This is a genomic window from Glutamicibacter sp. St.4D3, from assembly GCF_059728615.1.
Genome location: NZ_AP039380.1, coordinates 1429623 through 1487293 on the forward strand (window position 1 = coordinate 1429623; position 57671 = coordinate 1487293).

Sequence of the window (57671 nt, forward strand, 5' to 3'; positions counted from 1 at the left end):
GGGCTGCTGATCAATTGGTCATGAACTCCCAGGTCCACGGGTCTCGTCTCGAACTCGGTGCCCTGGGCGATGCGGCGGACCAGTATGCCCAGCTTCGGGCCCAAGGGATCGTCGCCTTCGGTGACCAGTTGCTCGGCGGCTTCCAGCGCCGTCAGGAACCCGATCGCTGACGGAGCGTCCTGCAGTGCGGTGAAGAAGCGCCGTCGATCGGCGCTATGCGCGATATCAATCCAGCCCCGTACCGGGTCGGCGAACTGGGCATCCAACGGGGAATTTGCCCAGCCGCCAGACTTGGCCGCCAACAGCCCCAAGACCACCGAGGGTTCGGTAATCGTTTCCGGATGCTGCCCGAAAACTCTGGGGGAAGGAGGGGCTCATAACCACGTGCTCGTCCAGCACCTCAATGGCTTTATGCCGCAGCCCGACCGCCAGACGCTGGGAAGCAAAGCGCGCACCGACGGCATGTGTATTCTGCGCGACCTACAGGAGGCAGTACCTGCTGGCCTTGCGGGTCTTGTGCATCACCGGGTAGAACCTGACCCCGTGCAGGTTCAGCAGCGCGGCTTGGTCTTCGGTAAATAGCTTCCGGCTGGGGACCTTCTTATTCCATTGCTCCTTGGCCGCGAAGCGGGCGCTGCGTTGCATCAGCAACTCATTGGTCTGGCCCATGGACGCAACCTGGGGCACGGGGATCATGATGTTGCGGCGCAGGAATTCCACGGCGGTTTTCCACATTGCCGTTCTCGTTGCCCGATTCCGGGTTGTAGGACCTGGCCTCGAACCAATAGTGGTTCTTGAATGCCGCGAAGAGCTGGGTTTGGATGATTTTTATGCGGGTCCGCTGGCCCACGTCGGTGACGTTGTCAGAGATCATCAGCTTCGCTGCCCTACGTGCTCGAAAATGGTTCGCAGCCCGTGACAAACGCATTCAGCAGTTGTGGCGAACTTCTTGTCACTGTCGGCGAGAACGCAGAACTTATCAAGTGCAAAGTAGCATTCGCAGCAATGTGTGGTGTCTGCCTGATACGAGGCCACATCTGGCAAAACGAATCGCCATCGGTTCAATCGCGGTGGCACTCGGCAGGAAAACTGTGCCCTGCACCAGATCATGCTTGTACGCACTGCCACTGACCCACGAACAAAGGACTACGTCGCCAGAACGACTGCCCGGGTATAACTAGAAAGAGGTCGTGAGGTGTCTCAAACGCTACCCCGTCAACGAAATCTTCGTGCACATCATCCGGCGAGTAGAAGTACCTGGCGTTGAAGATCTGCGACCGTTGCGTCAAGCACTGCAGCTGACCCGCGAATCGTTAGTATTGCTACAGGTCAGTTTACGGTTTGAGCTCATCTTTTGGCTTATCCATCGGGCAAAATAACAGACGACACACAACTGCCTAGAAGCCGGAGGGGCAATTTCCGAGCTGATCGTCCAATGCAGCGTGTCTCCAAATGCGGGTCTGCCCGTCATCAGCAACTACAATTGACTCTTGTGAAAGCTATGTCTGAAAACACCGTCGATGGGGTCATGGATCCAACACACTCGAATATCGATGCGTCGGTCACGCCAATAATATCAATCGTATCGGCCGTGTATAACGTAGAGGACTATCTGCAGGACTTCCTTGATTCGTTAGATCGTCAGAGCAATAGAAACAGCTTTGAAGTGATCCTTGTGCTCGACGGCTCGCTGGATTCCTCCGAAGACATGATTCGACAGTGGAGTTCGAATACTCGGGTTAAGCATACGGTGATCAAAAAAGCGAATGGCGGACAGGCCTCCGCTCGAAACGTTGGTATTAAGCGGGCTGCGGGAGAGTGGGTAACTTTTTGCGATCCTGACGATTACTTAGCCGATGACTACATACAACAACTCCTGACTTTCATGGGCGAGGACTCCAGCGGGAACGTCGTTATGTACGTGACTCAAGTTGTGACGTTTGACGAAAAAACGGGACAGATATCGACTTCGCATCCCCTGAATAGGAGGTTTCGAGACGGTAACCGCTTCGTCAACTTGGATCGATCTCCTGATTTCTTTCACATGAGCGGTGCAACAGCTGTGGTGAGAACTCACGAGCTAAGAAAACTTGATCATTCCTTTAATGAACGCCTCACCTTCAGCTTTGAGGATGCGCATTTTGTGTCAGCGTACCTATTGCAACAACCAACACCGGTCATCGGCGTGGTGGCATCGTCATCCTATTACTATCGTCGTCGTGCAGCTGGAAATTCGTCAGTCCAAACATCGGCGCTTCGCCCGGAAAAGTATGGAGCAGTACTTGAATACGGTCATCTAGATCTTCTGGAACTAGCCAAAAAAAGGCAAGGCTCGGTGCCAATGTGGCTACAGATGCTTATTATCTACGATCTGTTATGGTATTTTCGGGGTGATCGGAAAGTAGCAGCTCCCTCGAAACGCCTATCACCAGAAGTGCTCACCAGATTCCACGAGCTGGTCGGTAAGATTTTACAAGACATCCCGGAGCACTCAATTCATCAGTTTGAGGTCATGCCTACCGACTTCGATCTTAAAGATGCGCTTATATTAGGCTACAAGAACGCTAGTTATCGTCCACGAGTTGTTCAAGTCGAAAGAATCGATGTTGAGCAGAAGATGACACTACTGCATTATGTGTATTCCGGTGAGCTCCCGGAAGAGACTATCAGGTTTAAGGGTCAGCATATCGTTCCGAAACACGCCAAAACGCGACCCATGGTATTTCTCGGGAAGACACTTTTCTCCCATAGATACTTGTGGATTCCCGCAACGGGAACCTTCAGCGTCTCCATTGACGGAGAGATAAGAGAACTAGCACTCGGAATGAGAAAGCGTCCGCACTATGCACTTCGACCCTTTGTCGTAAGTAAGGCATTGGCGGGTATGGATGTCACTCGCAGCGTAGGGGCACAACAGGCAGCACGAGATTTATTGCCGATGCATGTACGTGTGACACGGAGAGCGCTTGGTGCTTATAGGAAGTATGAGCAGAAAACAGCAGCCAAGTTGAAGTTCAATAGAGACAAAAATCAGCGTCTGCTAAAAAGGGCTGACAAAAAGGAAGTCCGCCATAAATACAGCAATGCCTGGATTTTGATGGATCGGATCTATCGGGCGAACGACAATGCAGAACATCTTTATCGGTATCTGAAGCTCAACCGACCGAAAGTCAATGCTTGGTTTGTTTTAGAGAAATCGTCACCAGACTGGGAACGCCTCGCGGATGAGGGATTCCGCCTTTTGGAACATGGCTCAGACGAACACAAATTAGCTCTCATGAATGCTCAGGTTTACGCTTCGTCGCATTTGGACAAGTTTGTAACGGATCCACTCGAAGGCGCTCTTAAGAAGAGAGCAACTTGGAAGTTTGTTTTCCTTCAACACGGGGTCACGGACCACGACCTGTCTTTTTGGTTTAATACGAAGCAAATCGATCTTCTTATAACGAGTACTCATGATGAATACAAATCGATCATTGGGAACGATACATCGTACCGCTTCACCACCAAAGAAGTGAAGCTGACGGGCTTTCCACGACACGACGCGTTAGGGGAAAAGCCAGAGACAGCTCGTGCGCGTTGGATCCTTGTCTCGCCAACATGGCGACAGTCTCTGGTTGGGCCGCCTGACATTCAGGGACGACGAACAAAAATTGAAGGATTCAGGACTTCAGAATACGCTCTTTCATGGGGAAACTTCTTGAAGGATCCTCGTCTCGTTTCCTTTGCTAGCGAGAATAACTTGCAGATCGGTCTTCTCCCGCACCCCGCCTTGGTTGATTATGTTCCGGACATGGAACTCGGCGAGAATGTTCATGTTCTTGACTGGGACGAAAAACCGTTCGCTGAATTCGTTCACGAAAGTGCTGTACTCGTGACGGACTATTCTTCGACTGCTTTCGAGGCCGCTTATTGTGGAATACCGGTTGTGTACTTTCAGTTCGATCAAGAAGACATTAAACTCGGAGCTCACACCTACGATGGCGGATACTATGACTTCGAGCAGGATGGGTTCGGACCAGTTACAGTAGAACCTGCTGAAGCGGTTAGTGAAACTATATCCTCAGTGAAAGGGCTTGCTCACGCCCGATACAAAATGCGCGTCGAACAGACCTTTGGCTTTTTGGATTCGAAGAACAGCGAAAGAGTCTACCAGGAAATAAAGAAGCTATTCCGTCCGGCTAAGTACAAGGAAGTAATAGACCGAGCTGAGAGTGAAAGTAATTAGATGAACGAGAAATTCATTCGCGCGAGTTTTGTCTAGGTGGTTAGCGATTTTCGTTGTAAGACGATTTCGTTAATCCTCTTCAATGTTGTCCTGAGGAATCTCCTTCTCGTGAGAAATATTGAGTACCGTAGTCCTGATGGAGGTTAGAATGAACTCTGATATTAAGAGTCGACTCGCCCAAACGTCTAAAAGTTTCATGAAGCATGTCCTTCCCATGCCGCTATATAGAAGAGTGCGAGAGAAGGGATTACAGCTTTATTACTACGCCGATCGTGTGGGTGGACGGATACGGTTGATTCTGGCTCAGGACAGTAAAATAAAATACCGCTGTCTAACTAAACGGTGGAAAGGTATTGATTGGCACGTAGCCACACCCTTGCTTCCCCGTGAGATGGGTCGGCAGAACTTTAAGCTAGTAACCGAGGCATTGAGCCGGGCTGGCATCGATTGGTTGTACCTTTCTCAGGACAATCACCAAGCCGTAACTGTTGCTGTGGATATCGCCAATCGGAAAGCCGTGTACGACGCTTTAGTTCAACTTAACGAGGGCGTTCCCCTGTACGTTCGAGGATGGAAGTCGAAGAAAGTCCTTCCTTATTATGCTTTGACGTCCGATAAGTCTTTGATGGATGATCGGGTGATCGCGGTATATATGCCAAAGCTGTTCGATGGATCCTCGTTGGCATACGGCGCCGAGAGAGGTTGCCAAATCGAATTCTGGGAGTTCGGACAGGGTGAGGAAGGGAATGAAGTTATTGCTCCTCGCGAGAACCGCGCTGCGCTTCGGATGTCCGCCGCGGACGCAGAGCCTGTGAGCGTCGAAAGTGATCTTGGTACCATGTCCACTCCGACGGTACTGACTAGGACAATGGTTGATGACATTACATTTCCTATTGATGCCGTCTATACTTGGGTCGATGGGGATGATCCTGCCTGGCTGGAGTCGAAGTTTAGACGCCAAGCGCAGGTTATGGGGCGCGAGTATCACGAGGAAGCCACGCATGCCGCTAGATTCCGTTCACGAGACGAGTTAAAGTATTCACTACGTTCGCTCGAAATGTTCGCCCCTTGGTTCCGCCGAATTTTCATCGTGACGGCTGGTCAGGTACCGAACTGGTTGGATACAAGCAATCAGCGGATTCAGGTAATCGACCACCGAGATATTTATCCAGAGGGGGATTACCTACCGACTTTCAACAGTAATTCCATCATTTCTCGACTGCATCACATTCCGGAATTAGGCGAACATTATGTATATATCAACGACGATGTGTTCTTCGGTCGAGATTTAGGCCCGGATCGGTTCTTTACAGCAAGCGGACTTGCTAAGGTATCACCTTCTAACAACCGTCGACCGTTTGGAGAGGCTTCCTCCTCAGACGAACCCCATTTCAACCTCACTCGTAATATTCGCCGACTTCTAGAACAAGAATTTGGAGTAACAGTTTCACGAGCGATCAAGCACACTCCACATCCGCAGTTAAAATCCGCTCACTTTGAACTCGAATCTCGGTTCAAAAAAGAATACGAGCAGACGTGGGCAAGTCCATTTCGTGACCATCGTGATATTGTTGCAGATCAATTACATCATTACTACGCCCAGATAATCGGGAAAGCGGTTCCTACAAGACTGCGTTACCACTACATAAACATTCTGGATGATTCGTACCTGATGGTTATGCAGAATACTTTGAGGCTGCGAGATAGAGATACTTTCTGTATCAATGATGCTCCTGTGGTGGGTGCTCAGCCAATTGAGGATGAATACGTTACGCATTTTTTGGAATCCTATTTTCCGGTTAAGTCTAGCTTTGAAAAATAACGTACGGTAAACGACAGTTTATCGGGTCTTTGCCTTAGGCACTACATACGAGGAAAATCGAGTGCGAAACTTACTGAAAATGCTGAAAAATCGCGTAGCTTCGAATAAAATTGGGCTTGTCGAAGAATTTAATACTGACGTTATTTCTGGAAGTATTTACAAAACCGATTTTGATAAGGCTAAAGCGGGGGTTGACTTATTTATTAATGAAACTTTTGTGCTAAAAGCCCCGCTCCAACCTGCACGTCAGAATAGGTTGAGCTTCGAGATCGGTATGTATGACGTCTGGAGGTTTGCGCAACGCAGTGATCGAGTGTCCGTTAAGTTTGCTGGGCAGGCGCTGCCGATGCCTAACGGTGCGTTTTTCATGCATCCGAATCAGGATGGTAAGGAGAATCTCGAGAAATTACGCCAACGATTCGCCTCCGGTCAATCATTTGATGCGCGGGGGCGAATAGCCAAAGTTGGCAAAGACCTTGATTATACGTGGCAGGAGGGTGTAATGTCCCTCTATCAAGACGTGGATCGAGTAATCTACCAAGTCACTGGCTCGCGGTCCTTTATCTACAGTGGTACGCTGTTGGGCTACGTGCGCGATAGAGGCTTCATTCCTCACGATAAAGATATGGATTGCGCCTATCTGAGTAGGAAAACTACGACTGAGCAGGTTGCCGAGGAATTCGCTGCGATCGGGGAGAGGTTGATCGCGGCTGGCTATTCCGTGACCCCTAAGGCGTCATGTATTTCGGTGAGACGTGCTACGGGATCAAAGATTATGGTTGATGTTGCTCATCTTTTCGTAAAAGACGACGGGATGGTCGGCTTTCCATTTGGTCGTGTAGGGACGGCCGCCGTTGCCCCATCAGTATTTGAACCTGTAATGTCAGGGTATTTAGCAGGGTATCAAGTGGGACTCCCCGCACGACCGCAGGATGTGGTAGGGCATGTGTACGGTGAGGAGTGGAAAATTCCCGATCCCGACTTCAAATGGCGCGACCGTCGGCGTAGCCGGGATGCCCAGCCGCTACTGACTTACACTCAGCGTACTCGGCTTGCGATGGACGATTTCTACTCGCGCCCGGAAGTTACTGAGCCCTCCAACTTTGCCCGGTGGCTTGTGGAGGCGCGTATACTTCCCGCGCTAGCCGTTGCCTACGATCTTGGGTGTGGCAATGGCAGAGATCTAACCGTACTTTCGGAAGTTGCGTCAACGGTATGTGGCATCGAGCGCAGTAGCTACGCTTTCGAAGCTGCTGTCAAGGAGGTAGCCGGCAATTCGCGAGTAGATGTAGTTCAAGCAGACCTATTGGAGGAAGGATCCATTGCTCGTATCACCGATCACAAGGTGCGAACGGGCCCCCGGTTGTTCTACCAGCGCTTTCTGCTTAATGGGTTGACTCACGACCAACAGCGGACATTGCTATCGGCGATGTCGTTTGCGATGGCCCCGGGCGACATAGCGGCGTTCGAGCATCGCACTACGTTAGACGAGCCATTGAGAAAAGCGCGCTTCCGCTCATATCGTCGGTTTGTCGACACTTTGCAACTTCGCCGAGAGCTTACCGACCTCGGTTTCGAGATCATGGTGTGCGATGAAGGCACAGGCTATGCGCCGTTCGAGCGTGAGGACCCGTATGTTGTGAGACTAGTCGCAAAACGCCTCTGACTCGCGGAAGTTGATAAATGCGCGTTTGGAGCACGTGGGCATCGTGGGCTAAAATGAAACGTCGGTATATGTTCAATAGGAGTTATCATCAGCGAAAAGCGTTCTGATCGGTCGCCACACGGTGAGCCTGATCGCAGCTCGCCTCTGGTTATTTCAACCAAGGAGCTTGGACGGGCGTCCGGAGCAATGACAACGATCGTTGAGCAAGTACCCGCGCCCGCTGAAGTGGGCGTAGCACTTATTGGTGTTCGTGAAGGATCCGAGGTTTCCTTGGACCTGCGGCTCGAATCCGTACATGAGGGTGTTCTGGTTTCTGGTGTAGCTACCGTGGAAATCGCCGGTGAATGCGGCCGGTGCCTGACGCCCATCGAGTATGATTATGATGCTGATATTCAGGAGCTCTTCTACTACGAAGAGAATGCCGAAATCGAGCAAGACGAGGAAGTTGACCAGTACTGGGTTGTCGATGGTCTCATCGACCTTGACCCGGTACTGCGGAACGCAGTGGTGACCGCCCTGCCGTTCCAGCCGGTATGTCGGGAAGATTGTTTAGGGCTTTGCAGCGAATGTGGCAAGAACCTTAACGAGGATCCTGAGCATCACCATGAGGTCCTTGATCCTCGTTGGGCAGCGCTTGCGCAGCTGGCCGACATAGTCGCAGAAGATGCGACACAAAGTAAAACGTCAGACGAGAGAGAAGAGAAGTAGTCGTGGCTGTTCCAAAGCGGAAGATGTCCCGTGCGAATACTCGTGCCCGCCGTTCTCAGTGGAAGGCTACCGCACCGAACCTGGTGAAGACCGTTGAAAACGGTCGTGTCACCTACAGCCTGCCGCACCAGGCCAAGGTCGTCACCGACTCGGCCGGTACCGAGCTGTTCCTTGAGTACAAGGGTCGCAAGGTCGCAGACGTCTAAATATGTCTTCTGAAGAAGAACTTCTGAAGCGTCTCGGGGTCACTATTGACCCCGAGACGCTTCGTCTTGCTTTAACCCATCGTTCCTACGCCTATGAAAACGGCGGGATCCCCACCAATGAGCGTCTAGAGTTCTTGGGCGACTCCATCCTGGGCTTCAGCATCGCCGAGTATCTCTACGATGAGCTGCCTCACCTGCCGGAAGGGGACCTCGCGAAGCGCCGCGCGGCTGTCGTCAGCACTCGCGCGTTGGCTACGGTTGGCCGGCAACTCGCGCTGGGCCAGCACATCTACCTGGGTCGTGGTGAGAAGCAGTCCAACGGGGCAAACAAGTCCTCGATTTTGGCCGATACCATGGAAGCCATTTTCGGCGCCGTGTACCTCAACCATGGGATGGATATTGCCAAGGAGCTCATCCTGCGTTTGGTGACGCCGATGCTTGAGGATGGTGAACTGCTCGGAGCTGCCACTGACTGGAAGACGGTCATCCAGGAAGAAGCAGCTGGCGGCAAACTCGGGGACGTGCTCTATGAAGTCACGGGAACCGGACCGGACCACGCCCGCAGCTACACCGCCACTTTGTGGATTGGGGAGCGCGAGCTGGGCCAGGGGCAGGGGCCTTCCAAGAAGGAAGCGGAACAGGAAGCCGCCCGGGCTAGTTGGAAGCTAATGCATCCCAATCAGACCTTGCCGCAGCTCTAAGGATCGCCACTTCGCTATGCCTGAACAACCGGAAGTCGAAGTAGTTCGCCGCGGAGTTGAAACCTGGGTCCGCGGTCGCAATTTCGAGAGGGTGGAAGTCCTAGATCCACGCTCCGTGCGACGGCACCTGGACGGTGCCGAAGACTTCGTAGCAAGTCTTCAGGGATGTCGTGTTGATGCAGTAGTTCGACGGGGCAAGTTCCTCTGGATGAACCTGACTGGGCTGGCGACGCCTGTTGCGCTCGTGGCGCATCTGGGAATGAGCGGACAGCTGCTGATAGAGGAACCTGAAGCGCCGGATGAAAAACATTTGAAGGTGCGTCTATCGCTGAGTTCCCGCGGCGAAGAACCAGGGGAGTTGCGCTTCATTGACCAGCGGGTCTTTGGCGGTATGTTCCTCTCGCCTCTTGTCAGCACTTCCGATGGGGGAGTTGGCGGACAGGGGAGCGACCTCGAACTCATCCCGGCAGCGGCCTCTCATATTGCCCGAGACGTACTGGATCCGTTCCGGACCACCGAGTCCCTTTACGCTGCCCTGCGCCGGCGGACCACTCAGGTTAAGCGAGCCATCCTCGACCAAACAGTGATCGCGGGTGTGGGGAACATCTATGCGGATGAGGCACTTTGGCAAGCTGGTTTCTCAGGACTCCGAAATACCGCGACGATTCGGCGGGCAGAAGTTGAGCGGTTGGATGCCGCCCTGCGGGACGTAATGCTTCGCGCACTGGACGCCGGGGGCACGAGCTTCGATTCGCTGTACGTCAATGTGAATGGAGCCAGCGGATACTTTGACCGCTCGCTCAACGCCTACGGCCGCGAGGGCAGAGAATGTGCTCGCTGTGCGAGCAATGACCGTACTTCATTGATTCGTCGCGACGCCTTTATGGGGCGTTCCTCATTCACCTGCCCTGTCTGCCAACCCCGCCCCCGCCGTCGTTAGACATCCTGCCGATTCAGCGCGAGAACTCCTGCAATACTCCGTTGTTGTAATCGCTCCACCGCTCGGCAGCCCAGGGGCCGAAAACCTTATCAGTCAGCGTGACACAGGCCAGCCGGTGTTCAGGGTCAACCCAGAGAAAAGTTCCGGATTGGCCGAAGTGGCCGAAGGTCGTCGCCGGATGATCCTTGCCCGTCCAATGCGGATTCTTGGTTCCGCGGATCTCAAAGCCAAGTCCCCAGTCATTGGGTTCTTGGCGTCCATAGCCGGGCAAGATGCCAATCCTGTCCGGGAAATGAACCGAGGTGGCGTTCTTCAACGTTTCTGATGCCAGCAGGGTGGGGGTGAGCAATTCCGCCGCGAATCGGGACAGATCTGCTGCGGTAGAGATCCCATCCTTGGCGCTGCTGCCATCCAACGTGGTGTCGTTCATCCCCAATGGGATGAACAGCGCTTCTGAAATGTATTCCGTAAAGGCGATGCCGCTGGAACGCTGCAGGTGCTCAGCCAGTACCTCGAACCCGGTATTCGAGTAGCCACGGCGGCTGCCCGGCTTGAAGCGGATGGTTTCACTGTCGAAGTCATAGCCGGACGTGTGGGCCAGCAGGTGATGCACCGTGGAGCCTTCGGGGCCCGCAGGGTCGTCCAGACTGATGGCTTCTTCTTCCAGGGCAAGCAGGAAGGCATAGGCGCTCAGCAGCTTGGTCACCGAGGCCAGCGGGTACTTGCGGTTTAGGTCACCGACAGAATCAAGCATCTGTCCGGAACCATCGATCACGGCGCTGACCGCGTTGTCGGCCGGCCATTGCTCAATCTGCGAAAGAACACTCACTTGGATTCCAATCTCTTCGCTTACTTTCATGCAGTCCTACGCGCCGCTTCCCCCGGTTGTGGGGTGGGCTTCGATAGAATTGCCTCACCAAGCCTCTCGTGGTTCTTGACGAGCCAGCACCAGCCTATAACCCCAACACAGAACTCAGGAATCCTCCACCGTGCATCTAAAGACACTTACCGTACGCGGGTTCAAGTCTTTTGCCTCGGCGACGACCTTTGAGTTTGAACCGGGTGTCACTGCGGTGGTTGGCCCCAATGGATCCGGCAAGTCCAACGTGGTGGACGCGCTAGCGTGGGTGATGGGGGAACAGGGAGCCAAAACCCTGCGTGGTGGCAAGATGGAGGATGTCATTTTTGCCGGCACCTCCGGACGTCCACCGTTGGGTCGTGCCCACGTTTCCCTGACCATAGACAACACCGATGGCCAGTTGCCCATCGACTATGCCGAAGTCACGATCTCACGCACGTTGTTCCGGTCCGGCGGTTCAGAATACGCGATCAATGGAAACTCCTGCCGCCTATTGGATATTCAGGAACTCTTGTCCGATTCCGGGCTCGGTCGCGAAATGCATGTCATTGTCGGTCAGGGGCAGCTCGACAGAATCCTGCACGCCACTGCCGAAGACCGGCGCGGTTTCATTGAAGAGGCCGCCGGCGTGCTCAAGCACCGTCGGCGTAAGGAAAAGACCTTGCGCAAACTTCAGGCCATGCAGGGAAACCTGGACCGCCTAGAAGACTTAGGTGCTGAAGTACGCCGACAATTGGCGCCGTTGGGACGCCAGGCGAAAATTGCACGTCGTGCCCAAAGCGTTCAACTGGAGGTGCGCGATGCTAAGGCACGCCTGCTTGCTGATGACCTGGTGACGCTAAACAACAAGTTGGCCCAAGACATCAGCGACGAAGCTAAAATCCAGGCTGCGCAGCGGGAGACCAGTTCCCAGTTGGAGCACGCACGCCAGTATGTGGGGAATCTCGAGGCGAAGCTATCGCAGGCGACCCCGCGTCTTGCCAGAATCCAGGAAACCTGGGTTAGCCTCACAACCCTGCAGGAGCGCTATCGCTCCATGGCCGCGTTAGCGCGAGAACGCTCCTCACTGCTGGCATCAAACCCAACGCACTTCGACAGCAACCGGGACCCCGACCGTTTGGACGCCCAGGCCGAGCGGCTGGGTGAAGAACTAGCCGAACTGGAAGAAGCAGTTGAGGACCGTCATGAGATCCTCGCTGAAGCCGTCGAAGCAAAGGAAACCGCCGAAGAAGCCGCACGCGCTGAACAACAGCGAATGGCCTCCCTGCTGCGCGCCGCGGCCGATCGCCGCGAAGGCATGGCACGTTTAGCTTCCCAGGTAGCCTCCGCACGAAGCCGGGTGGATGTCACCAGTGCAGAAATCGTCCGGCTCAAGGACAGTGATCAGTCGTTTGACGCAAACCTTGCCGCCGAACGCCAATCTTTTGAATCCTTGTCCCAGGAACTCTTGGAACGGCAGGAGGCCGAAGAGGAACTGAACAGTGCGTATGAGGACGCCGCAGGGGAGTTCCATGCCCTACAGCATGCGCAACGCGTGGCCTCGGAGCGGGAGCGTGAACTATCCGTGCGGGTTTCCGGGCTCACCTCGCGCCTCGAAGCGCTGAAGCTGAACGCCCAGGACGATTCATCCGCAGAACTCCTCGAAGCACACGGCGAGCTCTTGCTGGGACGGCTAGGGGAACTGATCTCCACGGCCGGTGGCTATGAAAAGGCCATCTCAGCCATCCTTCGGGATAGCTCCGAAGCACTCGTTGCCTCTGACGTCACCGGTGCCTTGGACTTGATCGAAGAACTCACCGATCAACAAGAGGCCAACGTCTCGTTGATCCATGTATCGGCAAACCGTGCATCAGTAGTGCCCCGCGTCGACGGGCTCATCACTGCCCGCGAGGTCGTGACCAGCCGTCCGGAAATCGCCTCGCTACTGGACCGGCTGCTCGCCAACCACTACATTGTCGAGGACTTGAACATCGCCCGCGAAATGGCCCTCCAATATGCGGATGCCTGCTTCACCACCTTTGACGGAATCAACGTATCCGCGGCACGTAGCTCCGTGGGCAACAGCGCAGGCGCTTCCCTAATTGCCCAGCAGGCATTGATCGAATCCACCCAAACAGAACTGAGACAAACAAGTTCAGAACTGCAGCGTCTGGAACGTGAACTCGCCGAGCGGGAACCGGCCCTTCACGCCTCTGAAAGCGCCCACGATGACGCGCTCGCTGCCCTGCGGGATTCCGACGCGGGCATTACCGAGCTCACCAGTTATCTGGCCGAGTTGGGGGAGAAGCTGCGCAATGCCGAGGCACAGCGTCAGACCCTACGCGCAAGAATTGTCGCGGTGGAGGAAAAGCTGAGCATCGAGCAGGAATCGCTCGAAGAGATCACCGAGCGCATGGAGATGGCGTCCGAAGATCACGAAGACGAATCCGTTGATGATGCGTCGCGGGCTGCCATGGCGGATGCGGCCGCTGCCGCACGTCAACAGGAACTGGAAGCGCGCCTGGCACTGCGCAGCAGTGAAGAGCGCGTCACGGCCCTGCGCTCCCGCATCGAAGGACTCAAACGCACGGCAGCAGCCGAACGGACCCATCGCGAAGTAGCTGCACGGCGGGCCGAAGAGCGCCGTATCCAGGCAACGAACGCCGCCCAGGTGGAAGCCGCAGCGACTCGGATCCTGCAGTTCATTGATGTCTCTGTCCAGATGGCCGACAGTGAGCGCAGTGAGCTGCAGGAACACAAGAACGAGATCGAGGAGCTGCTCATCAGCCAGCGTGCTGAGGTTGAGAAACTTTCAGCGGAATTAACGCGCCTATCGGATGCCGCGCACCGTGATGAAATGGCGCGCGCCGAACTGCGGATGCGCATTGAGAACGTTGAAAACCGCGCGCTAGAGGAACTGGGGTATACCCCGGAATACTTGATCGAGAACTACGGTCCTGATCAGCTGATTCCCGAAGCGTTTGATCCGGAGGATAAATGGGCCGAACTGCGTCAGAGTGTTGACGAGGACGGCAATCCTGTGGGAACCAAACCCTTTGACCGCGTGGAGCAGGAAAAGCGGCTGAAGAAGGCCGAACGCGATCTGGGCGCACTGGGCAAGGTCAACCCCCTGGCCCTGGAGGAGTTCGCTGCCTTGGAGGAGCGACACAAGTTCCTCTCCGGGCAACTTGAGGACTTGAAGAAATCCCGAGCAGACCTAGAACAAATCATTCAAGACGTTGACGATCATGTTGAACGAGTGTTCACCGAGGCCTATAACGACACTGCAACCCAATTCAAGAGAATTTTTGACCGACTGTTCCCGGGCGGCGAGGGGCAGCTTGTCCTGACCGACCCCGACAATATGCTAACTACTGGTATTGAAGTCGAAGCCCGCCCTGCTGGCAAGAAAATCAAGCGTCTCTCACTCCTCTCCGGTGGAGAACGCTCCCTCACCGCCGTGGCGTTGCTGGTCGCCATCTTCAAGGCCCGGCCGTCGCCGTTCTATGTAATGGACGAAGTTGAAGCAGCACTGGATGACGTCAACCTGGGACGGTTAATCACCATCTTCGAAGAGCTGCGCGAATCCTCGCAGCTCATCGTGATCACCCACCAGAAGAAGACCATGGAAGTGGCGGACGCACTCTATGGCGTGACTATGCGTGGAGACGGCGTCACCACGGTGATTAGTCAGAAGATGGATCACCAACGTATCTAGTGTTCGTGCTCTTCATTCCCGGACGGCTGCCGCACGGCGGGGACGCTAGCCGGAGTGAACAACCACGCCACGACACCCACTAGGCATACGGCGCCTGAAGCGCTCAGCGCCACCTGGTAGTTAATGTGATCTGCCATAAGCCCGGCGATAAGCGGTCCGATGATCGCACCCAAGTCGGTGGCCATTTGGAATCCTGCCAATGCCTTGCCACCGTTACGCCCAGCCCCAATGACATCCGCTACGGCTGCCTGCTGGGCTGGACCCAGGATGCCGCCACCGAAGCCGGCGAGGATGGAAAAGATGATGAAGGCCGGCAGGGAAGTGAAGTAGCCCATTAGGACGATGGAGGAGAGCAGAATGGCCATGCCAAGAAGGACCGGCTTCTTACGTCCAATCGCGTCGGTCAGTTTTCCGGAGAACGTCAGGGCGACGCCATTGCCCACGGCGAAAATAGCCAGGGAAATACCTGCCACGCGTTGGCCGGTTCCCTCACCGAAGACCGCCAGGGCAAAGAGGGGGATCATTGAGGTACGGATGCCGAAGGCCAGCCAACCGTAGCTGAAACCGGAGGCCATTGCCGCGCGGAAGGTGGGGGAGCGCAGTGCTTCACGGGTGGTCAGCACCGGTACGGGCGCGCTCGGCTCGGCCACTTCGCTGTCTTCAAGTTTTTCCTGTACCGGTTTGCGTGCCAGGGCAAAGTACACCACGGCTGCGGCGATCAACAGGGCCACGCCATAGATGAGGAAGGGCAGGCGCATTCCAAAGGGGGCCAGCAGGCTGCCGAAGACCGGTCCCATGACATTGCCCAGCAGGAACGCGCCGGCGTACATCCCTGAAATCCGGCCGCGTGATCCATCTGGCGCCAAACGGGCGATGAGCGCCATGGCCGAGATCGTGAACATGGTGGAACCAAAACCTCCAAGCCCACGGGCAACCAATAGCTGTGTGTAGTCCTGGACCGCGGCACAGAGCAAGGTGGACACGGCAACCAGCGACACTCCGGTCACATAGATTTTCGGTTCGCCCAGCTTGGCGGTCAGCACTCCGGCCACGGGCGCGAAAATCAGCCGCGCAAACGCAAAGATGCTGACAATGATGCTGGCGGCGGCTGCACCTACATCAAAGCTCACCGCGTACTGCGGAAGGATGGGGGCAATCAAGCCGAAACCGAGGGCAATGATGAACGCGGCAATCAGTAGAATGGTGATCTCGCGGGGAACCCGCAGGCGTTCGGTGCGTGGAGCAATCTTGGGCATATGTGCTTTGCCCGCTGAATCCGTACCGGGCAGCGCGGGCTAACCAGCTTCCTTGTCAGGGGAGTGTTAACGGATTGAACTGCCAGCCAACATCATAGTCTGTGAGATGATTCTAAACGTGACTGATCAGCTTTTGACCATAATCATCGTGATCGCAGTCATAGCGATCGTCGGCATTGGAACCATCGCGTTGGTTTCCAAGGGCCGCAAACCCAAGACCCCCTACACCAGCGAACGCGACGCTAATGATCCGCCGGCCGGTACCGGAACCCTCACCGAGGAACGCCCGGACACCGACACGCTGGCCCCCGAGGCTCCAGGTGCTGGCGCAACAGCACCGACGGTTGAAGAAGAGCCGGCGCTCCAGCTGGAGGTTCCGGCCCCGGTGCAGGGCCGTCTGGCCCGTCTGCGTGCCCGACTGACAAAGTCGAACAACGTTTTCTCCAAGGGTCTATTGGCCCTGCTCAGCCAGGACAACATCGATGATGACGTCTGGGACGAGATCGAAGAAAACCTGCTCATGGCAGACCTGGGGACCGAACCGACCCTCGAACTCGTTGACGCATTGCGTGAGCGGGTCAAGATCGAGGGCAGCAAGGACCCGGCTCGCGTCAAGGCAATGTTGCGCGAGGAACTGCTGAAGCTGGTGGATCCCACCATGGACCGCAACTACCTTCCGGAGCCGCACCCGGACCGCCCGAGCATCCTGATGGTGGTCGGTGTCAACGGCGTTGGCAAGACGACCACCATCGGAAAGATGGCCCGTGTGCTGGTCGCCGAGGACAAGGACGTACTGCTGGGAGCGGCAGATACCTTCCGCGCCGCAGCTGCAGAGCAGCTGGCGACCTGGGGTGACCGGGTTGGCGTTCCCACCGTCCGCTCCGAAATCGACGGAGCGGACCCGGCCTCGGTGGCGTACGAAGCCGTTGCCGCAGGCATCGACCAGCAGGTAGACATCGTCATGATCGACACCGCAGGACGACTGCAGAACAAGGTCGGCCTGATGGACGAACTGGGCAAGATCAAACGCGTGGTGGAAAAGAAGGCTACCGTTGATGAAGTCCTGCTCGTGCTGGACGCCACCACCGGCCAGAACGGACTGTCACAGGCCAAGGTGTTCTCGGAGGTAGTGAATGTCTCCGGCATCGTGTTGACCAAGCTGGACGGTACCGCCAAGGGTGGCATCGTCGTGGCCATCCAGCGGCAGTTGGGAGTACCGGTCAAGTTGGTGGGGCTCGGCGAAGGGCCGGATGACCTTGCCCCGTTTGATCCCGAAGAGTTCGTGGACGCACTGCTCGAGGGCTAACTACAACAGGCTCAACGCTTGAAAGGCCTGCCTAGGCAAAGGCAGGCCTTTCAGTGGGCTACCCACTGAGGAACAGTAGGGGAGGCCAGCCACCACCGCAGCTACGGATGTGGTTGTTAATCCCCGTTCCTGTTCAGTGATCTAAAATTAGTTTGAGCAATAAGTTGACCAAGGGAAGTAGGACTGGTAGATGGCCGATGCGTCTAGGAGCGGGTTTCGTAAAGACATTCAGGGCTTACGAGCCATCGCTGTAGGGGCGGTAGTTCTTTACCATATGTGGCCGCATCGAATGTCAGGTGGTTTCATTGGAGTTGATGTTTTCTTCGTTATCTCTGGGTATCTAATTACCTCCCATCTCGTACGGCGCCCTCCAAGAAACGGTAAAGAAGTTAAGGAATTCTGGCTCCGTCGTGTAAAACGTCTAATTCCTGCGTCATTTACGGTGCTCTTCATTAGTTTACTGGGAATTCTAACTCTCGCTCCCGTGACGGTTTGGAAGGACTGGCTATTCCAACTCTTGGCTGCCACCTTCTACGTTGAGAACTGGAAGCTTGCTGCTAGTTCCACTGATTATCTCGCGGAAGACAACGCGGCTAGCGCGATACAGCATTTCTGGTCACTGTCAGTTGAAGAGCAGTTCTATTTCTTTTGGCCAGTATTTATCGGTGTGTTAGTTGCCGTTGCGTTAGCGAACGGTTTGAAGCCAAAACTTTGCGTCGGCATGGGGATCGGGGGAGTGTTACTCTTCTCTCTCGCATACTCCATATTTCTTACCGCTACAGAACCCGGAGCTGCCTACTTTTCAACTTTCACGCGTGCGTGGGAGTTCTCTCTTGGTGCACTCATTGCGTTATTGCCGAGTTCACGTAACACTTCCATGGGGACAAGATGGGTGAGCACGCTCGCCTGGATCGGCGTAGCGGCGATTCTATCGTCGGCTTTGTTTTACGACGGTTCTTTGCCTTTTCCAAGCGCAACAGCTTTACTTCCCGTTGTGGGTACCGCCCTTGTCATTTGGGCGGCTAGCCCGGGTATTCCATGGCAACGGCAGTCATTAACTGACTTAAAAGAAGAAAAGGTGACCTGAACTGGAAAAATAGGAGTTGTTGAAGCTCTAAATCATCAGATCAAAGGATCACCTTTTCTTTAATGGTCTTGGCAGGTCTGGTTACCCGCTGGCAAGATCGATGCCAACCTGACACAGCGTGACTCACACCTTTTCTGGCCAGAGGTTTACCCTCTGTGCCATGTCACTGATTTGTCCGCTGCGATGGGCTGGCATTGGTCTGGCCCCTTGCCATGGCTTGATAAAAGGCTGGCCGCTTCTTCACAAGAGGCGTGCCTCATTAAAGAACTGCCTGACAGGACTCCATTCCAGACAGATGCCACAACAACGGCCATCAACTGGAATAGAGGTCCACCATCATGACCAACGTGGCAGAGAAATACGACTACGTCATCGGAGTCGACACCCACGCCCGCACCCACACCTACGCGATCATTAACACCAGAACTGGCGCCCGTACTGGCTGCGAAGCATTCCCGGTATCTGGGCCCGGCATGGGCCGAGCCATCGCCTGGATCCGACGTAACACCACCAACGAGATCATTGCTGCGGTGGAAGGCACCAAATCTTACGGAGCGTCAATCTGCCGCAAATTTACGGAAGCCGGCATCACCGTCACTGAGGTAAAACCACCACGCAAACAAGCTCGCGCAGGCATCGGCAAGACGGACGAAATCGATGCAACCGCCGCAGCGATGAGCGTCCTCGGCACTGAAGTTGAATTGTTGTTACAGCCGCGCACCGACGGAATTCGGACAGCAATGAATCTCCTGTTGACCTGCCGTAGGCGGATCGAACAGCAATGCACAGCTAACCGCAACGCACTGAATGCTTTGGTTCGTCAAACCGATCTTGGCTTAGACGCACGTCGGGCTTTAACCGACCAACAAATTACGGAAATCAGTGCCTGGCGAAGTCGTCGCAACGATGGAATTGAGCAATGTATTGCCCGGCAGGAAGCCTCAGAATTAGCCAACGACATCCTCAGCGCGTCGGCACGGCTGAAAAGCAATAAGGCCCAGTTGGCTGAGCTCAGCGAACAGATTGCTCCTGGATTCCAGGACCAGCCGGGTCTTGGGCCTGTAACCACGGGAATCATTCTGGCGTCCTACTCGCATCATGGCCGGTTCCGTTCAGAAGCCGCGTTTGCGTCACTGGCAGGCGCGGCTCCTCTGCAGGCCTCGTCGGGCAACGTGACAAGGCATCGGCTAAATCGACACGGCGACCGGCAACTTAACATGGCCTTAGACGTAGTGATCAAGAACCGAATGATCCACGATCAAACGACCAAGGAGTATGCCGAACGGCGAACAGCTGAGGGGTTGAGCTATCGGGAGATCAAACGTGTTCTGAAACGGTATCTCGCACGCAGTATTTTCCGGCAGCTAGAGAAGATTTTTACCTTGACATGAGACATAAAAGGATCAGTGAACCATTCTACCCACGTTTTCCCTGCCCTCCCGACCCAACGCACCAGCCAAGCCCTCGTCTCCCATGCTGGGTTGTCGGTGCTCACCAGCTTCCTGAACGCCCTGGACTTCCGCCAGCTTTGCGAAGACCGGTTCAGCCAGTTCGTGCCAGCCACCGCAACACACCGGCCAGGAAAGATCCTCGGAACATTGGCCTTGTCGTTGGCCGCCGGTGGCGAGCAGGCCGCTGATATCGACCAGCTACGTGTCGCTCCAGGGCTCTTCGGCCCGATAGCGTCCGATGCCACAGTCAGCAGGTTCATGGGCCGCATCAAGGACCAGCCAGAAGCTTTCGAGTATGGCTTCGCCACCATGACCCGCAGCCTGCGCTCCAAAGCTTGGGCTGCAGCCGGGTCACGGAATCCTGCCCGGCTGGCCACGTCAGCCAACCCGCTGATCATCGACATCGATGCCTCGCTAGTACACGTGCACTCCGACAAAGAGAACAGTGCCGGCACGTATAAAGGCGGGTACGGATTCTCACCCATGATCGCCATGGCCGACTACGGCAAGACCAATGGAACCGGCGAAGTGTTGGCCGTTCAGTTGCGTCCGGGAAACCGGGGCGCAAATTCCGCGAAATCCCATATTGAAGTCCTCAACCAGGCGTTGGCGCAGCTGCCTGATGATTTCTATGACGAGCACGGAAACCTGCATGGAGAGAAGATTCTGGTCCGCACCGATAGTGCCGGCTCGTCCCGTGAGTTCTTGCACCACCTGCAGTCGCTGGGGATTCAGTTCTCCACTTCGTATTCGTTGCCGGTGCTCAAGGAGCGGTTCATCCGGTGGATCGATGAGAAGAAGTACTGGGAACCGGCCCTGACCGCTGGCGGGGAGCAGCGTGATGATGCGTGGGTGATCGACGCGAGCAAGGTGATCGAGCTGAATGACTACTCACCAGGAACAAGGATTTATTTGCGGGCTGAGCCGTTGCATCCCGGGGCGAAAGCGACTTTGTTCGATACGGACGGGAACCGGGTGACCGCGTTCTTGACCAATAGCCCGCGGTTCAACGTGGCGTTCCTCGATGCCCGGCACCGGGCGCGTGGCCGGTGCGAGAACAGGATCAAAACGCTGAAGAGCACGGGGTTGGGCAAACTGCCTTATTGGTCTTTTACCGCGAACCAGGCATGGGCTGATCTGGCAATGTTCGCAGTGAATCTGGTGTCCTGGCTGCAGCTGGCGGTGTTGCCTGGTGGCCATGAGGCAGGCTGCTGGGATTTGAAGCGGTGGCGGTACCGGCTGTTTTCAATGGCCGGCAAAATTGTCTCTGGCGGCCGGCAACGCCGGCTGCTGATCCCCAAAAATGCGCCGGAAGCTCAGCTGCTATTCCAGCTTCAGCAGAATATTAGGTTGCTGTTCCAGCGGTGGCGGCACGGCGAGCTCGCTGCCTGAACTGGCGGTTGTCCTGTTATTTCTTTGGTTTCGAAAGGTCATTTCAGTCCAGGTTGGTGGAGCCTGGCACCCAGCGCTGGTGGTTCAGGCGCTCTTGGTCGTGCGCGCAACCGGAAACGGCCACCGGGAATCACTCGGTAATGGATTTCGGTGGCCGTGTAAGGCGTGATGAAACATCTGGGCTAGTGAAGACCGTCATTCCCCGTATCGACTGCTATCTTGTAAGCCTGCACAATTTGTAGGTGATCATTCCTACTCTTTGTACTTGTGGCATTGGCCATTGATAGTATTAGTTCCCTACGCGGTGGGTCGGTCTCTGTACTGGCCGGATAAACTGTTGCTCTTATTTGCCGCCATAGTGCTATCGATACTCACCAAAAAATGGATTGAGGATGGATTCCGCGAAGTACTGAATAAATCCAGGTTTCTTACTGCAGGACGTTTTTTGTTGGTAAGCAGCCTTAGCCTGGGGTTGTTGAGTAGCGCTGGAACTTATGTAGTTAACCAATTTGAAGAGGTGCAGGCTCGGGAGATTTCAACCCGTGCCAACACAACGAAAGCTGAATTAGGATACGAATGCTTCGGAGCTCCTTCGCTGGACCATAACTGCCCGCCACCTGATGGAAGCATTGATTTGGTTCCCTCGCCTGTAGCGGTTAAGGCGGACAAATCAGATGCCTATCCTGACGACTGCTGGGCGAACGACTACGACAACTTTCAGCGACGACCAGTTTGCAAGTACGGGAATGGTGAGCGACAAGTTGCTTTGGTTGGTAATTCTCATGCTGGCCAATGGTTGCCAGCTCTTCAGGACTTTGCTGAAAAGCATGATTGGACCATTACAACCTATTTGGCCTCGCGTTGCGCTCCGATGAAAGACCCTCAAAAGTTTGAAAGTGAATCAAAGAGTGTCGGTTGTGCTGACTGGGGTCAGTGGGTCCAAGATCAAACGGTTGACAAGAAATTTGACTTAGTTGTCGCTTCCAGTCGCCAGTCGATGCCAATGGCTGGTTACTCTTATGCCGAGTCAAAAGACCCTGCTCATGATAGCTATCGATCGTACCTGCAGGTTTGGGTCGATAGCCAAATTCCTGTTGTTGTTATCCGTGATACCCCTTTCCCCGGAGCTACCATTGAAAATATTCCCGACTGCATCGCAGCGAATAGCCGTGATTTAAGCAGGTGTTCCGGAAACGAGCATGCGTGGCAATCGATGGATGAACAATTTACTGCTGCACAAAGTTTTTCGCGTAAAAAAGTCGGAACCATCAATATGAACGATTACCTTTGTCGAGATGCTGATTGTCCTGCGGTTATCGGACAGGTTATTACCTATTTTGATTCTTCACATATATCTGCAACCTACGCCGAATCTCTTGCACCGATGCTTTCAGAAAGGTTGCTAGGCGTGATGAGTCGTTTCGAGTAGATGCACTCCTCAGGATTGCCATTCAGAACGGTCTGTCGATTTACCTGGTTCGTCGGCGGGTATGCCGATCCATACCGTTTAGGATTACAGTGGTATGCGAATTGCAGTTCGAAGTGTTGGGCAACCTGAGTCGGCGTTGAAGGCCGTCGAGGCTTTATCTGGGTTCACAGCTGGAGCAACGTCATGCAGGAATTGAAACGCCATACGGTACGCATCGCACGAGACTGAGTTTCTCATATAGATGCCCCTGGGCGAAGGTGATCCTCAAGTTAGGTAGCGAGGCCAAAAACAGAAACCATGGTCATTTCCTCCGTGACGGGTCAGCCAACCGCGCCTTGGGGCGAGCCACCAATCTGCATCGTGTGGCCCTGCTCGTGTGACAGTGGGCGGGTGAGGCCCCGGCGACGTGTGCGTTGGGCCGCGATCTGGCAGAACAGTTCGTTCTGGTAGTGCCATTACGAGGCTACGGGTGGGATTGTTAGACACTGGGCCCGCAAGTCTTTACGTAGACCGCATGTTCATCCGTAGCCTCGGTGTTGATGAGCACCGCTTCCGCACTGTTCTCTACGCCCAGGGCAGGAGCGGGAAGGTCATCAGAGTTGAGCCGTGGTTCATAGTGTTCACGGACCGGGAAAGGGGAAAGATCCTGGATATTCTGGACGGGCGCTGCGCTGGGGTGGACAAGAAATGGCTGCAAATCCGCCCCCGGTACTGACGCCAGCGTGTGCAGTACGTGGCAATCGGTATGTCCTCACAAGTCCCGCAAAGCGGTGCCGGAGAATCTGTCCAAGGCGAAAATGAGTGCGAACCATTTCCACGGGTCCACGTGATCGGGCGGGCGAATTTGATGATGGCTCAGGTATCCCGGCGTGGTCCCCATGAGGTATTTGAGCGCCGAGGTAGGTCGACTGATCCGGTTTTCAAGTATCGGAAGCTGCTGACCTGCAATCAGGAGAACTTGTCGATCTAGCAGGTCGAACGCCTGAGGCTGATTCTTGATATGGATCCGGAACTGGGAGTGATCGGTCCGGGTGGAGCCCAGAGCTGTTGGTCTTTCTGCGCATCAGGCTGATTAACGGCTCTTAAAACTTAAGCGTGGTGCAGAGTGTTCAGCACGGCCGTAGCCCCGCCGTATATAAGAGTATCCGAAGCCGATAATGATCATGATTCCGATAACCCCTGCCGATCCGTTTCAGGTTCTTCGCTGTCAGATTCGCCGCCTCGCTCCGGGCGTTGGTCAGCCTCGTTCGGATGAAAACCAGCAGCTCCCTGCGCCAGGCGGTCAGCGTGCGGAACAGCGATTTCGCCTCAACCATTTTCATTGCTCTCACGGATTTCTCCAGCACCGCCCACCGAGTCTGGAAATCATGGATATCCCTGGTTTTCAACAGCTGCCTCACGTGCTCTTTGATCGCATAAATCACTCCTAGTTCCGGATCTGATTCCAGGATCAACTTCAGGCGTTCCACCTGCGTGATCGAGAGGTTCTCCAGGTTGCAGGTCAACAGCTTCCGGTACTTGTACGTCGGATCCGTGGCCCTGCCACGACGCTCGTGCACCTCGTGGGAACGGCGCCGGCGCACATGGGTGATCATCAGATTCGTGCGGGCAATCACATGGAAATGGTCCACGCTGATCTTCGCCTTGGGTAGGGTCTCCAGCACCGCTTTGCGGAATTCGGAAGACATGTCGATCGACACGACCTGTACCCGCTGGCGCCAATACCGCGGTCTGTTCTTCAACCATTTCCTCACCGCCGCGGTGCGGCGGCCGTCCACGATATCTAGGATCTTGCTGGTATCCAGATCCGTGAAAACGATGGACCACGGCTCGATCCGCACGACTTTCCCGTTCCCGCCGCGGGCGTAGCGGACCAAAGCGGAATCGGTGCTCGTCGATGCCCAGGCGCCGGATGAACATGCGCTCCACGTCCCCGACCAGTTCCCCGACGGTGTTCAGCCGGGCCATGACCGTTGGCCATGAGACCCCATGCGCCGCGGCGACCCGGGAAACGGCACGCAGCTCGCAGCTCATATCCTCCACCAGGCGTTGGGAAAGCCTGGCGGTGATCCTGGCCCGGAAGGGCAACTGCTCAGTGGTTTGAACGAACGAACGCCGCTCGCAGACAGGCTCTTGGCAGGCCATACGGCGCTTGCGCACCCAGAGCTGGAGGTCATCTCCGCCGGCGGGCAGGTCTTTGTCCCGATGCTGTGGTCTGGCTTGGATCCTGGTGGTCAGCACGCCGCAGGAGGGGCAGGCCGCTTCGGTGGCGACCGGTTCAATGAGGACGTGTCGTCCGGCAGCTTCGTGGACCACATCGATGACGCGGTAGTCAGTGAGGTTCAACAGAATCGACGCAGCATCGATTGGCCCGGTATCCTTGAACACGGCTCGTGGTTCCTTGCTAATGAATGTCTAGACAACACTCATCTTCGCAGAGGACCGCGAGCCATACTTATTTTCGGGTCACCACGCTAAAACTTGAAGAGCCTGATTAACGCCAGGAGTGAGGCGTCAAATCTGACAGTGAAGAAACTTAAACGATTCGGAAGGGGATATCTCATGGGCCCTACTGGCTAAGGATATTGCTGTACACGGCGAACCTAAGGCCGTGCGGAACATCCTGCACCACGCTTAACTTGAAGAGCGCTAAAAATTCATCGTACGGTCAGGATTTTCAACCATACGGCGAGTGTGAAAAGAGTTCACGTGCCGGGTACTTACCCAGCCATTCTTTCCAGACCATCAATCTTAACTGTTCGCGGGCTTACTTCCTTTTACAGGTCACTCAGTTAAAACTCGAAGCGCCAGTTCTTCTTGAGACGCCGTAGGCCGTATGATCGCAGCGGCCTATTCAAGCTGTTGTAAACACTTACGGCAAATGGTGTCGGGTTGACGATGCCGGATCAGGCTTTCCATTCAAGAACTCATTCATGTCGGCTTCACACGCCCTGTAGATCCACTTGGCATCAGCTAACGTGTAATAAACTTGAGGGACAGAGTCGCTGGCGATGGTCACTAGCCGAAACTAATGACCATGGGCGCATTTGGAAGCTGTTACTTACTCATCGCCTACAGGCAAGGGCCGATAATGATTCGTGGACTGTTTAATAGGTTTTCTGGACTAGGCCCCGAAGACCAAAAGGTTGTAAGGGTTGCTGATGTGCACGAGCATCAAGAGACTTCTATGGTTGGCGCGGAGCGGCTCGAGGAACAAAATGCTTTGCTGCGTGAGCAGCTGAAGCTTCTGGAAAAGTCCATTGAAGTGTCCCAACGTCTTTCGATGACGGTCGAGGCTCTTCGTTTAGCCGCCGAAGTTCCCGTAAGAGCCCAAATAAATTCAGCTCTCGGAAATAAGCAACTGTCGATGCTAGAGACTGTGGAACGCATTGCGAACGACAGGTTGAGTTTTGCCCGTTATGGGGACGGTGAGATCAGGCTCATGACACGCGAAGATTTCAACATTCGTTTTCAGAAAAACAGCCCGGGGCTCAAGCGCGATTTGAGGTTAGTCTTGGAAAGGGAGAAGAAAGATTTACTCCTGGGGATGCCCCATCGTTTTGTAAATGCAATGTGGTCGGGTCTCTTCGCGGAAAGTTGGGACTATATAAGTGCGGCAATTGAAAACAAAGCTATTCTTGGAGATAGTCACGTATCTCGTCCTCTATTTTTCGAGTTCTACCAAAAGGCAGCAGTGGATGCCTGGCGTAAGGTGTGGCAGGGCCGAAGGGCCATCGTTGTAGCGGGAAAAGACTCCCGCTTCGAGATGATAGATGAACTTTTTGACAATTTGGCGGGATATGAAAAAATTGTGGCCCCTGCGAAAAACGCTTACGTGGAATTAGATCGAATAGTAAATTCGGTTCTTAAAATCGCGCGTAGGGACGATATTGTCCTGGCGGCGCTAGGGCCAGCAGGTACTATCCTCAGCGCCCGTTTGTCCGAACAAGGAATACAGACGATTGATATCGGTCATATCGCAGCAAGTTACCGCAACGTTTTTCTTGGTGATGCGTTCCCCGAGGATTTACCTGTTAGTCAGTTGCCCCAGGCCTGAAGACGCATTTTGATCTTCGAGCACTGAGCTGCAACCCCTAGAAGATCGGGTAGTGATAACGGCTCCGCTATCGCTCTCACTCGTGGCGCGATGCCTGCCTTCAGCTGCGCGTGGGGCCGAAGCGAACCCGTCCCCATCGGCCCAAACCGATGGCGAGCGGTTTCACCGGACGCTGGGCGATGGATGGGCTTATGCCAAGTTCTACGACAGTGAATCAGCACGCCGCCAAGCCCTGCCGGCATGGATTCATGAGTACAATCACCACAGGCCCCCCCTGTGATAGGGAACCAGCTACCCATCAGCCGCATAACCCACCCGCCTGGACAGTGCACCTAGAGGTCTTCTTCAGATCTCATCCAAACGCTCTCGTGGTCCCGGGGCCGGCAAAACCTCGCCCTGCCCATCGTGGGCGAAGGCTGGTCTTTAGGCCATGCCGCGGAAAGATTTCAGGTCGCACTGGGCACCGTCTCCCGGTGGGCCCGCCGATACCGGGAGCATACCGAAGCAGGAATGCAGGGCCGCTCCAGTTGCCCGCGCACCGGCCCGCGCTGGGTCCCGACCCGCACAGGACAACGGATCATCGGTCCCGGTTGAACTGGCACTGGGGACCAGGTCGGATCGGCTTCCTGCTCGGCCTGTACCCCTCCATCGTGCACAAGGTCCTCTCTCCCGGTACAAGATGGCACGTCTGGCATGGCTGGACCGGGCGACCGGGCGCTGCACGCGCCGGTACGAGCACGAGGCGCCCGGGGGACCGATCCATGTGGACATCAAGCAACTGGGACTCATCCCTGACGACGGCGGCCTCGGGGTCACCGGCCGCTCAGTGGGCTTCCAGCGCCGGAACGGGCCAGCGGCCAACCGCTGGCCCGGCTACGACTACCTGTACAAGGTGGTGGAGGACCATTAACGGCGGGCCTATATCCAGATCCTGGCTGATTAGAAAAAGAAACCGCAGCTGGATTCTAACAGCGCCAACGCGTGCTTTGACTCGGTGGGAATCACGGTCAAGCAGGTGCTGACCGGTAATGGGTCCTGCCACTGACCCTACGCGTCCGATGACGCGCTGGGAGTACAGATGAAGCTCAAACGCACCCTCCCATACCATCCGCAGACCAACGGCAAAGTCGAAAGCGTCAACCGCTCCGTGCTGGAGGAATGGCGTACGCCCGGGCGTATGGGGCAGAGACCGAGCCGGTGGCAGCACCTCCCGCATGGTTGGAGTACTGCAATCAATAACGTAGACACACCGCACTGAACTGTCTAATTCCCGCCGATCGTGTTCCTAACCTCAGGGTGTAGTAGAGCTAGGTGACGCTTAATGTTCGGTATCCGGTGGCAATTCATAAGAAGTGGAGATTCTCAGGAGAATGGATAGAATCGTCTCCTGTATGTTTGGATGCCGTAGAGGAGTCCGAGCTGAGAAGGATCCGAGGAAAGTCGCCGGGAGACGTTACGTGGGAATTATCGAATTCGAAAACTCGCTGATCGAGCTAATCCGGGCCAGGAATCCGTTGCTGTACGTCGAGACCTTCGAAGAGGCGCGGGTTGTCGGCGCGGTGGAGAACATCGCGACCAACCCGAAGCTTAAGCGCGACCGCCGGGTAGTGAGCTACACACTGAGTTCCGGACTGCACCGGTTGGGTGAGCAGGGCAAACCCACCGACCCGGTCGCGGCCATCAATGAGGCTGCGAAATACCAAGAGCCCACCATCTTCGTGTTCTACGACCTGCACCACTTCATCTCGGCTTCCGGAGCCGGTTCCCAGGTGGATCCGAATGTGGTGCGTGCGGTGTTGGATGCGGCACGGTCCTTCCGCAGTGGCGCCGTGGCCCACACCATGATCCTCGTGTCCCCGGGCATGACCCTGCCGGTGGATCTGCAAAAGGAAGTCACGGTCCTGGAACTGCCGCTGCCGAACCGTGAGGAAATCGCCGATATCCTCGATGACATTATTCAAGCCAACTCCGCACAGATCAGCGTCGAGCTCACCGCCGAGGACCGTGACCGATTGCTGCAGGCGGCGCAGGGGCTCACACTGGGCGAGGCGGAGAACGCCTTTGCCCGAGCCATCGCCAATGATGCGCGGCTGGAACCCGGCGATATCGCACTGGTGCTGGAGGAAAAGCGCCAGACCATCAGGAAGTCCGGCCTGCTCGAATTCGTGACCGTCAGCGAGGACATCGATGACATCGGCGGTCTTCAGAACCTGAAAACCTGGCTGCGCAAGCGCAACGGGTCCTGGCTTCCCAGCGCCGCTGGCTGGGGCATTCCGGCCCCCAAGGGCGTATTGATCACCGGGGTGCCTGGCTGTGGCAAGTCCTTGACGGCCAAATGCATGGCCTCGCTGTGGGGTCTGCCCCTGCTGCGCATGGACATCGGCAAGGTCTTCTCGGGTCTCGTTGGCTCCAGCGAGCAGAACATGCGCGACACCCTGAGGCTGGCCGAGGCGGTTGCCCCATCGATCCTGTGGATCGATGAGATTGAAAAGGGCTTTGGCAGCAACAGTGGGGGAGACTCCGGAACCAGCCAACGAGTTTTCGGCACGTTCCTGACCTGGCTGCAGGAGAAGCAGGCTCCGGTCTTCGTGGTGGCCACCGCCAACAAGATCAACGCCCTGCCACCCGAGCTGCTGCGCAAGGGGCGGTTCGACGAGATTTTCTTCGTTGACCTGCCCACCTATGCCGAGCGTGAGGAAATCTGGCGGATTCAGCTAGAACACCGGCTCGCTAGCGCGCCCGAGGCCGCAGGAGAAGTCTCAGCCGAAGACCCGTCACTCATGGAGCGCCTGGCCCAGGCCAGCAACGGTTTCTCGGGCGCCGAAATCGCCGAAGGCGTCGTCAGCGCGTGCTTCGATGCGTACCATGAACGCCAACCACTGCGCGAGGCGGACTTGCTGCGGGCAATCAGCAACACGGTCCCGCTGGCCACCATGCAAGCCGAACAGATCCGGGCGGTGCGTGACTGGGCCAGCCAGCGCGCGGTGGCAGCCACCGCAGCCGAGGACGAGGAAGAATTTGCCGCCAGCACCTCCGGGAGCGCGGACGTGACCAGTTGGCGTGGCGGACGCCGAATCGATTTCTAGGGGGAGCACCGATGAGTTTGGAAGTTTTCCTGATCCCCGCCGGGATCATGGCGGTCAAGGCCGCGCAGGAACTACATAATGCGAAAAACAGGCAGTACGAGCAGGCTTTTGAGTCCACCCGGATTCAGGACCAGCAGCTGCTCATTGAGGGGCTGGACGCACTAGGGATCACCGAGCACCAGGTGCAAGGTGAGCTCGTCACCGCGCAGACTCAGGCCGGGGAAGCGGTCTTCGTCCGCGAGTCAGACCGTTACCTCGCACAGATTAGAAACGAGCAGGAAGCCACCGGCGCACTAGTGCAACAGCTGCACTCGGCGGTTGGTCAGATCCTGCAACGCAGGAACGTGGAGAAAGTCCAGGCCCAGGCACGCACCATGGGAATGCGCCTCATGGAGCAGCGCGCGGTGGACGGAAGCGTCCAGCTGGTGTTCGAGGAGGCATAGATGTCAAAGAAATTCATCGTGACCATTGGCGCGGACGGCATGATTTCCGCCGAAACCAGCGACATTACCGGGGCCGCTTGCCTGGATGAGCTGGCCACCATCGAAGCGTTGGTCCCCGACGCACGGGTGCTCGACTCCCGATTGACGGGAGACTACTACCGCGCCGTCGTGCAGGAACAGCACCTGCCGGTGCAGAATACCGTCAAGGATCAGCGGGGACAGGCATGAACGTTTCGTTCCGGCAGTTGATGTGGGCGCTGCTGAGCAGTGTAGGAGTGCTCTGGCCGGCCCTGACAGTGGGGCTGGGTTCCTGCGTCGTCTTCTTCTACCGCGGTGTGCGGATGCGCAACTGGCGGTGGCTCATCATTGGCGCCGTAGCGCTGGCCATGACCATTTTCACCTTTGCGATGATGCCGGACAGCGGCAGTAAGACCATCAACGGATCCTCCGTGTTCTATAACCTGGTGGTCGTCCTGATGCTCGTCAACTGGTTCGGATCCACGATTGTCGCCCTGGCACTGAACCCGCGCTGGTTGCGTTTTCTGATTGAGACTTCTCCGATGGTGCCGGCGGAGGTACGCTCCCGCTACGGGCAGCCGCAGCGCCAGCGGACCCAGGAACCGCTGCTGGGACAGCAACAGGACCAGCAATGGTGGACCACAACCAACACCTCGTCCCCCGGGAAGGCAGCGGCACAGGGCACAATGTCTGGCTTCTCCCAGGCCGGGGCGTCTACTTCCTCTGACATCACTGCCGAACGCCAACTCCCCGTGCGGGAGGAGTACACGGGCAACGTGGAGGTCAACCAGGCACGCCCCGCGCAACTGCGGGCGCTGGGCCTGCGGCCGGCCGACATTGATTCCATTCTTTCGGCACGCAAACGCATCGGCTCATTCAACAGTTTTGAGGAACTGCTTGAATCCAGCGGGGTGGCGCCGCACGTGCTGCTCCCGTTGCGCTCCAGGCTGGAATTCTCCGGCAACCCCACGCGCAGTAACCGGCGCGGCTCTCGGACCCTGGACCTGTAGTGCCCAGTGCACTGAGGGTGGCCCGGGTCCTGCATGCCACCCGTGCCGAGGGCCCGCACCTGCGCAGCGCCATCTGGGTGCAGGGGTGTTCCATTCGCTGTAAGGGCTGCATCAACCCGCACCTGTTCACCGAACGCGGGGGAACACTGCGGGAAGTCGGTGACATTATTGCCGAGGCCCAACAGCATGAGGTTGAGGGCATCACTCTGATTGGAGGGGAACCCTTTGACCAGGCGGCCGCCGGAGCGGACCTGGCTGAGGCAGCCCAGGCAGCGGGGCTGGGAGTGCTCACCTTCACCGGTTACACCATGGAGTCCCTTCAAAACCGGGATCCCGACGCGGCGCGACTGATCGCCGCCACGGATCTACTCGTGGACGGTCCCTACAGGGAGGATGAACCGGAGACGGAACGCGCGCTGATCGGTTCAGCCAATCAGCGTTTCATCCACCTCAGCGCCCGCTACGAAGACTACGACCCGGTCTGGGCGCCAAACCGGGTGGATGTGAGAATCCATCCGGACGGGACAGTGGAGCTCGGTGGCTTCCTGGACAGTGAAAATCTGCGTGAGTTCTCTACCCAAAGTGGCCTATTGCGCCGGCGGCGTTCCTAAAACCGGCATTGTGAGTTCGAACAACTCTAACGGCTACCAACGTGCGGCGGTCGGGGAACACTTATGTGTTCCCCGACCGCCATCGTTTTTTCTGGGAGAAACATCCCCGTAACCGCCGTGACCCGCAGCCGTTACAGGCCGACCATTTTTGTCATCAAACCGAAACGCAGACCAGCGCACCGCCGAAACAACTTTCCAGCAAGATTAAGTTCGTGGGGATGCCCAAGGACGTGTACCGCCCCTTGCAGTCAAGCAAAGAGACACTTTTGCGAAGGTGATGGTGAAGGCGATGGAGATTTCGACAGCCGAGTTGTGGACGCTGATGGCCGCAAGCCTGGTGGTATTGATGACCCCGGCACTGGGTCTGTTTTACGGTGGGATGACCCGGGCCACCGGGGTCGTGAACATGATGTTGATGAGCTTCACGGCCGCTGCCATGACGGCGGTGGTCTGGGTACTGTGGGGCTACTCGCTGGCGTCCGGCGAGCCGATGTTAGGTGGCCTCCTCGGTGCGCCGCTGAACGATTTTGCCCTGCTGGGCACCGACATGGCCGATTTGTTGCCCGTCGGCTTTGCCGGCGCGTTTGCGATGATCGCCGTTGCCATCATTTCCGGGGCGATTGCCGACCGCAGCCGGTTCGGGGCCTGGCTGCTGTTTGTCCCGGTTTGGGTCTCCCTGGTCTACGCACCGGTTGCCTTCTGGGTGTGGGGCGGGGGATTGCTGGATGCCGACGGATGGCTGGGCCAGCGCTTTGGTGAGGCCATTGATTTCGCCGGCGGGGCGGTGATCCACACGAACGCCGGTGTGGCGGCCCTGGTGTTGGCCCTGAAGCTTGGGCCGCGGCACAATTTTCATGACCGCCCGCAGCCGCACAACACGCCGCTGGTGATGCTAGGAGCGGCTCTGCTCTGGTTCGGATGGTTCGGCTTCAACGCAGGCGCTGCGACCACCGTGGAGCAGGCCGGACTGATCTGGGTCAATACCCTCATTGCTCCCGGTGCCGCGGTGCTCGGGTGGATCCTGGTGGAGAAACTGCGCGGCCAGCGTCCCACCTCGGTGGGAGTGGCCTCCGGCCTTGTGGCCGGACTGGTCGCCATCACCCCGGCCTGCGCCAACGTGGCGCCGTGGGCGGCGCTGCTGCTGGGTCTGGTGGCCGGGATGGCCGCGGCCTGGGCGGTGAACTTGAAGTGGAAGCTGGGCTATGACGACTCGTTGGACGTCGTCGGGGTGCACCTGGTGGCCGGCCTGGTCGGCACCCTGGCCCTGGGATTCGTCGCGCTGCCGGGGCTGGAGGAGCCGGCTGGCCTGATCTACGGTGGCGGGCCGGCGCTGCTGGTCTCCCAGCTAGTGACCTGTCTGGTGGTGGTGGTTTTCTCGGCCACCGTCACCTGGGTGATTGCCCTGGTGGTGGACAAGCTCATCGGCTGGAGAGTCGATGGCTCCACGGAGGTCGCTGGCATTGATGCGGCCGAGCACCAGGAGTCCGGTTACCAGCTGGTGCGCTGACCGGGCCGTGCGGAATCAACCGGGCGTGCCTGGGTGGGGAACTGGCAGTAGTCGTCGGTTTCCCACCCGGGGCGGCGTTCAGGAAGAGGGGTCCCAGCTAAAGGCATCGCGTACCGCATCGTGGCGCCAGGCAGCGGCGTTGCGTCCGGGGCGGAAGGCGGATACGGTCGGATCCCCGGGAATCCAGAACCGCCACGGGAAATCGGTGCCGCCGGCGGTCCCGGCGACCCCTACCCGGGGGCCGTGGGCAATGTTTTCTACCCGCTGGGAGGGCAGTTCCAGATGGAACGGGGCAGCGAACAGGTCCAGCCCGTCATGTTCGGCCCGGGTGATGCCCAGTGCCGTACCCAGGTTTCCCGGTCCGCGGGCCAGGTGGGCGTGGTTGCTGGGCGCGGGCGAACGGCCATTGGCCGCCTGGTGGCGTTTGGCGGTGCGGCGTTTAACGGCCAGATCTTCACCCTCCACGATTTCCCCGGCCCGCAGCAGCACCGCCGAGGCGGTGCCGGTGGGGGAGCAGACCAGGTTGATGGCGTAGTGCACCCCGTAGCTCAGGTACACGTAGGCGTGGCCGGGAGGGCCGAACATGGAGGCGTTGCGTTCGGTCTTGCGGTCCTTGGAATGCGAGCCGGGATCATAGGGCGGCGGGGTGCCCACCCCGTGGTAGGCCTCGGTCTCGGTGATGCGTAGGGTAACGGCACCCTCGGGGCTTTGGACGCTCAGGCGGGCACCGAGCAGCTGGGGTGCGACCTCAAGTCCGTGGGCGGTGAACAGTTCGCGATCCATAAGGCCAGTATGGCATTGACCGGCCGGGCGCCGGGGGCGGCGGTGATTTTGCGTTCAGTTCTTCACGCTGGCGGCGAATCGGTGCCGAACCATGCCGGGTTATTGATATTCTTGATGGTTGAGTCCTGTGCGCTTTGCTTCGCGCACCACACGACCTACCGAAAGAAGTGCCCGGCACGTGTTTAATTCACTCTCCGATCGCCTGACAGCCACCTTCAAGAACCTGCGCGGCAAGGGCAAGCTCACCGAGGCCGATATTGACGGTACCGTCCGGGAGATCCGACGGGCCCTGTTGGATGCGGACGTCGCCGTGCCGGTGGTGCGCGCCTTCGTGGCCCAGATCAAGGAACGTGCCCTGGGCGCCGAGGTCTCCGAGGCACTGAACCCGGGCCAGCAGGTTGTGAAGATCGTCAACGACGAGCTCGTTGAGATCCTGGGTGGGCAGACCCGCCGCATCAACCTGGCGAAGAACCCTCCCACGGTCATCATGCTCGCCGGTCTGCAGGGTGCCGGTAAGACCACCCTGGCCGGAAAGCTGGCCAAGCACCTGAAGGCCGAAGGCCACACCCCGATGCTGGTGGCCTGTGACCTGCAGCGCCCGAACGCGGTCAAGCAGCTGCAGATCAACGGTGAGCGTGCCGGCGTGCCGGTGTACGCCCCGCATCCGGGCGTCTCCTCCGAATTCGACACCCCAACCGGTGACCCGGTGGTCGTGGCCCGTGACGGTGTGGCCGAGGCCAAGGCGAAGCTGCATGACGTGGTGATCGTTGACACCGCCGGCCGCCTCGGCGTGGACGCCGAGATGATGGCCCAGGCCGCGAACATCCGCGCCGCGATCAACCCGGATGAAGTGCTCTTTGTCATTGACGCCATGATCGGCCAGGACGCGGTGAACACTGCCCAGGCCTTCCATGAGGGCGTGGACTTCACCGGTGTGGTCCTGTCCAAGCTGGATGGTGACGCCCGCGGTGGTGCTGCCCTGTCGGTGGCCTCGGTGACCGGCAAGCCGGTCATGTTCGCCTCCACCGGCGAGAACCTGGACGACTTCGAGATCTTCCACCCGGACCGCATGGCCAGCCGCATCCTGGACATGGGCGACATCATGACGCTCATCGAGCAGGCGGAGAAGAACTGGGACCGCGGCGAAGCGGAGCGGATGGCGAAGAAGTTCGCCGACCAGGAAGACTTCACCCTGGATGACTTCCTGGCCCAGATGGCCCAGATCAAGAAGATGGGGTCCATGAAGAAGCTGCTGGGCATGATGCCCGGCACCCAGATTTCCCGTCAGCAGCTGGAGCAGTTTGACGAGCGCCAGATTGACCGGGTGGAGGCCATTGTGCGCTCCATGACCCCGCACGAGCGCAACGCACCGAAGATCATCAACGGTTCGCGCCGTGCCCGTATTGCCAAGGGCTCGGGCGTCTCGGTCTCCGAGGTCAACCAGATGCTGGAGCGCTTCACCGAAGCCCAGAAGATGATGAAGAAGATGGCCTCCGGCGGCGCCATCCCGGGCATGCCCGGTGCCGGCCGCGGCGGGGCCCGCAAGGCCAAGGGCAAGGGGAAGGGCAAGAAGCAGAAGTACGGCAACCCGGCCAAGGCCGCCCAGGCTGAGCTGGAGGCCAAGAACAAGAAGGCCAACGCTCCCAAGGGTGCCGCATTCGGGCAGGGCGGGGTCCCGGAGGACTTCGACCCGTCAAGCCTGAACCTGCCGTCCGGGTTTGAGAAGTACCTGGGCAAGTAGCTTCCTGAGCTGTTCGGGGAGGCGACCAACATTGTCGGTCGCCTCCCCGAAGTGTTTTAATTCCGTTTCTGGTGCTTTACCGGCCTTGCTGAGCAGCAGAGGGCTGGTGAAGGGCAAGTAACTTCCTTGGGTGGTCGGTCTCCCGCCAGTAGCATCTTGGCATGACATCACATTCCAAGCACCTTCGTTCCCTGACTCTCATGGGCGTGGCACTCCTTGGTGCCGCCACCCTCTCCGCCTGCACCGCCGAACAGGACTCTGCCGGTAACACGGAAACCTCCAGTCAGCCTGAGGCCGACAGCTCGCGGTTGGACGCCATCAAGAAGGCCAACCAGCTCAAGGTCTGCACGACCGGAGATTACCGTCCCTTCACCTACCTGGACCCGGAGTCCGGCGAATGGAGCGGCATCGATATCGACATGGCCCAAGACCTGGCAGAGGAGTTGGGCGTGGAGGTGGAGTTCGTACAGACCTCCTGGAAGAATCTCATGCCTGACTTCCTGGAGGAGTGCGACATGGCTGTCGGCGGAGTCTCCATTTCCTTGGAGCGGGCCGAGCAGGCGTACTTCAGTGACGCGACACTGGATGAAGGCAAAACACCAATCACCTTGTGCGAGAACGTGGAGAAGTACGACACCGTCAAGGAAATCAACCAGCCCGGCGTCCGCTCCATCACCCCCATCGGTGGAACCAACGAAAAGTTCGCAGACGAGCACTATCCGGAAGGGGAGATCATCCGATTCGAGGATAACAATGCCATCTTTGACGAGATCATTGCCGGCCGTGCGGACGTGATGACCACGGACGCCTCGGAAACTCGGTGGGTGGCCCACGAGAAGCCCGAACTATGCGCGGTGCACCCGGATAAGCCGTTCAACTTCTCACAGAAGGCATACATGCTCCCGCGCGGGGATGAAACCTTCCGACAGTACGTCAATCAGTGGCTGAACATGTCCAAGAATGACGGCACGCTGAAGCAAGCCGAGAAGCCCTGGTTCGGATAGCTTTCACAGTTATCGGACCCGAGGTGCGTGCCGAAGCCGCATTCGAAAAAGTGGCGTGACAACCCGGGCTGGGGCCTGGACTCTGGCGCCCGAGTTGTCACGCTCCGCGGAGCCTGTTCCTAGCTGCGGCCGGCAAAAAGCGCAGGGAAGTCACTGTCCCTGAATTCCCGAGAAGACGTCGTACCCGCACGGTGCTGTGCTTCCTCGTTGTGGCGCAGTTCTACCCGGCGGATCTTGCCGGAAATGGTCTTGGGAAGATCCGAGAACTCCAGGCGCCGGATCCGCTTGTAGGGAGCCAGGTGCTTCCGGCAATAGCCAAGTATCGCCTCGGCGGTCTGCGCGGTCGGGGAGTGTCCCTCGGCCAGGATCACAAAGGCCTTGGGGACCGAGAGCTTCATGTCATCGGGGGAAGGGACCACCGCCGCCTCTGCCACGGCGGGGTGTTCCAGGATCACCGATTCGAGTTCGAAGGGGCTGAGTTTGTAGTCACTGGATTTGAACACGTCATCGGCGCGTCCCACGTAGGTGAGCACCCCGTGCTCGTCCCGTTGGGCAATGTCACCGGTGTGGTAGACGCCATCGCGCATTGCCTGGCTGGTGGTGGCTTCGTCGTTGAAGTAGCCCTTCATCAACCCCACGGGTGGGTTATCCAGGCGCAGACAGATCTCACCTTCCTCGGCGACCGCGCCGGTGGTGGGGTCACGCAGTTCCACGGCATATCCGGGCATGGGCCTTCCCATGGCGCCAATGGTGATGCGTTCACCTGGAGGATTGGCAACCTGGACCGTGGTTTCGGTTTGCCCGTAGCCATCCCGGATAACCTGACCCCATGCTCGGTAGACATGGTCAATGACTTCGGCGTTCAATGGCTCGCCCGCCGATACCAGCTTGGTTGGCGGGGTGACCAGTTCTCCCAGGTCCGCCTGGATCAGGTATCGCCAGACCGTGGGTGGAGCGCAGAAGCTGGTGACATTCTTGGACTCCATCTGCTGCATCAGTGCCCGGGCGTCAAAGCGTTCGTAGTTGTACACGAACACGGTGGCCTCGGCGATCCATGGGGCGAAGAAGTTGGACCAGGCGTGCTTGCCCCAGCCGGGGGAGGCCACGTTGAGATGGATGTCGCCTGGTTCCAGGCCAATCCAGTACATGGTGGCCAGATGTCCTACGGGATACGAGGTGTGGGTGTGCTGCACCAGTTTGGCCTGGGAGGTCGTGCCGGAGGTGAAGTACAGCAGCAGGTTTTCATCCGCAGCCGTGGGGACGTCCAGCTGGAATTCGGTCGGAGCGTCTTCTGATCCTTGGTAGTCCAGGATCCCCGGTCCTGGCGTTCCGTTCACCTGCACGAGCGTGTAGTTCCCCGAGACCTCACTGAATTTGGGGATCTGCTCTTCATTCGTGACGACCCAGCTCGCGTTGCCACGCTGAATCCGCTCGGCAAGGTCGCTACTTGTCAGCTGCGTGGTGGAGGGGATGATGACGGCACCTAGCTTCATGCCCGCCAGCATGACTTCCCACAACGCGATTTCGTTGCCCAGCATGAGAATCATGGTCTCCGAGCGTTCGAACCCCTGATCGGAGAACCACCGCGCCACCTGTGTGGAACGCCGCGATAATTCAGCCCAGCTGTAGCTGGCGGTGCTGCCATCCGGCTCGGCCAGGATCAGCGCCGGGCTGTTGACCCGTCGCGGGTCTCGAGCGACCTGGTCAAACCAGTCATAGGCGAAGTTGAAGTCCGTGAACTGCGGCCAGCTGAACTCCTCGCATGCCCGCTGATAGTCCTCGCGCAAGGCGAGCAGCTGGTCTCGGGCGGCACGGAACTTTGCGGTGTTGTTCATCTGGGTCCTTTCACCTGCAGTGGCAGCCGCCGCTGTGTCAACAGCACGTGGGGCGCACTTAAATCCCAGACAAATATACTCTGGTGACCAATCTGGACGAAGTGTTGCGACAAACTGCGGGAGGAATTTGTGTTTGAGGCCGCGTTTTGATCAATTGCAATCCTTCCCGTCCCCGCTTCGACGCCTCGGGGACGGCGTTCACGTCGCGGGCTGGCAGCCTGCGTTCGGCTATGGGGGTGAACAGTCGCCCCGGTTACAGCGGCAATCTCCGATTTGGCTGCAAGTCATCCTTTGGGTCGACCGCGTTGTGCCGGATACTGCCCGATCTCCGCCTTGGGATGCCCGCTCGAATTGGAGCCACCCATAGGATGAAGCAAAGACCCGATCCTTGGAAGGGAATCCGCCATGAGTACCCAGGAATTCAATACCGCCGCAGCCGTCTTCAATTATGACGTCTACCGCGACGACGCCCAGCAGCGGGTCTTTGAGGCCCTCAGTGCGTTTGACCTCGTCGGCTATATCGAGGCGGCAGACCGCGAGGGTGCCAGTACCTACGTCCACGCAGAACTGGCCCTGAACGAGGACGAGCAGCCGATGACGGCCAGCGCCTCCGGCAACCTGTCGGTCTCCCAGCAGGGCCTGGAGCAGCTGGCCGGGAAGCTGATGGAAGCCAGCGGTGCCGACAGGCTCTATCTTGACGGCGACTTGGCGGCCGGCACGGAACTAGAGCACCCCGAGGACGCCGGAGCCGATGACGAAATGGAGATGGAGACCGACACCGAGGAATCCTTGCAGGCGATTGCCGGTCCAAGCCTGCGCCGCAGCGATTTGGCGTTGTCCGCGATGGGGCAACCAGGCTCGTGGCTAGTGAGGCAAGACGCTTCTGGATTACTCGCGCTGCGCCGCGGCGAACCGGTGGAGATCATCCTTGGGCGCAAAATGGTTCCGGCGCTGGAAATCCTGCGCCACGATGCGGCCTACGAACTGCGATTCCACGCACGCAGGGGAGCCGTGAATGTCAACGGCAGTGTGGCCGCGCAATACTGGATGGGTCCTGCGCAGCGGGCTGTTCCCACTGTCGCGGCAGAAAGCGCCGCGGCAAAGTATCAGGCCGATTTGGCGCAGTGGCTATATGGAATTGACGAGGAGGAGCTGGCCGCCCTGGAGTCGTTGTGGCCACAGGCCGCTCGTGAGCTGCGCGCATTGTCCAACGAGCGCACCGAGGAATCCCTCCGCCAGCTGGTGGGCAACCTGGGGATGCCGTCCGAGCTGATTGATGCGGTGCGTGATGAACTGGATCCCACGGGTTTTGAATCCCTCAAGGGAGGTCTGTTCACCGGTCTCGACCAGGCCCTTGAGGAGGAGATCTCAGACGCCAAGGGAGTAAAGAGACTGATTTACCGGACCGGCTGGAGCCCTTCGGCGTTGATTGGGTCCTCACTGGTGATCCTCGCGGCCGGCACGCAACTGAACCGGTGGATGCGTCGCAAGGCCAAGCCCGGTGCAGGATGGCGCCGAACCATCATGTTCTTCTGGTACTCCGACGCCATCTACTACCTCGCCCGAGGGTTCCGGCAGGTATTGGCGAAGAGGCTCCCCAAGGCGTAGGAGCCGCACCTACCTCCGAAGGGAGAGCACACAGGAGACAAGAGCAGGCGCTGCCTGACTGACGCGAACTCGTCAGCCAGACAGCGCCTGCTCTTTGTACTACTCCTGCCTACGCATGGGCTGGTGCCGGCCGCTGGGGGAGTTAGGAGCTTTGGGACTTCACGGCCGGAAAGTCCGAGTCGCGGTATTCGACTCCGCTCATCGATTCGCCGCGATGGCGTTCCTCTTCGGCCTTGCGCAGCTCCACCCGCCGGATCTTGCCCGAGATGGTCTTGGGCAGATCCGAGAACTCCAGGCGCTTGATCCGCTTGTACGGAGCCAGGTGCTCACGGCAGTACGCCAGGATGCTTTCTGCCAGCTCCGGACCCGGGTCATGCCCGGGCGCCGGGATGACATAGGCCTTGGGTACGCTCAAGCGCAGCTCATCCGGGGCAGGCACGACCGCGGCCTCGGCCACCCCCGGATGCTCAATCAGCACCGACTCCAGTTCGAAGGGGCTCAGCTTGTAGTCACTGGACTTGAACACGTCATCGGCGCGGCCCACGTAGGTCAGCACCCCGTGCTCGTCCCGTTCGGCAATATCACCCGTGTGGTAGAAGCCGTCACGGAACGCGTCCGCCGTCTTCTCCTCATCCCCGAAGTACGAATTCATCAATCCCAGTGGGCGGGGATCTAGTTCCAGGCAGATCTCGCCAAGATCCCCCTGCTCACCGGTGGCCGGGTCCACCAACACCACGTTGTATCCCGGCATGGGACGGCCCATCGCCCCAATGGTGATGCGTTCGCCCGGGGGATTGGCAATCTGCACCGTGCTCTCGGTCTGCCCGAACCCGTCCCGAATGACCTGCCCCCAGGCCCGCTCCACCTGGCCAATGACTTCCGCGTTCAGTGGTTCACCGGCCGAGACCAGCTTTGCCGGAGGATTCTTCAGGTGACCCAGGTCCGCCTGGATCAGCAGCCGCCACACGGTGGGCGGGGCACAGAAGCTGGACACCTGCTCGGCGTCCATCTGCTCCATCAGCGCCTTGGCGTCGAAGCGGTCATAGTTGTACAGGAAGACCGTGGCTTCGGCAATCCACGGGGTGAACAGGTTGGACCAGGCGTGCTTGGCCCAGCCGGGGGAGGCCACGTTCAGGTGAACGTCCCCTGGCTCCAGGCCAATCCAGTACATCGTGCTCAGATGCCCCACGGGGTACGAGGTGTGGGTGTGCTCCACCAGCTTCGCCCGGGACGTGGTCCCCGAGGTGAAGTACAGCAGCAGCGTTTCATCGGCCCGCGTGGGCTCATCCAGGCTGAACTCCACCGCAGCGTTCAGGGAGTCGCCATAATCCAGGACACCGGATGTGGGAGAGCCACCCACCTGGATCAAGGTGAAGTCGCCGGGAACCGATGCAAACTTCTCCACCTGGTCCTGGTTGGTCACCACCCAGCGGGCGTCGCCGCGTTCGACCCGGTCGGCCAGGTCCGCTGGGGTCAGTTGCACCGTGCAGGGAATCAACACCGCGCCTAGCTTGATCCCGGCCAGCATGGTCTCCCACAACTCGACCTGGTTGGTCAGCATGACAATCATCCGGTCAGCGCGGCGCACCCCCTGATCCGAAAGCCAGCGGGCCAGCTGGGTGGAACGCTGGGAGAGCTCCTTCCAGGTGCGCCGGGTTGAGGTGCCGTCCATCTCGTTGATGACCAGTGCCTCTTTCCCACCGCGCTCGCCGGACGCCACCTGGTCAAACCAGTCAAAACCGAAATTGAAGTGGGTGAACCGTGGGCAGCTGAACGTGTCCCGTGCTTCCTGGTAGTTCCCTCGCAGGGAGAGCAGGTGGTCGCGGGCGGCTCGAAACTCTTCGGTGACGTTCAATGCGCTTACCTTTCGCTTGCAGGCACGAGGCTTTCCGGATCAAGGGTGATCCGCATCACTGGACAATATACTTTGATGTCCAACAATTTGAAAGGGTGTCACCGTGAGGTGGGGGTTTGGCTAGCGCTGCTCGAAGCGGTTCAGCTTGTGGGTTCCGTCGCAGAAGGGCTTGATGGCCGAGCCGCCGCAGCGGCAGAGGGCCACGGTGCCCCGCCGCGGCTCAATGACCTCTCCGTCTGCGTCCAGGATCTCGAAGTCCCCGCGCACCAGCAGTGGCCCGCGTGGGCACACCGTGATCTGGGTGTTTTCTTGTTTGTTCTCCTGGCTCAAGCGGCTACTCCTGCCGGTTCGCGCAAGGAGGAATTGCCCGACTCCCAGGCGTCCAGCTGCCAGCGTCCCACCATCGCGTCCACCGCGGCGGCCGCCTGGGCGCCAAAGAAGACATCCGGTGCCAGGTCTGGCTGATCTTCCACCAGCCCGCCAGCCAGGTCACGCCCGGCGATCTGTTCATGAACCGCGTCGGCTTCCACGTGCTCATCGAAATAGTCCGTGACCGGCGCCTCGAAGCCCAGTCTGCGGAAGCCGCGGGCATAGGCGGCGTTGGGCAGCGAGGACGTCATTTCATAAATGGCCAAATGCCCGGTGATCGCGCCGCGCAGCCGCCGGTGCATTCCAAAGAGCGACATCATGTTCACCGAGGCCAAAGTGATTGCCGGTACCTGCTCAATGTAGGCGCCAAAGGTGTTCTCCAGCCCGGTGCCGTGCATGGTGAGTGCGAACAGTTCGCTGTGCATGCGGCTCAGCTGTCCGCCGCCGTACTCGTCGGCCTGGATCTCTACCATGGCCGCCTTGGCCCGGCCCTCCAGCCGCGGAATCGCCCAGGTATGCGGATCGGCCTCCTTGAGCTGGTAGACCGACTTGTGAATCAGGAACTCGCGGGCCTGCTCCAGGGTGGCGTGCCGCTGCACATACTTGGACACCGAAGGCCCCGAATCATCGGCGGCCAGTTCAAAGAGACGTTCGGCCACGGCCTCGGCCCGAGGCTCAACCTCTGGAGCCGAACCGGCGGCCTCCCGCAGCCGGGCCTCGAAGCGTTCTTCAAGCTTCCGGCGCTGGACCAACAGGCTTGGCTCCCACTCCCAGGCGGCATCCACCTCGTCAAACCCGCGGTAGGACAGCTCATAGATGATAAAGAGGCCCAGCTGGATGTCCTCGTCGAACAGCGGGTCACTCTCGGCGACCACCGCACGGCTGACCACGTCGGCCAGGATCGCGGTATCCGCGCCGGCAGGCTGGCGCAGCACCGAGGCCAGTTCGGTGGTCAGTGGTCCACGAGGTGTTGGAAGCTTCATGGTGTTCCTTCTCTGATGCTGAATGTCGGCTACAAGCCGCTGACGTTGGCCATATCGTGGCAGTATTCTCGGCTCAAGACCAGCGCTGACAGGAAAGGCCAAGGTATGTCATCTGCAAGGCATCGCGCCGCACCCGGTTCCGGGCCAACTGGGGTCGCCAACCTGCCGTTGCCCCGGTTGGAGGCCGAATACATCCTGCCGCTGAAGTGGGCGGACACCAGTGGCGATGACGAGCTCGTCTCCTACCTTGAAGAATTGTCGCAGTGGGTGGACATCACCATCGTTGACGGTTCGGCGCCGCCGGTCTTTGCAGAGCATCGGCGGCGTTTCGGGCCGCTGGCCCGGCATCTTCCGCCGGAAGGAGTGAAGCCGCCCAATGGCAAAGTGCACGGTGTTCTCACGGGGATTCGCCATGCGCGTCATGAACGGATCGTGATCGCCGATGATGATGTGCGCTATTCCAGGCAGAACCTAGGGCGCGCGCTGGATTTGCTGGAGCAGAACGATCTGGTGCGGGTGCAGAACTACTTTGACCCGCTGCCCTGGCATGCCAAATGGGATAGCGCCCGAAGCCTCATCAACCGTGCCTTCGGCTCGGATTATCCCGGGACGCTGGCGGTACGGCGGAGCCTTGTGGCGGGTGGCTACCGCGGTGATGTGTTGTTCGAGAACCTGGAGATGATCCGCACGGTGCTGGCGCGCGGAGGCACCGAAGTGCGTGCGGATGACCTGCTGGTGCGGCGCCTGCCGCCACAGACTGCCCACTTCCTGGGGCAGCGGGTGCGCCAGGCCTATGACTCCCAGGCGCAGCCGGTGCGGCTGCTGGTGGAGCTGTCATTGCTGCCTCTGCTTGCGTGTCTGGCCCGGAAACCAGCCAAGCTGTTGCTGTTCGTGGCCGGCACTGTTGTTCTTGCCGGGTGGGGGCGGCGTGGAACACAGGGTGCCTTCCCGTGGTCTACAGCGTCGTTTGCGCCGTTGTGGGTGATCGAGCGTGCCATCACGTCCTGGATAGCCTTGGGCTGGCGGTTGGCCGGCGGGGTTCCCTATGCCGGAGGGAAGCTGAAGCACGCGGCGAGCTCGCTGCGGGACCTGCGCCGGGCGCAATCCGGCTTTTAGGGCATCGGAGCGTAGCGCATAGAGCTTTCCGTATGTAACTAGCGAAAACTCTACGGCCTGTCGACGAGCTCTGCTGATGCGTCGACAGGCCGGTGTTCGGTTTCGCCTAGGTGTGTTCTGGCTGAGCCAGGGCTTGAGCTGGTTTACTCAGCACGGGCGCCAGGTTCTGCCTCCGGGTGCATAGCACCGCGGTCCGGTGTAGTTGGAGGGACCGCTGCTCTTCTTCCTTGGAGCCGGGTACGTCTTCTTAGGCGTCCGCGGTGCGGTCGGTCGTTGCGCTTTTTTGCGTGGCTGCGTTTGTTGTTGCGTATTGTTTTGCTTGCTCGGCGCCGCGGCCCGGCGCCGCTCGGCGGTAGCCGCCTTTTGCTGCTCTTGCGCCTTTTTGAGCTCCGCTGCGCGTTGCTTTGCCTTCTCTGCCTTCAGCTTCTCCTCTTTTTGCTTTCGCTCGGCTTCCTTGCGCTCCTTTTCTTCCTGCTTCAGCTTCGATTCTTGAGCGCGGTGAGCCTTTTCCAGATCCTCGGCGGTCGAGATGGAGTCCGAGAGCTGTGAACGCAAACCGGCAAAACTTGAGGCAAGAAGGGCGTGCGTGACAGGACTGCGGTCCGGGGTGATGCCGTCAAGGGTCTTTTTCAGTCCGAGTCCCATTGCCACTGCGGCCGCGGCCTCGGCGGCCTGTGAGCCGGATTCTTCTATGGAGTCGCTGAGCTCTTCCGGAACCTCTTCCAAGGCCGAGGCAACTTCGTCAACCTGCGCCGGTACGGTGCACTTGATGTCCGTGCTAAAAAGCCCGACTGAGTTTTCGGAGGCTTTGTTTTGCGCAGCCAACACCTCATCGTAAAACTTGATGTTCGGCTCGAACTTCACAGCGATTCCCAGGCCGAGTGCTGCAATCTCTGCGTTGACCAAGTGCCCATCCTTGAACACGCCGGCCAGGGTTCTGCCATAGCGGTCGGTTCTCTCGACATCGTATTCGAGGTCGACCTTGTCGCCTGGGGAAAGGATCGATTTGAGGTGATCGCTGGCCTCGGAGCCGAGGCACTCCACACCCTTATTGGGGTCTACGGTTTCGGGCGTATCCACGTTGAGGAGCCGAACCCGCTGTTCGGCGCCGGCAATCTTCATATCCACGGTATCTCCGTCGATAACCCGGATTACAGTGCCCTGTGTGTCACTGTCGGCGGTCGCGGCGTATACGACGCCGGAGGTAACCAGTGTTCCGGCAACAAGGCCCGCGACCCACTTTGATTTTGTGCTCAACAAAATGTTTCTCGTTTTCTCAGAAAGTGCAAGTGATTGGGGAGAATAACTCCTCCATCATTAAAGGGTTTTTCATTGAAAACGCCAAAACCTTCGTTCCCCGAGTTAGGCCGGACACGATGTGGTGTGAGGTAGCAGCCGATTCCAGTTATTCATTGAAGCTTCAAGTAAATTCCGGTAGGCTTGAGCCCACGAGGACCAATGATCTGTGCCGGGAAGGTGGCCGCGATGAGCGTGCGCGAAGAGAAACTATCCGATGAGTTGAGCATGAATGCCGTGCAACTCAAGGTCGGGGATATGCGGCTGATGAGCGATTACTACCAGAAGGCCCTGGGGTTGACGGTGCTGGCAGAAGACCATGACGGGCTCACGCTGGGACGCGGTTCCAGTGAACTGGTCAAGCTCCGGCACGCGCCGGGACTGCATCTGCCAGCCCGGGGAGATGCCGGGCTCTTTCACACGGCCCTGCTCTTTGAGAGCCAGGAGGACCTGGCGGCCACCGTCTACACCGCCGCCCGCTTCGACAACACCCGATTCGTGGGATCCAGCGACCACCTGGTCTCCGAGGCCTTCTACTTCACCGACCCTGAGGGCAACGGGATCGAACTGTACTGGGACCGCCCACGCGATACCTGGCGCTGGGAGCAGGGCAAGGTGGCCATGGATACCATCTACCTGGATCCCAACCAGTACCTGGAGGCGTACCTGGGGCAGGCGGCGGTCGAGCGGCAGGCGGTAGCCACCGCCGGAGTGGGGCACGTACACCTGCAAGTCGGTGATGTCTCCACCGCCCGACAGTTCTACGTCTCAACGCTCGGGTTTGATGAAACCACTGCGCTGGGGGACCAGGCCCTGTTCGTCTCGGCTGGAGGCTACCACCACCACATGGCCATGAATGTCTGGAACTCGCGGGGTGCCGGGCCGCGCCGCGACACCCTTGGACTGGGTGAGGTGCTGATCAACGTGCCCAACCAGGATGAGGTCGGCAAAATCGCCGAACGCCTGGACTTCGCGAAAATCCAGCACCACCACACCGGCGCGGAACTGCGCTTCAACGATCCCTGGAACAACCAGCTGCGCGTGGCCGTCGCGTAGATCCTGGCAACGCAAACGGGCCTGATCTCGCGATAGCAAGATCAGGCCCGTCAATCCTTAGGTGCCTGGGGTTTCGGTCGGTTCCTGCGGGGGCTGTTCCTGGATGTCCTTAAGCTGTTCGAAGGACATCATCAGGGACTTAAGTTGCGCGTACTCTTCGGTCTTGGCATAGGCTCGCATCCGTTCGGCACCCTTTAGATCCGCATCGACGTCGGTTAGTTCATCCTTGGGCCCGATCTTGCGCTCGAAGGTGGCACTGCCGCCCTGATAGTTGAACGGCACCGCAACGGCCGGATAGCCGGCCTGCTGGTCTGGGCTGAGCTCGGTGAGTTCAATGACCGCACTGTCCGGGCTGGCGGCGTCCGCCACGAAGGTCAGGTGTGCGCCCTTCTCCTCATTCAGTGTTCCGCCATCAATCAGGACATTGTCCTTCGCTGGGGGTGGGATGGCCTCCTTGGCCCACGGGTCCGCCCCGGTGCGCAGAGTGGCCATGACCTGGCCATCGGGATTGGTGAATTCGATGCTCGCGGCCGCTTCGGGGTTGTACTGGTAGTACTCGTTGGTGATTTCCTTCATCTGCCAACCCTTGGGCAGCTTGACGCTGAAGTGGCCGTTGGCGATCTGTACCGTCTCGGAATCAACCTCGTGCTCGGTCGTGGCGCTCTGTGAGGCCTTCGGCTTTGCGGGTTCATCGGAGGTGGCCTGCGAGCAGCCGGCCAGCAGTCCCGTTGCCAACAGCATCGAGGCAAGTGTGGCTCCCGTGCGGGTCATTATGTGCATAAAGGCCTTTCGTAGAGCCTGGCGTCGACCTACCGGGCGATACGCCGCTCAAAATCGGAAATGCAGCGGATCAAGCTGATCCGCTGCCATTTGTTCCGACGCTATGCCAGGCGACGACGAGTGAACCAGTTACACGAGGGGACTTCAGCGTCTTCCTAGTGAACATCCGGGCAGCATTGACGGAGAACCCATCCCTTGATGGTGCTTGCTGGCCGGGGTACAAAGGCATGTCGTTGTGGAAGTAGTGCGGGCATGCACAGGGCCACCCGTGATGGGTTGACTAGGGCCTGTTCAGTGCCACGCGCACACCGAATCCGATTAGCACGGTCCCGGTGATCCGATCCATGACGGTGACCCCCTTTTCCGTGCGCAGCCACTTGCCCGCCAGGGAAGCACCGAGAATGAGCACGGCTGCCCAGAGCATGGTGAGCAGCACATGGACCGCCGCCAGCGCCAGGCCCATCAGCAGGGCGTTGGCCCCGCTGGGGGTGAACTGGGGAATCACGGCTATGTAGAACACGCCAATTTTCCGGTTCAGCAGGTTCGTGGTCACGCCCATCCCGAAGGCCTTCCATTTGCTGGAGGCAACCGGAACCTGCACCGCGTCAACCTTCTTGCGCCGCAGGCTGCGGTAGATCATCTGGGCGCCGAGGAACACCAGATATGCGGCGCCGGCGTAGGTCAGGATTTGATAGGCCAGCTGTGAGGCCGCGAGCACCGCCGAGGCACCGGCCGCGGCAATGACACCCCACGCCAGTACGCCTGTGCAAATCCCCAGGGCAGCCACCGCGGCTTCGGCGCGGCTGCGGGCCACCGCTGAGCGCAAGATCAAGGCGGTGTCCACCCCGGGAACCAGGGTGATCAGCGCGGCCACCACGGCAAAGGAAAGCAGGGCAGAGGTAACGGTCATGGAACAAGGATAAGGGGAAGAGATGGCTGCCCTTGCCAGATCGGGGTTCGGTCCTTGAAGCCGTGCGCCCGGTTACTCCCGGCTTCTCCTAGGCGCGCTTCAGCAGGGCGGCAATGGCCTGCCCGCCACCGATGCACAACGTCACCACGGCATATTGGCCTTCCTTGCGAACCAGTTCCATGGCCGCCCGTAGCGTGAGGATCGCGCCGGTAGCTCCCACGGGATGGCCCAGCGCTATCGCTCCGCCATAGGGGTTGACCCTATCCGCCGGAAGATTCGCATCCCGAATCACCGCCAGGGCTTGTGAGGCAAACGCTTCATTCAGTTCAATGACATCAATGTCCTGCGGTGACAGGCCCGTCTCCTCAAACAACTTGCGCAGGGCAAAGGTCGGCGCATAACCCATGTACGCCGGATCCATGGCCGTGACGGTGACGTGTTCCAGGGTCGCCAGCGACGGCAGGCCGTGGGCGCGCACATAGGACTGCTTGGCCAGTACCAGGGCCGCAGCCCCGTCATTGAGGCCCGAGGAGTTTCCGGCCGTCACCGAGCCCTGTGGGTCAAAGACCGGCTTGAGGCCGGCCAGTGACTCCAGGCTCACCCCGGGGCGCGGATGCTCATCCACGTCCTGGGCTTTACTTCCCACCAGGGAGGCGTCAACGATTTCCTCGGCAAACGCCGCCCGAGCCTCCCGGCCGGTGGCCAGCTGCTGGGACCGCAGCGCAAACTCGTCCTGGTCTTCACGCGTGATTCCGTACTTGCGGGCGACATTCTCGGCGGTGGTGCCCATGTGCTTGTTGCTGAAAGGGTCGGTGAGCATGGCCAGGGTGCCATCCAACAGCTTGCGGTGTCCCAACGTCCTGCCGTGGGAGGCGGAGTAATCCAGATATGGCATGTTGGTCATGGACTCGTTGCCGCCGGCGATCACCACCTCGGTGGTGCCGAAGGCCAGTGACTGTGCGGCGCTGAACACCGCCTGCAGGCCACTGCCGCACAACCGGTTGACGTTGAATGCCGTTGTCCGCTGCGGCAGCCCGGCACCCAGGGCCACGCGGCGGGCGTTGTAGGACTCCGGGCCCACCTGGCCAATGCACCCCATGATGACCTCGTTCACGGCATCGGCGGGAACCCCGCTGCGCTGCAGCGCCCCGGAGACCGCAGCCGCGCCGAGCTCCGCCGTGGCCAGATCCCGGTAGAGTCCATTGAACTTTCCCACGGCGGTGCGCGCCCCGGCGATGATGGCAATCTTGTCGCTGTGCTCCACGTCCAACTCCCGATCTTCAGCCCAAGGTTTTTGAAAGTCTACGACAAGACCCACGTGTCGAAGCGCGGTGCCATCAAGCGAAGCTCCGCCGGCTTTGTCGAGCCTTCCGCGTGAGGTCGAGCACAACCGTGCGTGAGGTGGAGCATGCCAAGCTGCGCCGCAGATAACGACTGTTTAACGATTGGTTGCCACACCCCGAATCGGTTAGGTGTCACGGTGCTAAAACTTGGAAACTGGAACTCATGACCTCGAACCATGGCCGTGTGCTGCGTGCCGCTGCAATGACCCTCACCGGACTTTTGGCCCTCAGCGGGTGTGCTGTCAGCCAGCCTTCCGCCCCGGATGACGTCAATTCGCTGCAGCAGCTGCCGGACACCACCGCCAGCAGTGAAGCCGAGGGAGGCAACACCCAGCTCACCGGGCTGAACCGGGTCACCACCAGCAATGAGCGGCTGCACATGTACGCCGCGCACCTGGAGCTGAAGGATCACCCGCAGATCAGCCGGGCCACCCGGGAATCGGTCACCGCGAGCATTGACGCTTTCCTGGCTGATCACCAGGACGCCCTGGATGAGGACGTAACCGCCAAGCCGGAACTGAACATCAACTCCCAGGCTGCCTCGGCTGACCAGAGCGTGCTCGGGGTCTCGCAACAGATCTATGAATTCGCCGGGGCCTCTGGCGCCAACAGCTACCGCACCCAATGGTTTGATGTTCAGCAGGACCGCGAAATTCCCACCGGGGAACTGTTCTCCTCGTCCGAAGCCTGGGACCACGTGCGGCAGATGCTCGCCGAGCAGGCCAACAGCAAGGCCGGCATCGATCTGGAATCCGTTACGGATCTTCCCGAGGAGGCCACCGATGACGTGCAGTTCACCACCAGCGGGGACCTGCAGGTCCAGGTGGACGAATATCTGATCGCCCCGGGGTCCGAGGGCACCATTGTGCTGCAGCTGGATGCCGGGCGCATCGACGGGCTGCTCTCGGATCTGGGCCGCGCCGCACAGGGTTCGGTGGTCGAGCATGATGCGGCGCCAACCCCGGAACCGGTTCCCGGGACATCGGAGAGCGGCTCGGCGACGCCCGAGGAAGAACAACAGCAGAACACTCCGGCCCAGGTGCCCGAGGTCAGCCAGGTGGACTGCAGGGAAGCCAAGTGCGTGGCGCTGACCTTTGATGACGGCCCCGGTGCCAGCACCGGGTACCTGCTCGATTCGCTGAAGAAGGAAGGGGTCCCGGCCACCTTCTTCGTGGTGGGACCCAACGCCCAGGCGCGCCCGCAACTGCTGCGGCGCATGCAGGCCGAGGGGCACCAGATCGGCAACCACACCTTCTCCCACCGTTCCCTGCCCGCCCTGGCCTCCTCGGAAGTGGCCAAGGAACTGCTGCGCACCGACGAGGCCATCAGCTCGGCCACCGGGTACAGCTCAACACTGGTGCGCCCACCCTATGGCGCCCACAACAAGGACGTGGACCGGATCGTGACCTCCCCGCTGATCCTGTGGGATGTGGACACCCTGGACTGGAAGCACCGCAACACCAACAAGACCATCTCCACCGCCATGGATGAAGTGCGTCCCGGGTCAATTATCTTGATGCACGACATCCATGCCAGCACGGTGGCCGCGGTCCCAGGGCTGATCCGAGAGCTCAAGGACAAGGGCTACACCCCGGTACGGGTGGACCAACTCTTCGCCCACTCAAAGCTGAGCGCCGGAAAGGCGTACTACCGAGGCGAACACCCGGCTTCCTAGTATCGGTACCTTGAAACGGGGCGCGCCGGCAGCCGGTTGAAAAGATGGGAACAGCCCGTATCAACAAGGACGGCTGCTGAATCCCACTGTGTTGCCTAGGGCTACGTTGTCCCTGCCGCCCGCGAACCGACGGCAGCCTTGCACGTGGGGGAGGGGAAAGAGCCCTGGAACGTGTTGCAGCCAACACGATCACGGAATTGGTTTCCCTTGCCCTGCTCTGGCATAATTGCAGGGTACTCGATTTGATGTGGCCCCTCTCTCCATGTCAGGTCCTGTCCTTAGAACCAGCCCAGTATGGCTTGCCCCACAAGCGCAGAAACCGCTGGTTCGACCATGTTGAGAAACAGGAGTGACCACAAAAGTGGCCGTTAAAATTCGTTTGAAGCGCTTCGGCAAGATGCGCGCCCCTCACTACCGTGTGATCGTCATCGACTCGCGTGCCAAGCGCGATGGCCGTGCCATCGAAGAGATCGGTGAATACCACCCGACCGAGAACCCGTCGAAGATCCGCATCGACTCGGACCGTGCCCAGTACTGGCTGTCGGTTGGCGCGCAACCGACCGAGCAGGTGCACGCTCTGCTGAAGATCACCGGTGACTGGCAGAAGTTCAAGGGCATCGAGGGCCAGGAAGGCACCCTGAAGGTTGCCGAGCCGAAGCCCGAGTTCGTTGCCCCGCAGAAGGGTTCGGTGATCCTGCCGGAGGCCGTCACCCCGAAGGCTGACAAGCCGGCCGAGGCTGAAACCGCTGAAGCCACCGAGGCTGAGTAACCATGCTCGCAGATGCGCTTGACCATCTGGTGCGCGGCATCGTCGACGAGCCGGAGGACGTCAGGGTTGCCCTGAAGTCCACCCGGCGGGGAGACCTGCTGGAAGTGCGCGTGCATCCCGAGGACCTCGGTCGCGTGATCGGGCGTCAGGGCCGCACCGCACGGGCGCTGCGCACCGTGATGGCTGCGCTGGCCAACGAGCCGATCCGGGTCGATGTGATCGACACGGACCGCAACCGTTAGCCGCGAAACCTTGAAGTCTCGCGCAAGGTGACTTCACTGCAAGGGGAGTTCCCGCCCAACCAGGCGGGAACTCCCCTTGCGCTTTCCAACCCCTTGAATCACCCACCATCTTTTGCTGCTGCCGCACTAGACTATTGCCCAGACAGCACCACCGGCAGTTGCGGCCCGCCCGCCGCAACCGCCCCTAGAGTCACCGCCTTCCTAAGGAGAATGATCACCCCGTCATGCGCATGCAGGTTGCACGTATCGGCAAGCCCCACGGTATCCGCGGCGAAGTCACCGTCCAGGTCCTCACCGACGCCCCGGAGGAGCGCTTCGTCCAGGGCGCACAGTTCCACGTGGTCAACGGACCGGTCGAGCGGCTGACCATCCGCAGCGCCCGGTGGAACAAGGCCATCCTGCTGCTGGGCTTCGAGGAGATCGCGGATCGCAACGCCGCCGAGACACTGCGCCAGGCCCGCCTTGAATTCGACACCGAAGAAGAGCAGGAGGATGACCAGGACCAGTGGTACGAGCACGAGCTCGTGGACCTGAAGGTCATGCTGGAGGGCGAACAGGTCGGGGTCATCACCGAGATGCGCACCGGCACCGCCCAGGACCTGCTGGTCTTCAAGGGCAACGACGGTGAGGAGGTCTTCCTGCCGTTCGTTGAGGAATTCGTTCCGGAAATCGACCTGGAGGCCGGCACCATGACCATCACCCCGCCGGCCGGCCTGCTGGAGGTCAACCGCGAAGAGGGCGGGAAGAATTAGCCCATGCGCATCGATGTCATCTCGATCTTCCCGGAATACCTTGCTGCCCTAGACCTGTCGCTGATCGGCAAGGCCCGCACCCAGGGACTGCTGGATCTGAACGTCCAGGACCTGCGCGAGTACACCTACGACCGCCATCACAAGGTGGATGACACCCCCTACGGCGGGGGAGCGGGCATGGTCATGAAGCCCGAGCCCTGGGGTGAGGCGCTGGATGCGGTGCTGCAGACCCCCTCCAGCTCCGAACGTCCCACGCTCATCGTCCCCTCCCCGGCCGGAGCCGTGTTCAACCAGCAGATGGCCTATGAGCTGGCCGAGGAAGAGCACCTGGTCTTCGCCTGCGGACGCTACGAGGGCATTGACGAGCGCGTCATCGACTACGCGCACGAACACTTCAACGTCATCCCGGTGTCCATCGGCGACTATGTCCTAAACGGGGGAGAGGTGGCCGTGCTGGTGATGGTCGAGGCGATCGCCCGGCTGATCCCCGGGGTCATCGGCAACCCGGAGTCGCTGGTGGAGGAATCCCACTCGGATGTGCTGCTGGAATACCCCGTCTACACCAAGCCGGCCTCCTGGCGGGGCCGCGAGGTGCCCGAGGTGCTGCTGGGCGGCAACCACGGCCGGGTCGCCCGCTTCCGGCGCGACGCGCAGATCCAGCGTACCGCAGCCCGTCGCCCGGATTTGATCACCCAACTGGATGCCAACACGCTGAACCGCAAGGACCGCGACCAGCTATGGCATGCCGGGTTCGCGGTGCAGGATGGGCAGGTCATTCGCAAGTCCGAGCTGGACTGGGACGCGGAGTCGTAAATCACCGTGGCCCCGCCCACGGTGCGTTGGCACCAGGGCGCAGGGTTATGGCAGAATTAACTCTTGGTGTGTTTTGTCTTGCCGCCTGCCGCAGGGGGCGTTGCAGACATGAGGAACCACCGCACCGACAAGCTAGAGCCTTGTCGGTGGCTATGACGTTTCAAGGGCATGTGCACCGCACATGCGCCTTGCCAATAAGGACAGGTGACCTGCGGCAGTTGTCCTAGGAGATGCACCAATGCATATTCTCGACGAGCTGGATTCAGCTTCACTGCGCAACGATGTTCCCGATTTCGGTCCGGGCGACACCCTGAACGTTCACGTGAACATCATCGAAGGCAAGAACTCCCGTGTCCAGGTCTTCAAGGGCTACGTCCTTGGTCGCCAGGGCCGCGGTATCGGTGAGACCTTCACCGTCCGCAAGGTTTCCTTCGGCGTGGGCATCGAGCGTACCTTCCCGGTACACTCCCCGATCATCGACAAGATCGAGGTTGTGGCCCGCGGTGACGTGCGCCGTGCCAAGCTGTACTACATGCGCGACCGCCACGGTAAGGCAGCTCGCATCCGCGAGAAGCGCGAATTCGGCACCAAGAAGTAGTCCGCATTCTTCCATGAATCGGATTGCGCGCGCCGAGCGAGCAGTCACAAAGCGCCGGACCTGGTCTTGGGTCTGGCGCTTTGTCATTGCCGCCATCATCTTGGGATTCCTGGCCACCATCACCATCAGGGCCACGCTGCTGGATATCTACCACATCAAGTCGGTCTCCATGCAGCCCACGCTGAACCCCGGTGAATCCATTCTGGTGGACCTGCGCGCTTTCGGTGGGCAGGGACCAGAAAGGGGGGACATCGTGGTCTTTGACGGCCGCGGCTCCTTCCTGCCCTACCAGCGCGCCTCCTTCGCCGACACCATTTCCCGCACCCTGCACTGGAGCGGCTCCAACTCCAGTTACGTCAAAAGAGTCATCGGCGTGGGCGGAGACACCGTCGAATGCTGCAGCCCCGACGGACGGCTGATGGTTAATGGCCAACCCATCGAAGAAGAGTACGTCATGCGCGGCAATGCGCCCAGCGAACAGAAGTTCAGCGTCCAGGTGCCCGCAGGGCGGATCTGGGTGATGGGGGACCACCGCGAGAAGTCCGAGGACTCCCGCTCCCTGCTCGGCGCCAGCGGCGGGGGCATGATCCCAGTGGACCGGGTGCTGGGCGAAGTCACGGAAGTGATCTGGCCGCTGGAGAAGCGCCACCCCGTCGAGTAGCGCACCGACCTTGCGGTAGGACCACCACAGCAAGTTCCTCGCCGCGGGAAAGCAGCCGCACGCGGGCTGCACATTTAGATGTCATGGCTGATCAGGTCCTTATATGACGTGGCCGTGAAAAAGATTTTTAAGACGCTTGCGCGGGCGGTTCCGATTCTCCCTTTCCCGCTGTCCGAACGTGCGCCACGCGCGCATCGGCATTGCCCACCGGCGAAAGAACTCATGAATGTCATGTGTCACACTGCTCTGACCTCGGGCAAATAACAGTTGGTCGATCTCTAACTGCACGGGTCGGTGGCCCAGGAAACTCGTCTATGGCCGGTGACCAGCCGGTGACTAGGGAAGAGGCGCGACCGATTGCGGAGCGATGGCAAGATTCTTGCCTTGAAACTGATTATCTCCTGCGGATAGGGTTTCAATTTGGTAACACATCTGTGCCTTGCGTGTGATTAACAGCTGAGTTAGATCCGCCAGGTTTCACGCCAACTGGGAGAACCCTCTATGCCAAGTCCTCACCGTAAGATCGTGCAGCGTGGTGCCGTCGCGGTTGCCTCCACCGCCCTGGTGGTAGGCGGCAGCGTGCTGGCCTTTCCTGCTTCCGCAACAGAAGCACCAAACGACACCCCCGCCTCCTCATCTGCTTCTGAGGCCGCAGTCGATACGTCCGGCCTGAGCAAGGCCATTGAGCGCGATCTGAAGATGACGCCGGAGCAGTATGTGGCAGAATCCGAAGCCAATGTTCTGGCTGGCGAGCTGAAGAAGGCCTTAAGCATGGCGAAAATCGACGCCACCGTGCTCATCGAAGAAGGCGTAGTGGTCGTCCAAGTAGCTGATGTGCATCTGGAAGCCGCGAACGGAGTGATCGCTAAGACCCAGAAGTTCAAGGACATTGAGGCGGTTGCGGAAGCCACAGCGCAAAGCCCGAAGTCCACGGCGCCGAAGTCTAACGGATCAGACGAGTCTGACAATGACGACAAGGCCGCGGGAGCATCGAGGACGCCAAGCGGTCCAAAACGGACCAACAAGCCCGGTCGGTCCGTCACTGCTACCGGACAAGCAGAGGACAAGGAAAAGCACGAAAACTCGGGCGAGAAGAGTGTCGTCCTCAAGTCCGGTATTCCCTCCGACCCGATGGAGACCTTCGCTGCGCTGAAGCAGAACCTGGATCCCTCGCAATTTAAGCGGCTGACTTCTGTGACCAAGACCGCAGAAGGAATGATTCGTATTCGTGCGGCGGAACCGGCCAAGACCGAGCAGCGGCGTGGGGCGCGATCTTTGGCGACCGCAGAATCAGGCACCACCCTGGAAGGTTTCGACAAGGCCGTACCGAATGTCGAGTTGGTTTACGGTGGAGACCAGCCACATGCAATGCCAGCCGCGACCGAGGACATTTATGGGGGCATGGGATACCTGGCCTTCGCTGACGGGGGGCCCAAGCCCGGTGTGTGCTCAATGGGTTTCAACGCTTGGGACAAGAACGGCGAGGACGCCATTATTACCGCCGGTCACTGCTCCTCAGACGGAGCTCTGCAGTTAACCGCCGTGGTGGAACATTCCGCTCCAGGGCAAATCGAGGATCTTGGCGCTTTGCTCGGAACATTTGGTTTCAACCAATTCGGTCTGCCAAATAATCAGGGTGTCGACCGGATAGACCCAGTGGCTGAAAAATGGGAGCAAGGCACCGATATTGCAGTCATCGAGGACATCAATCCAGAACTTAGGCTTCACCCTGCCGTCTCAAAGTGGCCGGCTGGCAAAGATGAACGCGACGAAACACTGGCAATCACTGATTCGGGAGCTGCCTCCATAGGCGCCAAGGCGTGCAGCGTCGGACGGACCACTGGCTGGTCATGTTCCCGCATTATCGAAGAAGGAATCTTCCTTGTCGGCGGGATCGAGGACAAGGATGCAAGGGCTCGACCGGTCACGGGGTACATCGCGGAAAACCCGAATTTCTCCGTGGTAAACCAAGGAGACTCCGGCGGCGCCGTCGTTGTCGGCA

At 59.0% G+C, this 57671-nt stretch carries 45 protein-coding genes and 6 pseudogenes (2 of these 51 cut by a window edge); 37 read left to right on the top strand and 14 right to left on the bottom strand.

What is annotated here, in order from left to right:
- Together AC6I21_RS06510 and AC6I21_RS06515 are read right to left on the bottom strand one after the other, a co-directional pair.
- A protein-coding gene (locus AC6I21_RS06510) for a hypothetical protein (RefSeq protein ID WP_497763265.1) crosses the window boundary here: on the bottom strand, positions 1 to 266 show its 5' portion. The gene continues 61 nt to the left of window position 1, outside the view; the window shows 266 of its 327 coding nt (coding positions 1–266); it begins with the start codon at positions 264 to 266; its stop codon lies off the left edge, out of view.
- A 214-nt stretch (positions 267 to 480) separates the two neighbouring features.
- Positions 481 to 735, bottom strand: a complete 255-nt coding sequence (locus AC6I21_RS06515; RefSeq protein WP_497763266.1) for a hypothetical protein — start codon at positions 733 to 735, stop codon at positions 481 to 483.
- A gap of 304 nt (positions 736 to 1039) precedes the next feature.
- Here AC6I21_RS06515 and AC6I21_RS06520 point away from each other — a divergent pair.
- The 8 genes and pseudogenes from AC6I21_RS06520 to mutM form a co-directional block, all read left to right on the top strand.
- Positions 1040 to 1177: pseudogene (locus tag AC6I21_RS06520) on the top strand (IS110 family transposase); the annotation flags it as partial.
- A 324-nt stretch (positions 1178 to 1501) separates the two neighbouring features.
- The gene (locus tag AC6I21_RS06525) at positions 1502 to 4228 is read left to right on the top strand and encodes a bifunctional glycosyltransferase/CDP-glycerol:glycerophosphate glycerophosphotransferase (protein ID WP_497763267.1); all 2727 of its coding nucleotides are present in this window, start codon (positions 1502 to 1504) and stop codon (positions 4226 to 4228) included.
- A 148-nt stretch (positions 4229 to 4376) separates the two neighbouring features.
- A complete protein-coding gene (locus AC6I21_RS06530) occupies positions 4377 to 6050 on the top strand; it encodes a stealth family protein (protein ID WP_497763268.1) in 1674 nt (557 codons plus the stop codon).
- 61 nt (positions 6051 to 6111) lie between these two features.
- Entirely contained in the window at positions 6112 to 7716 is a 1605-nt protein-coding gene (locus AC6I21_RS06535; protein WP_497763269.1) for a LicD family protein, read from the top strand.
- Positions 7717 to 7902: 186 nt separating this feature from the next.
- Positions 7903 to 8424 carry a YceD family protein gene (locus AC6I21_RS06540; RefSeq protein ID WP_497763270.1) on the top strand — a complete coding sequence of 174 codons (522 nt, stop codon included), beginning with the start codon at positions 7903 to 7905 and terminating at the stop codon, positions 8422 to 8424.
- Between the two features lie 2 nt (positions 8425 to 8426).
- Positions 8427 to 8630, top strand: coding sequence for a 50S ribosomal protein L32 (gene rpmF, locus AC6I21_RS06545; protein WP_013348816.1), 204 nt, complete (start codon positions 8427 to 8429; stop codon positions 8628 to 8630).
- A 2-nt stretch (positions 8631 to 8632) separates the two neighbouring features.
- Positions 8633 to 9331 carry a ribonuclease III gene (gene rnc, locus AC6I21_RS06550; protein ID WP_446753678.1) on the top strand — a complete coding sequence of 233 codons (699 nt, stop codon included), beginning with the start codon at positions 8633 to 8635 and terminating at the stop codon, positions 9329 to 9331.
- 16 nt (positions 9332 to 9347) lie between these two features.
- On the top strand, positions 9348 to 10271 hold the full coding sequence (gene mutM, locus AC6I21_RS06555; RefSeq protein ID WP_497763271.1) for a bifunctional DNA-formamidopyrimidine glycosylase/DNA-(apurinic or apyrimidinic site) lyase: 924 nt from the start codon (positions 9348 to 9350) through the stop codon (positions 10269 to 10271).
- A 13-nt stretch (positions 10272 to 10284) separates the two neighbouring features.
- On the opposite strand, the gene AC6I21_RS06560 is transcribed toward mutM, so the two are convergent.
- Positions 10285 to 11130, bottom strand: coding sequence for a serine hydrolase domain-containing protein (locus AC6I21_RS06560; protein ID WP_497763272.1), 846 nt, complete (start codon positions 11128 to 11130; stop codon positions 10285 to 10287).
- 130 nt (positions 11131 to 11260) lie between these two features.
- On the opposite strand from AC6I21_RS06560, the gene smc reads away from it, so the two are divergent.
- A complete protein-coding gene (gene smc, locus AC6I21_RS06565) occupies positions 11261 to 14827 on the top strand; it encodes a chromosome segregation protein SMC (RefSeq protein WP_497763273.1) in 3567 nt (1188 codons plus the stop codon).
- Here the strand turns inward: smc and AC6I21_RS06570 are convergent.
- Positions 14824 to 16083 carry an MFS transporter gene (locus AC6I21_RS06570; RefSeq protein WP_497763274.1) on the bottom strand — a complete coding sequence of 420 codons (1260 nt, stop codon included), beginning with the start codon at positions 16081 to 16083 and terminating at the stop codon, positions 14824 to 14826. The genes smc and AC6I21_RS06570 overlap by 4 nt on opposite strands.
- 118 nt (positions 16084 to 16201) lie before the next feature.
- On the opposite strand from AC6I21_RS06570, the gene ftsY reads away from it, so the two are divergent.
- The 6 genes and pseudogenes from ftsY to AC6I21_RS06600 all read left to right on the top strand — a co-directional run.
- Positions 16202 to 17389 (top strand): signal recognition particle-docking protein FtsY, encoded by a 1188-nt coding sequence (ftsY, locus tag AC6I21_RS06575; RefSeq protein WP_497763275.1) that lies wholly within the window; start codon positions 16202 to 16204, stop codon positions 17387 to 17389.
- A gap of 190 nt (positions 17390 to 17579) precedes the next feature.
- Positions 17580 to 18476, top strand: a complete 897-nt coding sequence (locus AC6I21_RS06580; RefSeq protein ID WP_497763276.1) for an acyltransferase family protein — start codon at positions 17580 to 17582, stop codon at positions 18474 to 18476.
- A 338-nt stretch (positions 18477 to 18814) separates the two neighbouring features.
- Positions 18815 to 19867 carry an IS110 family RNA-guided transposase gene (locus tag AC6I21_RS06585; protein ID WP_497763277.1) on the top strand — a complete coding sequence of 351 codons (1053 nt, stop codon included), beginning with the start codon at positions 18815 to 18817 and terminating at the stop codon, positions 19865 to 19867.
- 15 nt (positions 19868 to 19882) lie between these two features.
- Positions 19883 to 21319 (top strand): IS1380 family transposase, encoded by a 1437-nt coding sequence (locus AC6I21_RS06590; protein WP_497763278.1) that lies wholly within the window; start codon positions 19883 to 19885, stop codon positions 21317 to 21319.
- 337 nt (positions 21320 to 21656) lie between these two features.
- Positions 21657 to 22748: an SGNH hydrolase domain-containing protein gene (locus AC6I21_RS06595; protein WP_497763279.1), complete on the top strand. Its 1092-nt coding sequence runs from the start codon at positions 21657 to 21659 to the stop codon at positions 22746 to 22748.
- Between the two features lie 505 nt (positions 22749 to 23253).
- Positions 23254 to 23715: pseudogene (locus AC6I21_RS06600) on the top strand (transposase); the annotation flags it as partial.
- A gap of 142 nt (positions 23716 to 23857) precedes the next feature.
- Here the strand turns inward: AC6I21_RS06600 and AC6I21_RS06605 are convergent.
- Positions 23858 to 25136, bottom strand: a pseudogene (locus AC6I21_RS06605) (ISL3 family transposase).
- Positions 25137 to 25911: 775 nt separating this feature from the next.
- Here AC6I21_RS06605 and AC6I21_RS06610 point away from each other — a divergent pair.
- From AC6I21_RS06610 to AC6I21_RS06650, 9 genes and pseudogenes are all read left to right on the top strand, one after another.
- The gene (locus AC6I21_RS06610; protein ID WP_497763280.1) at positions 25912 to 26805 is read left to right on the top strand and encodes a GT-D fold domain-containing glycosyltransferase; all 894 of its coding nucleotides are present in this window, start codon (positions 25912 to 25914) and stop codon (positions 26803 to 26805) included.
- Positions 26806 to 26838: 33 nt separating this feature from the next.
- Positions 26839 to 27141, top strand: a pseudogene (locus AC6I21_RS06615) (integrase core domain-containing protein); the annotation flags it as partial.
- A gap of 32 nt (positions 27142 to 27173) precedes the next feature.
- A pseudogene (locus tag AC6I21_RS06620) lies at positions 27174 to 28041 on the top strand (transposase family protein); the annotation flags it as partial.
- Positions 28042 to 28196: 155 nt separating this feature from the next.
- A pseudogene (locus AC6I21_RS06625) lies at positions 28197 to 29465 on the top strand (Ycf46 family AAA ATPase); the annotation flags it as partial.
- A gap of 437 nt (positions 29466 to 29902) precedes the next feature.
- Positions 29903 to 30334, top strand: coding sequence for a hypothetical protein (locus tag AC6I21_RS06630; RefSeq protein ID WP_497763281.1), 432 nt, complete (start codon positions 29903 to 29905; stop codon positions 30332 to 30334).
- Positions 30335 to 30562 (top strand): DUF2997 domain-containing protein, encoded by a 228-nt coding sequence (locus AC6I21_RS06635; RefSeq protein ID WP_497763282.1) that lies wholly within the window; start codon positions 30335 to 30337, stop codon positions 30560 to 30562.
- A complete protein-coding gene (locus AC6I21_RS06640; protein ID WP_497763283.1) occupies positions 30559 to 31362 on the top strand; it encodes a ComEA family DNA-binding protein in 804 nt (267 codons plus the stop codon). Before AC6I21_RS06635 ends, AC6I21_RS06640 begins: the two co-directional genes overlap by 4 nt.
- Positions 31362 to 31973, top strand: coding sequence for a 4Fe-4S single cluster domain-containing protein (locus AC6I21_RS06645; RefSeq protein WP_497763284.1), 612 nt, complete (start codon positions 31362 to 31364; stop codon positions 31971 to 31973). Before AC6I21_RS06640 ends, AC6I21_RS06645 begins: the two co-directional genes overlap by 1 nt.
- 289 nt (positions 31974 to 32262) lie before the next feature.
- Complete coding sequence (locus AC6I21_RS06650) at positions 32263 to 33480, top strand: ammonium transporter (RefSeq protein ID WP_497763285.1); 1218 nt, start codon at positions 32263 to 32265, stop codon at positions 33478 to 33480.
- Positions 33481 to 33558: 78 nt separating this feature from the next.
- Here AC6I21_RS06650 and AC6I21_RS06655 read toward each other — a convergent pair whose 3' ends face one another.
- The gene (locus tag AC6I21_RS06655) at positions 33559 to 34263 is read right to left on the bottom strand and encodes a DNA-3-methyladenine glycosylase (RefSeq protein WP_497763286.1); all 705 of its coding nucleotides are present in this window, start codon (positions 34261 to 34263) and stop codon (positions 33559 to 33561) included.
- Between the two features lie 178 nt (positions 34264 to 34441).
- Between AC6I21_RS06655 and ffh the strand changes: the two genes are divergently transcribed.
- Together ffh and AC6I21_RS06665 are read left to right on the top strand one after the other, a co-directional pair.
- On the top strand, positions 34442 to 36004 hold the full coding sequence (gene ffh / locus AC6I21_RS06660) for a signal recognition particle protein (protein ID WP_346922678.1): 1563 nt from the start codon (positions 34442 to 34444) through the stop codon (positions 36002 to 36004).
- Between the two features lie 161 nt (positions 36005 to 36165).
- Positions 36166 to 37008 (top strand): transporter substrate-binding domain-containing protein, encoded by an 843-nt coding sequence (locus AC6I21_RS06665; RefSeq protein WP_446754163.1) that lies wholly within the window; start codon positions 36166 to 36168, stop codon positions 37006 to 37008.
- A 119-nt stretch (positions 37009 to 37127) separates the two neighbouring features.
- On the opposite strand, the gene AC6I21_RS06670 is transcribed toward AC6I21_RS06665, so the two are convergent.
- Positions 37128 to 38843: an AMP-binding protein gene (locus tag AC6I21_RS06670; RefSeq protein ID WP_497763287.1), complete on the bottom strand. Its 1716-nt coding sequence runs from the start codon at positions 38841 to 38843 to the stop codon at positions 37128 to 37130.
- Positions 38844 to 39248: 405 nt separating this feature from the next.
- Here AC6I21_RS06670 and AC6I21_RS06675 point away from each other — a divergent pair, with 405 nt between their 5' ends.
- Complete coding sequence (locus AC6I21_RS06675; protein ID WP_497763288.1) at positions 39249 to 40451, top strand: hypothetical protein; 1203 nt, start codon at positions 39249 to 39251, stop codon at positions 40449 to 40451.
- 142 nt (positions 40452 to 40593) lie between these two features.
- Here the strand turns inward: AC6I21_RS06675 and AC6I21_RS06680 are convergent, their stop codons facing one another.
- The 3 genes from AC6I21_RS06680 to AC6I21_RS06690 all read right to left on the bottom strand — a co-directional run bounded on the left by AC6I21_RS06680 (position 40594) and on the right by AC6I21_RS06690 (position 43658).
- The gene (locus AC6I21_RS06680; RefSeq protein WP_497763289.1) at positions 40594 to 42306 is read right to left on the bottom strand and encodes an AMP-binding protein; all 1713 of its coding nucleotides are present in this window, start codon (positions 42304 to 42306) and stop codon (positions 40594 to 40596) included.
- 120 nt (positions 42307 to 42426) lie between these two features.
- Positions 42427 to 42636, bottom strand: coding sequence for a CDGSH iron-sulfur domain-containing protein (locus tag AC6I21_RS06685; protein ID WP_054820397.1), 210 nt, complete (start codon positions 42634 to 42636; stop codon positions 42427 to 42429).
- Entirely contained in the window at positions 42633 to 43658 is a 1026-nt protein-coding gene (locus AC6I21_RS06690; protein ID WP_396278410.1) for an iron-containing redox enzyme family protein, read from the bottom strand. Before AC6I21_RS06690 ends, AC6I21_RS06685 begins: the two co-directional genes overlap by 4 nt.
- Before the next feature lie 15 nt (positions 43659 to 43673).
- On the opposite strand from AC6I21_RS06690, the gene AC6I21_RS06695 reads away from it, so the two are divergent.
- The gene (locus AC6I21_RS06695) at positions 43674 to 44774 is read left to right on the top strand and encodes a glycosyltransferase family 2 protein (protein WP_497763290.1); all 1101 of its coding nucleotides are present in this window, start codon (positions 43674 to 43676) and stop codon (positions 44772 to 44774) included.
- A gap of 147 nt (positions 44775 to 44921) precedes the next feature.
- On the opposite strand, the gene AC6I21_RS06700 is transcribed toward AC6I21_RS06695, so the two are convergent.
- Positions 44922 to 46031, bottom strand: a complete 1110-nt coding sequence (locus tag AC6I21_RS06700; RefSeq protein ID WP_497763291.1) for a thermonuclease family protein — start codon at positions 46029 to 46031, stop codon at positions 44922 to 44924.
- Positions 46032 to 46250: 219 nt separating this feature from the next.
- Between AC6I21_RS06700 and AC6I21_RS06705 the strand changes: the two genes are divergently transcribed.
- On the top strand, positions 46251 to 47126 hold the full coding sequence (locus AC6I21_RS06705; RefSeq protein ID WP_497763405.1) for a VOC family protein: 876 nt from the start codon (positions 46251 to 46253) through the stop codon (positions 47124 to 47126).
- 57 nt (positions 47127 to 47183) lie between these two features.
- On the opposite strand, the gene AC6I21_RS06710 is transcribed toward AC6I21_RS06705, so the two are convergent.
- The 3 genes from AC6I21_RS06710 to AC6I21_RS06720 all read right to left on the bottom strand — a co-directional run bounded on the left by AC6I21_RS06710 (position 47184) and on the right by AC6I21_RS06720 (position 50080).
- Positions 47184 to 47897 (bottom strand): hypothetical protein, encoded by a 714-nt coding sequence (locus AC6I21_RS06710; RefSeq protein ID WP_497763292.1) that lies wholly within the window; start codon positions 47895 to 47897, stop codon positions 47184 to 47186.
- A gap of 289 nt (positions 47898 to 48186) precedes the next feature.
- On the bottom strand, positions 48187 to 48816 hold the full coding sequence (locus AC6I21_RS06715; protein ID WP_497763293.1) for a LysE family translocator: 630 nt from the start codon (positions 48814 to 48816) through the stop codon (positions 48187 to 48189).
- 88 nt (positions 48817 to 48904) lie between these two features.
- On the bottom strand, positions 48905 to 50080 hold the full coding sequence (locus AC6I21_RS06720) for a thiolase family protein (protein WP_497763294.1): 1176 nt from the start codon (positions 50078 to 50080) through the stop codon (positions 48905 to 48907).
- 242 nt (positions 50081 to 50322) lie between these two features.
- On the opposite strand from AC6I21_RS06720, the gene AC6I21_RS06725 reads away from it, so the two are divergent.
- From AC6I21_RS06725 to AC6I21_RS06760, 8 genes are all read left to right on the top strand, one after another.
- Positions 50323 to 51834 (top strand): polysaccharide deacetylase family protein, encoded by a 1512-nt coding sequence (locus tag AC6I21_RS06725; RefSeq protein WP_497763295.1) that lies wholly within the window; start codon positions 50323 to 50325, stop codon positions 51832 to 51834.
- A 361-nt stretch (positions 51835 to 52195) separates the two neighbouring features.
- On the top strand, positions 52196 to 52603 hold the full coding sequence (rpsP, locus tag AC6I21_RS06730) for a 30S ribosomal protein S16 (protein ID WP_138178431.1): 408 nt from the start codon (positions 52196 to 52198) through the stop codon (positions 52601 to 52603).
- A gap of 2 nt (positions 52604 to 52605) precedes the next feature.
- A complete protein-coding gene (locus AC6I21_RS06735; RefSeq protein WP_054820390.1) occupies positions 52606 to 52845 on the top strand; it encodes an RNA-binding protein in 240 nt (79 codons plus the stop codon).
- Positions 52846 to 53069: 224 nt separating this feature from the next.
- Positions 53070 to 53597, top strand: a complete 528-nt coding sequence (gene rimM, locus AC6I21_RS06740) for a ribosome maturation factor RimM (protein WP_497763296.1) — start codon at positions 53070 to 53072, stop codon at positions 53595 to 53597.
- 3 nt (positions 53598 to 53600) lie between these two features.
- On the top strand, positions 53601 to 54410 hold the full coding sequence (trmD, locus tag AC6I21_RS06745) for a tRNA (guanosine(37)-N1)-methyltransferase TrmD (RefSeq protein WP_497763297.1): 810 nt from the start codon (positions 53601 to 53603) through the stop codon (positions 54408 to 54410).
- Between the two features lie 238 nt (positions 54411 to 54648).
- Positions 54649 to 55008: a 50S ribosomal protein L19 gene (rplS, locus tag AC6I21_RS06750; RefSeq protein WP_138178428.1), complete on the top strand. Its 360-nt coding sequence runs from the start codon at positions 54649 to 54651 to the stop codon at positions 55006 to 55008.
- Positions 55009 to 55021: 13 nt separating this feature from the next.
- A complete protein-coding gene (gene lepB / locus AC6I21_RS06755) occupies positions 55022 to 55669 on the top strand; it encodes a signal peptidase I (RefSeq protein WP_497763298.1) in 648 nt (215 codons plus the stop codon).
- 501 nt (positions 55670 to 56170) lie between these two features.
- Positions 56171 to 57671, top strand: the 5' portion of a protein-coding gene (locus AC6I21_RS06760; RefSeq protein ID WP_497763299.1) for a trypsin-like serine protease. It continues 689 nt past the right edge of the window; 1501 of the gene's 2190 nt are visible here — the first part of the coding sequence; it begins with the start codon at positions 56171 to 56173; its stop codon lies beyond the right edge, outside the window.

Bases quoted from the DNA above. Each gene is read 5' to 3' on its own strand.
- AC6I21_RS06515 (WP_497763266.1), bottom strand. From the start codon at position 735: ATGTGGAAAACCGCCGTGGAATTCCTGCGCCGCAACATCATGATCCCC.
- AC6I21_RS06525 (WP_497763267.1), top strand. From the start codon at position 1,502: ATGTCTGAAAACACCGTCGATGGGGTCATGGATCCAACACACTCGAAT.
- AC6I21_RS06530 (WP_497763268.1), top strand. From the start codon at position 4,377: ATGAACTCTGATATTAAGAGTCGACTCGCCCAAACGTCTAAAAGTTTC.
- AC6I21_RS06540 (WP_497763270.1), top strand. From the start codon at position 7,903: ATGACAACGATCGTTGAGCAAGTACCCGCGCCCGCTGAAGTGGGCGTA.
- rnc (WP_446753678.1), top strand. From the start codon at position 8,633: ATGTCTTCTGAAGAAGAACTTCTGAAGCGTCTCGGGGTCACTATTGAC.
- mutM (WP_497763271.1), top strand. From the start codon at position 9,348: ATGCCTGAACAACCGGAAGTCGAAGTAGTTCGCCGCGGAGTTGAAACC.
- AC6I21_RS06560 (WP_497763272.1), bottom strand. From the start codon at position 11,130: ATGAAAGTAAGCGAAGAGATTGGAATCCAAGTGAGTGTTCTTTCGCAG.
- AC6I21_RS06570 (WP_497763274.1), bottom strand. From the start codon at position 16,083: ATGCCCAAGATTGCTCCACGCACCGAACGCCTGCGGGTTCCCCGCGAG.
- AC6I21_RS06580 (WP_497763276.1), top strand. From the start codon at position 17,580: ATGGCCGATGCGTCTAGGAGCGGGTTTCGTAAAGACATTCAGGGCTTA.
- AC6I21_RS06585 (WP_497763277.1), top strand. From the start codon at position 18,815: ATGACCAACGTGGCAGAGAAATACGACTACGTCATCGGAGTCGACACC.
- AC6I21_RS06630 (WP_497763281.1), top strand. From the start codon at position 29,903: ATGAGTTTGGAAGTTTTCCTGATCCCCGCCGGGATCATGGCGGTCAAG.
- AC6I21_RS06635 (WP_497763282.1), top strand. From the start codon at position 30,335: ATGTCAAAGAAATTCATCGTGACCATTGGCGCGGACGGCATGATTTCC.
- AC6I21_RS06640 (WP_497763283.1), top strand. From the start codon at position 30,559: ATGAACGTTTCGTTCCGGCAGTTGATGTGGGCGCTGCTGAGCAGTGTA.
- AC6I21_RS06650 (WP_497763285.1), top strand. From the start codon at position 32,263: ATGGAGATTTCGACAGCCGAGTTGTGGACGCTGATGGCCGCAAGCCTG.
- AC6I21_RS06655 (WP_497763286.1), bottom strand. From the start codon at position 34,263: ATGGATCGCGAACTGTTCACCGCCCACGGACTTGAGGTCGCACCCCAG.
- AC6I21_RS06665 (WP_446754163.1), top strand. From the start codon at position 36,166: ATGACATCACATTCCAAGCACCTTCGTTCCCTGACTCTCATGGGCGTG.
- AC6I21_RS06670 (WP_497763287.1), bottom strand. From the start codon at position 38,843: ATGAACAACACCGCAAAGTTCCGTGCCGCCCGAGACCAGCTGCTCGCC.
- AC6I21_RS06675 (WP_497763288.1), top strand. From the start codon at position 39,249: ATGAGTACCCAGGAATTCAATACCGCCGCAGCCGTCTTCAATTATGAC.
- AC6I21_RS06690 (WP_396278410.1), bottom strand. From the start codon at position 43,658: ATGAAGCTTCCAACACCTCGTGGACCACTGACCACCGAACTGGCCTCG.
- AC6I21_RS06695 (WP_497763290.1), top strand. From the start codon at position 43,674: ATGCTGAATGTCGGCTACAAGCCGCTGACGTTGGCCATATCGTGGCAG.
- AC6I21_RS06710 (WP_497763292.1), bottom strand. From the start codon at position 47,897: ATGACCCGCACGGGAGCCACACTTGCCTCGATGCTGTTGGCAACGGGA.
- AC6I21_RS06715 (WP_497763293.1), bottom strand. From the start codon at position 48,816: ATGACCGTTACCTCTGCCCTGCTTTCCTTTGCCGTGGTGGCCGCGCTG.
- AC6I21_RS06725 (WP_497763295.1), top strand. From the start codon at position 50,323: ATGACCTCGAACCATGGCCGTGTGCTGCGTGCCGCTGCAATGACCCTC.
- AC6I21_RS06735 (WP_054820390.1), top strand. From the start codon at position 52,606: ATGCTCGCAGATGCGCTTGACCATCTGGTGCGCGGCATCGTCGACGAG.
- rimM (WP_497763296.1), top strand. From the start codon at position 53,070: ATGCGCATGCAGGTTGCACGTATCGGCAAGCCCCACGGTATCCGCGGC.
- trmD (WP_497763297.1), top strand. From the start codon at position 53,601: ATGCGCATCGATGTCATCTCGATCTTCCCGGAATACCTTGCTGCCCTA.
- rplS (WP_138178428.1), top strand. From the start codon at position 54,649: ATGCATATTCTCGACGAGCTGGATTCAGCTTCACTGCGCAACGATGTT.
- lepB (WP_497763298.1), top strand. From the start codon at position 55,022: ATGAATCGGATTGCGCGCGCCGAGCGAGCAGTCACAAAGCGCCGGACC.